Genomic DNA, 57,671 nt, shown 5'->3' on the forward strand with positions numbered 1-57,671 from the left:
TTTTCACCAACATATCTAGTAACTTTCCAATATAAACTAACTTTATCTGCATGATCCAAATTGAGATTTATTTTGAATACTTCATAAAAGTCTACAGGGCCGCCTATTTCCTGCATATATTCATTTTTTGTCCAACTAGGTATATCTCCAAAATAAAATAGAACATCATTGTTTTCATCTATTTCAACTTTTTGAAGGACATACAAAGTATTTAAAATATTTTGCTTTTCCATAAACTTATCATGAATAAAAATAAACTCTATTAATTCATCTTATTAAACAAAGCCACACATTCAACAGCTTCTTTCACATCATGAACACGAAGAATTTTCGCGCCTTTTGTCAACGCAATTGTATTTAGAAACGTTGTTCCGTTTAAAGCTTCCTGCGGCGTGATATTAAGTGTTTTATAAATCATTGATTTTCTTGAAACTCCAGCTAAAACAGGCAATTCTAAAAGATTAAGAAGTTCCATTTTCTGCATGACTTCATAATTCTGATCGGTTGTTTTGGCGAAACCAAATCCTGGATCCAGAATCAAATCATTGATTCCTAAAGCTCTTGCTTTCTTTATTTTTTCAGAAAAATAGAAAAGTATCTCTTTTACAATATCTTCATATTCTGTCAAACTCTGCATCGTCTGCGGATTACCGCGCATGTGCATCATAATGTACGGAACGTTGTATTTTGCAATAACATCAAACATTTTATCGTCTAACTCTCCGGCTGCAATATCATTTATAATCGCTGCGCCGCTTTCTATGCTCGCTTTTGCAACTTCGGACCTAAAGGTATCGATCGACAATAAAGCTTTCGGAAAATGCTTTAAAATCAATTCTATGGCAGGAACAATTCGGTCGATTTCTTCTTGTTCCGAAACGAATTCGGCGCTGGGTTTGCTTGAATAAGCACCAATATCGATAAATGAAGCACCTTCAGATAGCATTTTATCAACCTGAGAAATAATTTCATCTTCGTTTTTATATTTTCCTCCGTCAAAGAAAGAATTTGGCGTAACATTCAAAATTCCCATTACTTTAGGAATCGATAAATCTATAAGCTCGCCTTTGCAGTTAATTGTCATTTGTTTTGTTATTTTTTTGTTTCAGGTTTCAAGTTTCAAGTTGACGCAGATTGTGTAACTTTCAGAACTTGAAACTTCAAACCTGAAACTTGAAACAATATTTTTAAGTTTCAAGTTATCGGCATTAACAATTTGTTTAGAAAAAACTTGAAACAAAGAAAACCTTAAACTTGAAACTCTTAAAAAATTATCCTTATTTTTGGAGAAATTTTAGCAAATATACAGCAATAAATGAAGAATACTTCCCTTGAATTTGATAATGTAATTACGGTTTGCCGAACCTTATTTATCAATAAAATGAAAGATTACGGCAGTGCATGGAGAATTTTAAGGCTTCCATCATTGACGGATCAAATTTTCATAAAAGCACAACGAATCAGAAGTTTACAGGAAAACGATGTACGTAAAGTTGATGAAGATGAAAAAGGAGAATTTATCGGAATCATCAATTATTCTATCATGGCTTTAATTCAGTTAGAATTGGGCGTTGTTGATCAGCCGGATTTGGATGTTGAAAAAGCAACCGAATTATATGATGCTAAAGTAAAGTTAACTAAAGACTTAATGGAAGCTAAAAATCACGATTACGGCGAGGCGTGGCGTGATATGCGTGTGAGTTCCTTAACTGATTTAATTTTGCAAAAGCTACTTCGCGTAAAACAGATCGAAGATAATAAAGGCCTGACTTTAGTTTCTGAAGGAATCGATGCCAATTATCAGGATATGATTAATTATTCTGTTTTTGCCTTGATTTTAAACCCTATAAACAAATAAAATTCCAAAAAATAAATTCCAAATTCCAATTTTTAAACAAGATTTTGGAATTTGGGTTTTCAAATATTGGAATTTCAAATTTAATATCTACCCCATGAAAAACATCATTACTCAATTTTCCCGATTATTTGTCGGTGTATTATTTATCATTTCCGGATTAATAAAATTGAATGACCCGGTTGGTTTCTCTTATAAATTGGCAGAATATTTTAGTGAACCCGTTTTCAATATGCCATTTTTAGAGCCATTGGCTTTAGGTTTAGCTATCTTTCTGGTAATTTTAGAAGTAGTTTTGGGTGTAATGTTATTGGTTGGATATAAAGCTAAAACAACAATTTGGGCATTATTGCTTTTAATCGTTTCCTTTACGTTCCTTACCTTCTACTCTGCTTATTTTGATGTGGTAAAAGATTGCGGATGTTTTGGCGACGCTTTGCATTTAACTCCTTGGCAGTCATTCACAAAAGATGTTGTTTTATTATTCTTTATTTTGATTTTATTTATCAATCAAAAATTAGTAAAACCTTTATTTTCAAATACGGTTACCAATGCAATTACTATAATAAGCGTTACTTTGAGTGCAATTATGGCGTATTGGGTTTTAAATCATAATCCTATAAAAGATTTCCGTCCTTACAAAGTTGGAACTAACATCGAAAAAGGAATGGAAATTCCTGAAGGCGCTCCAAAATCTGTAGTTGAAATGGTGTTTATTTATAAAGTAAACGGCGTTGATAAAGAATTTACAGAGAAAGATTTAATGAAAATTCCGGAAGGAGCTACTTTTGTGGACAGAAAAGATAAAGTGATTACAGAAGGTTACGTACCGCCAATTCACGATTTCACAATGACAAAAGATGATTCTGATTACAAAGCAGAATTATTAAAACTACCTAAACTTTTAATTTTTGTAACGTATGATTTGGCTTTATCAAATCCTGATGGAATGAAAAAACTAGCAAAAGTTGCTGCAGATGCAAAGGCAAAAGGTTATAAAGTAATTGCAATGACAGCTTCTGGATCTGAGGAAATTGCAAAAGCTAAAAAACAATACAATTTAGATGTTGACTTTTATTTCTGTGATGCAACAGCTTTAAAAACTGTCGAAAGAGCAAATCCTAGTATCGTAGTTTTACACAACGGAACTGTATTTCAAAAAGTACATTACAATGATGTTGATGATTTAAAACTATCTGACGTTGCTTATGGCATTTAAAAATTTCTAACAATATAAACGACGCCAATATTCTATTTTTTAGATATATTGGCGTTTTTTTTTAGCAGCAAAACCAATAAACCAAATCTTAAAAAAACCTGTTTATAATTATGATAGCAAAATTACTAAGACTGTTTTTTTCAAATCCTTTTCTTTTTTTATTTATACTATTTTTAATTATCTATACAGCGTATGATTTTTATATTCACAAATCTTCTGGTACACATTTAGTTTCTCTTCAGATTTTGGCATTAATTGCAGGAGTAATTTTTGAAAGCAAACGAATTTCAAATAAATGGACAACATCCGTTTTTATAGGAATCCTTTCTTTTATTTTTATATTTCTCCTTGGTTCTTTTTTATGCACCATAGTTAATGAATCAGAATGTGGCTTTGAGTTTATTTTGAATAGAAGCCTTGTATTTTGGCCTTTTATATTCTTCGTCTTCTATGTTATTTATTCTCGAATATTTAACGAACGAAATATTACTCCAAAACTAACAGAAGGCATCACATTATTTCTCTCGATTGCCATGATATATTGGGTAGTTGATAACGGTTTTATCAACTTTGACAACATAATTTCCCAAACCTTAATGGTTATTGGGATTTCATTTTCGTTATTTTCTTTTTTTCATGCTTTTACAAAAACTCATTTATCAGACAGAAACAAATTTATCTTAAGCACCTGGAGTTCAATAATCATGATGTTTTTTGCTATAGATAATCTAAATTCAATTTATGAAAATCGAAATACTGCTAATTCAGATGATATCCTACAGGGAATATACGTTGCAATTCAATATTTCCTTTTAGGGGTTTCAAGTATTTATATGATTCAGAATTTCATGATGCTTATTGGTTTTCTGCCAAGATGGAAAAGATTTTTCAATTCAAGATATTTTGAAGAACTCAGAGAACTCAAAGACGAGCATATTGATAGATATTCAGATCAACAGGTGCCGCTAATTCATTCCCTGATTTGTATTGTCCTTATTGGCACAGTCTTCTTTTTAAACTATTATTATCAAATTGTTCCTAAACAATTTTTAATCTGGATATCATTTGTAATTTTCCCTTTTATCATAAGTATTTACAATTATCTTATCGGAAAGAAAAATTATGCCTATCTCCTATTGTTTTTTCTATTTATATCCTGCCAAAATAAGTACGAAAAAATTGAGAAAATCAATCCTGAAAATATTAAATTGAATGAAGTTGTTTCGGATTTGACTCCGGAACAAATTGAAAAAATAAAAAATATCCATGAGATTTTTGCTGAAGTTGACAAAAGCAGTTTAGAACAAACTATAACTGATTTTAAAAGAGACAGGCATCCAGAGAACGAAATTAAAATTTGGATGCAGATGGCTGAAGCTTACAAAGGCTACCTCAGCAAAAACAAAAAAAATCTCGAGGAAAAGAGAGAAGTTTTTAAACTGATTTTATCCCGATCTATGATGAGTGCTGAAGAAGCGATTAAAAATTCTAATTTAAAATACCTTTCTAAAAAAGAGGCTCAGGAAGTTTTAAGCTTTTATAATGATGCTCCGCAACCGTTGACTGTTGAATAATAAGTTACATAAAAGTAATAACTTAGAATATTTCTTGTTTACATTTATTAAAAACCATTTCTAAAAAACAACCTGATTCTATGAAACAATTTCAAAAATTATTCTTTGCATTTTTATTAGTTTTTCTATTAAACAACACCGCATTTAGCCAGGGAAAAACAATAAATAAAGATCAGCGGTGTATATTCTTTTTTCACAATAAATTCGTAGAGGAAAATGATTTGAATACTCCGCATCCTGAATATGGCAAAGCCGAATACAATGAAATTTTAGAATCATTTAGAAAAGATAATTTTATTGTTTTTAGCGAAAAAAGAAAGAAAAATACAAATGCTTCTGATTACGCAGAAAAAGTCGTGAAACAAATCAAAACGCTTTTAAAAAAAGGAGTTTCGCCAAACAAAATAACCGTAATTGGAACTTCAAAAGGCGGTTATATTGCACAATATGTTTCAACTTATTTAGCAAATCCTGATGTGAATTTTGTTTTTATTGGATGTTTTAGAGATGTAGATATTGAAGAAATTCCGGATATTAATTTCTGCGGAAACATTTTAACCATTTATGAAAAATCAGATGTTTTTGGTGTTTCGGCAATTAAAAGAAAAGAAACTTCAAAACTCAAAATAAATCATTTTAAAGAAGTTGAACTGAATACTAATTTAAAACATGGTTTTCTATATAAGGCTTTAGATGAATGGATTGTACCTTGTAAAAAATGGGCAAATGAAAATTATGATTTGAATTAAAGATTGTATTTGTAAAGAGATTGTGATTTTGAGACAAGAAAAATAATCTTACATTTGACTATACCAAACAAAACCATACCTTATGAAAAGATTACTTAAATCATCAATTGTTTTATTCTTATTAATTACAACTTTTGGATGTTCCGGTGAAGCTAGTAACTGTACAAGTCCGCCTGTATCTTTGGTTTTCGAATTTGTAGACAAAGATTCTGGAGAAAATCTTTTTACAAATGGGACTTTCGATGCAAAACAAGGCGTAACCGTAACTGATCTGGATACAAAAAAAATAATTCAAACTTCTTATTTGAATGCTGATAATTTAAACCGTTTAGCCATTAATTCTATTGGATTTCAATCAGGAAATTTTAATTATTCTATAGCTATTCAAGGCAAAGATATTTTTGAATTACATGTTTCTGCAGAGCGACTGAGTGAAAATGGATGCAGTTTCAGCAGGATTAATTCTTTTGAAATTAAGAATGCTGATTCTAAATTAGACACCACAACAGGTGCTTATAAAATTTTGATCAATACTAAAAATTAATATTCATTATAATATATTTCGAAAGAGCTTATTTTTAAGCTCTTTTTTTTTAAATTGAATCACTGAAAAAGCAAAAGTCAGACGTTTTTTTTCTTGAAAATCTTCTTCATAAAAGTTTTTCTTTTATTTTTTTTCACTTTTAAAAAATATATTTTAAAAAATCCTGAATTTCATCCTCAACTATTACGATTTCATTCCTGTTTTTCTAACCGAAAAATAACTTTTTGTTACAAAATAAACGACTCTTCAAATTTTGTTAATCTGTATTTGGCTTTCCAATTGTTTGTTTAACTTTGTTAAAAATCATTTATCACATGAAACAAACGGCACTACTTATTATCGCATTTATAACTTTCTCATGCACACAAGCTCAGAAAACAAGTTTTTCTAAAGAAGCTTTGTCTGAAAAATTATTAACTCTTGAAGGAGATCAGACTTCTTTCAAAAGCATTTTAAAAAAATATAAAGGAAAAACTTTAGTCATTGAAGTGTGGGCTTCATGGTGTGGCGACTGCGTAAAAGCAATGCCAAAAGTTAAGGAGCTGCAAGCTAATAATCCTGATGTTTCTTATTTATTCCTTTCTGCAGATAAAACGGCTGACAAATGGAAAATTGGAATTGAAAAACATGAATTAAAAGGCGATCATTTTATGATGAACGACGGAATGAAAGGTGTTTTTGGAAAAGCGATCGATTTAGACTGGATTCCAAGATACATTATCATTGACAAAACAGGAAAAATTGTTCTGTACCGTGCTATCGAAACTGATTTTGATAAAATCAATGAAACTTTAAAAAGTTTAAAACAAGCTTAAACAGCACACAAATTATAACAAAAAGCAAAAAATTAAAAAATAACAAAAACTACCAAAATGAGAAAAAAGATTGTTGCAGGAAACTGGAAAATGCATAAAAACGCAGCACAAACTGAAGAATTGTTAAGCGAATTAATCACTAAAATACCAGCGCAAACTACTGCACAAGTAATCGTTGCTCCAACATTTGTAAACTTACAAGCTGCTGTTGCAAAAGTAAAAAACACAACTATTGGTGTTGCTGCTCAAAACGTTCACCAGGCTGAAGGCGGTGCTTTTACAGGAGAAATTTCTGCAGATATGTTAACAAGTATTGGTGTTAATACAGTAATTTTAGGTCACTCTGAGCGTAGAGCTATTTTCCATGAAACTGATGCATTAATCGCAAGTAAAGTAGATACAGCTTTAAAACATGATTTAACTGTAATTTTCTGTTTTGGAGAAGAATTAAAAGATCGTCAATCAGGAAATCATTTCAATATTGTTGAAAACCAATTACGTGACGGGATTTTCCACATTGCAAAAGAATCTTGGTCAAAAGTTGTTTTAGCTTATGAGCCGGTTTGGGCAATTGGAACTGGAGAAACTGCTTCGCCAGAACAAGCACAGGAAATGCACGAATTTATCAGAGAAACGATCCGTAAAGCTTTTGGAGCTGAAATCGCTGATGAAGTTTCTATTTTATACGGTGGTTCTGTAAAACCAGACAACGCAAAAGAAATTTTCTCTAAACCAGACGTTGACGGTGGTTTAATTGGAGGAGCTGCTTTAAAAGCAGATGATTTCTTAGCAATTGTAACGGCTATCTAAAAATAATTTAGCCACAGATTAAAAAGATTTACACAGATTTTATTTTCTGTGTTTTTTCGCCACGAATTCACGGATTCAAATTAAAAAAATTCGTGAATTCGCGGCAGAAAAAAAATCCTTTTAATCCTTTTAATCTGTGGCAGAAAAAAAATCTGAGCGATACTTAAATAGTGTCGCTTTTTTCGTTTTAAATAATTCTTAAATTAATAATGTTCGCTTAGATTTTTAAACAACTTCTGCTTTGGATTCTTACCTTTGCAAAAAAATTATTTATGTCGAATATTTATTTAGGATATCATTTTACAATTGAGCCAAAAGAACTTGGATCAGAAATTTTAGTGGCTGAATTAGGCGAAAAAGCGTTTGAAAGTTTTACAGAAACAGAAAACGGAATTTCGGCTTTTGTGAAGAAAGATTTATGGGATGAGAATATTCTGGATGATATTTATATTTTACAATCAGAAGAATTTAAAATTGAATATACAATTGAAGAAATCGATCAGGTAAACTGGAACGAAGAATGGGAAAAGAATTTTGAACCAATTGATGTTGACGGAAAATGCCACGTTCGCGCTCCTTTTCACCCAAAAACCGATGCTGAATTTGATATTGTAATCGAACCTAAAATGAGTTTTGGAACCGGACATCATGAAACAACTCACATGATGATTCAGCATTTATTAGAAATGGATGTTAAAGGTCTTAAAACTTTAGACATGGGCTGCGGAACTGCCATTTTAGCTATTTTGGCAGAAATGAAAGGCGCAGAACCAATCGACGCCATTGATATTGATAATTGGTGTTATTTAAATTCTATCGAAAATGCCGAACGCAATAATTGCAAACATATTAGCGTTTACGAAGGCGATGCTGCTTTATTAGCCGGAAAAAAATACGACTTGATTATTGCTAATATCAACAGAAATATTTTGCTAAACGATATGCAGAGCTATGTAGATTGTTTAAACAAAGACGGCATTATATTATTTAGCGGTTTTTATGAAGAAGACATTCCTTTTATCGATGCTTCGTGCACTGAAAAAGGATTGACTTATGTTAAAAAACTTCAAAGAAACAACTGGGTTTCATTAAAATACGTAAATTAGTTAGTAGTAATTACAGCAGTACAAAAAACTAAAAAGAAATGAGTACTAAAGAAAAAGTAAGAGAAAGAGTTCGCGAAAAAGAAGCGACAGGATTCAATAACGAAATCATTGTGTATAATGACGATGTAAACACTTTTGACCACGTAATTGACACCTTAATGCGCGTGTGTGACCACACACCTGAACAAGCAGAACAATGTTCCTTAATTGTACATTACAACGGAAAATGCACTGTAAAAACAGGGCCAATGGATAAATTAAAACCTCAATGTACACAACTTTTGGAAGCCGGACTGAGCGCCGAAATTGTTTAATTTACCAATAAATTATAAACGCATTCTATTTTATTCTATATTAGAAAATAAATAGAATGCGTTTTTATTTCAATCCATTTGTATTATGAGAATTATTGGGCTTTGTATATTTCTTTTACTGTCTTTTATTTCAAATGGACAGTCTAAATTTGAACCTCTTCGAAAAAAATTAACAGAAAATAAAACATATGAGTATGTTTATAATTTCGAGAATAATTATGCCGAATTTAGAACTTTCAATAACAAAATGGGATTAATTGATACTCTGGGAAATGTGATCATAAAACCAAATTATGAGTATATCAAAAACCATAAAGACCTTAAAAACATCTTTGAAGCTGGTATTATATCAAATAAAAAGTATAAAAGAGGATTTATTGACTTACAAGGAAAAGTAATAATCCCTTTTGAGTACGATGATGTTTTTTATTTTGGAAATAACCTAATCAGGGTTTCAAAAAATGAAAAGACAGGCGTTGTAGATATGGAAAACAAGATAATTCTGCCTCTAAAATATGATTACATACAAAAGCAAAATGGTATTTTATTTGTTCAGACTAATAATAAAATAGATTTATTTGATTCTAAAGGAAAACAACTTACAAATTTTCAAGCTGCAGATATTGACTATTTTAAAGATAAAAGGTCTGTTGTAACTCTTCAAAATAAAAACACGTTGATAATTGACGACAGAGGAAGTATAATTTTAAACCCCATTACAAATCATCAATTCGAAAAAGTGTTTGAACCCAATTCTTATCTTATAAAAAATACAACTACAAAGAAAAAAGGGGTAATAAATTCTTTCGGAAAATATGAAGTTGAATGTAAATACGATGAAATTTTGCCATCTAATTCAATTTATATTGTTAGAAATAATGAAAAAGATGGTCTTATCAATAAAAAAGACTCCATTTTAAAACCCTTACTCTACGATCATATTTATATGGTTTCCTATACAGACAGCATTCAATTTCAAAATCAATATTTTGCTCAAAAAGGAAATTTACAAGGTGTTATAAATCCATTTTTAGAAAAAGAAATAATTCCCATTGCTTATAAGTCGGTAAAAGATTTTTCTGATTTTTACATTACAACCAATCTGAGTAATAAAAATGGAATATTTTCGACAAAAGGTGAAGTTATAATTCCTGAAAATTATGAATTTTGTAATGGCTATCAGAATAAAATTTTCGCTGTAAAAGAAAATAAGAATTACATCCTGTCGATTGATGGAACAAACTACAATGAAGTTGAAGTTCCTGTTACTGAATTTGTGAGAAACAAATACTTTTCATTAGGAATGTCTAAAAGTAAATATCAGATATTTAAAAATGAAAACAAATTTGGTGTAGTTAGTATTGAAAATAAAATTATGATTCCATCTGAATTTGATTCCATTACTCAAATCTATTCTACGGGAGAATTTATCGTTCAAAAAAACAAAAAATATGGAATTATAAATGCCGAAAATCAAGTTGTTTTTGATTTAAAGTATGATACTTTTAATATAATTAAAGAAGTGGTAAAATTTGAAATTAAAAACCCAAAAACAACAAAATTCTATTCTGTTAACTTTTCTAAAGAACTTAAATAATATTTTAATTACTAATTAGAAATTGCATATTTATAACTGTGAAAACAGTTAATTGCAAATAATTCAAAATGCATTCTATTTTATTTTATATTTGAAATAAAATAGAATGTTTTTTTATGGAAGAATATGGAAAAATATTAATTATCGCAATGCCGATTTTCCTGGTTTTAATTGTAATTGAAAAACTATACGGCATTTACAAAAAGAACGATACTGCTCCATTAATCGACAGCGTTTCCAGTATCAGCTCCGGAATTACTAATTCTGTAAAAGATGTTTTAGGGCTGAGTATAACTTTTCTTTCCTATGAATGGATGGTTTCTAAAATCGCCATTTTTCATCAGGAAGCCAATATTCTTTCCTATTTTATTGCCTTTTTCGTTATCGATTTTTATGGCTATTGGAGCCACCGACTGGCACATCAAATTAATTTCCTTTGGAACAAACATGCCATTCATCACAGCAGTGAAGAGTTTAATCTTGCCTGCGCGCTTCGTCAGCCCATTGCGAGTTTAGTTAATTTGTTTACTTTTCTGTTGATTCCTGCAGCATTACTGGGCGTTCCAGCTTCTGTAATTGCTATTACGCTTCCACTCCACTTGTTTTTGCAATTTTGGTATCATACCAAACACATCAAAAAAATGGGATTTGTGGAGCATATTTTAGTAACACCTTCGCATCATCGTGTTCATCACGCTATAAACCCTGAATATTTAGATAAGAATCATTCACAGATCTTTATTTTCTGGGACAAACTTTTTGGTACTTTTCAGGAAGAATTAGATGATGTTCCGCCAGTTTACGGAATTACAAGACCAGCTAATACTTGGAATCCAATTAAAATAAATTTTCAGCATTTGACGTTATTAATAAAAGATGCATGGCGTGCCGAAAGCTGGAAAGACAAACTTACAATCTGGTTTAAACCAACCGGATGGCGACCTGAAAATTTCGAACAAAAATATCCTGTAAACAAAATTGAAGATGTTTTTAATTTTGATAAATACGGAACACAAAATTCGCAAAAACTAATTTATTGGTCGGTTACGCAAATTCTAATTACGCTTTTGTTTGTGAGTTTTCTTTTTGACAATATTGCTAAAATCGGTCTGCCCAATATCTTTGTTTACGGATTTTTTATCCTCGTTACCATTTACAGCAATTCTGAGTTAATGGATAAAAGCAGGTTTGCCATTTTTTGGGAAGGTTTCAGGTTGTCGATCGCTATTATAATTATAGTATTTTACGGCGATTGGTTTGGTTTAAATTCAGTTTTCTCCTTTAGTAATTATATAATTCTGGGCTATTTAAGTGTATCGTTTTTAACCACGATTTACTTTGTAACCATCGATTTTAAAACTAACCAAAACCAAACCATAAACCCACAAACCACATAATGAAAAACGCTGTATTCTTTAAAATTTATATTGCTTTCAGCTTTATTTATTTACTGCTTTTATATCTGGGATATGAAAGTTTAGACTGTTACTTAAAACCGGCTTTAATTCCGTTATTAATTGTTGGAGTGTATTTTTCTAAAAAATTTCCAACACAGAATATTCTTTTAACGGCATTGGTATTTTCATGGATTGGCGATGTAATTCTACTTTTTGCAGACATTGCCGAAATCTATTTTATTTTGGGACTAGTATCTTTTCTAATCTCTCACATCATTTATTGCGTACTTTTTAACAGACAGATTAAAGAGAAAATCAGAAAAAATACTATAATTTTTATTTTCGGAAGCCTTATTATTGCCTGTTATTTAATCGGAATGTTATCGGTTTTACTACCCGCTTTAGGCGATTTAAAAATTCCGGTTATTGTTTATGCCAGCGTAATTTCTGTTATGCTTTTGTTTGCTTATAACGGACTTTTAATCTGGAAAAAACCTGCGAATCAATATGTTTTTTTTGGAGCGCTGTTTTTTGTTATTTCTGATAGTATTTTGGCAATCAACAAGTTTCATATGCCAATTCAAAAAAGTTCGTTTATTATTATGCTTACTTATCTTGTGGCACAATATCTGATTGTAAAAGGTATATTGAAACTGAATTCAAAGAAGGAAGTATAATAGCTCGCTGATAACACAGATTAAACAAATTATCACGGAGTTTTTTATTCTATTTTCTTTTTGAATTTATAATCTGTGACAAAAAACCTTTTACATTTGTGTGACCAAAATAAACCTCAACCATGAAAAAAATTAGTCTTTTTATTGTTCTATTAATTTCAGTAACTTCTTGTATCAGTACAAAATCTACTTTGAAAAATGTAGATGATAATGCCCCTGATTTAATTTTAAATAAGAATAATACGTTTGTTATTACACAGTATAGTAAAGACAAAAAATACGGTTATGATCCTGATTATCCTGTAAATATATTTTTTAGAAATACACAGGATGAAGCGACAAATGAGGTTCGTTTTTTGAATGCGTTAGCCGGACCAAATGGCGAAAAAATTACTTATAAACGATTAGAAACCTGTTGCCCTTTTCCAACTAAAAGAAGCAGTATGGGAGCCGGATTTTTAAATGTATACGAACTAACTTGGGAAGGACAAAAAAAGCCTATAACGCTGTATTTGAATATTTATGAAAAAGGAATTTTGATGGTTCCGATGGGATTGAGTTTGAAGAAGGAGTAAATAATAATTATATATTAAACCCTATATGTTAGGAATAACTCCTCTCGTTTTAATCGTTCTTCCTTTATTATTTCAAATAATATTTGGAACAATCTCTGTTTTCAGAAATTATTCATTTAAGTTTAAAACCGTATGTATAATTAATATAGTTCTTCAATTTGTTTTCGCAATTACTTCTTATTGTATTGCTTCTTATAATTTTTCAAAATACTTTGAACAACATCCAAATTCACCAAGATGCGGAATGCCATTTGTTGGTTTAATTGGACTTACTTTTATTTCTGCTTTAATTCTTTTTGTTGTAATTGTTGTGCAGTATTTTATTAAAAAAAATTACAAATAATTAGACTTATAAAATGATCAAATCGAAATCAGCCTTTATTATTTTTTTAATTCTATTACTTCTACTATTTCCTTATTACATCATCTATTTGCAATCAGATTTTTTATCATCAATGATTCCAGGCTGGCATACCAATGTTATTGCAGGGAGAACAATTTCGAATTTAATTAAGTTCATTATTCTTTTTGTAACCACGGTTTATTATTGGAAACTTTCTAAAATTACAGACAAATTAAATTTAAAAAAATTCCTTGTTCATTTTTTAATGACATTTCCTGCAGTTTTTATTGGACGGTTAAGCGTTTTTGAACTATTTGATCTTCATTCTTTAGATGCTGATAGTTTTGTAAATCTTATACAAATAATTGTCTTTATAAATATTTGCATTAACATTCTATTTTTTACTGGACAAATTTTGTTTGGATTACATTACCAAAAACTAAAAAAACAATTGTGATAAATAAAATGGATCAAAAAGAGTTTATTATACGAAGAGGAATTACAGATAACTATCCTCGAAAATTATTCATTAATCAAAACGAGTTAAAATTCGAGAGTAAAGATCTAAGAAATGATTCATTTGTTACCTTCAAAAAAGATCAAATTTTAGAATATAGTTACGGAGTAAAGTGGATGCAATATAAATTTACTTTTGGCCGTGAGTATATAATTTCAATTCGAAGTAATGACAATCAAATTATCAAGATTAATTTTAAAACTTACTTTGGCAGAAAGAAAGATGAATACCATAAACTTTGTAATGAAATATTACTTTCTCTTTGGGATTTTTATTTTGGAGATTTAACTTCAAATTATATCCAGAAATCAGAACAAGGCGAAGAATTCAAAATTGGTGAAGTTATTTTTAATAAAGATGGCTTAAGCATAATTAGCAATTCATCTTTAAAACAAAAAAGTGTACTAATTCCGTGGGAAAAAGTTCGAACTAAAAGATATTCAACCTATTTTGCTATTTATTCTAAAGATGATGCCGTTAATGTTAATCGTGGTTACAGTTATTTAAACGACTGGAATACTACCGTTTTATTAAATGTATTAAATGCTGTATTAGCAAAAAAGAATATTGTTAATGATTAAAATTTCACTTTAAAAAATCATTCACGTTTCTGAAAAGATAAAAATAAACTTTAATGATTATTATTGCTGTTACAAGCTGAAGAACAAGCTTAAAGAAAGAACAAAGTAAATCTATAAATTTAATACACGTAAAAATAAAATGAGCATTTTCAATCAAATCTTAGAAAGATCTAAATTAAATAAGGAACTAATTGGAATATGGAAATATAGAGATAATGAAAAGTTCTGGTGCGGTTTTGTTCTTGATTATAACGAAACATTAGTTAAAATTCAACATTTTACTAACTATGGAAAACTTGATGGGCAAATAGTTGCCCAAATCTCGGCTATTCAAAATGTGGATTTTAATGATGATTATGCCAGAGCTATGCAAGTTGTAATTGATTATTCACAAGAATTAGAAAAAGAGCAAAAGATTAATATTTCATTACCTGAAAATGAAAATTGGGATTATGAAATTATCAAGCAATTGGAAGGCAATCTAGATATTCTTACAAGTATTGAAATTAATAATTCTGAGTATTTTTCGGGATTTATTATGGAAGTTTCAGAAAGTGATTTTGTTTTACATTGTGTTGGCAAACTTGGTCAAGACGAAGGTTTAGTAGTTTATAAAATTGAAGATATTACAGGGTTTAGAATTAATGATATTGACAATCGTAAAAGAGCAATGCTGTATAAATGGAGAAAAGCTACCGTGTAAAAACTACTAAAAGTTATAACTTCCATACATAAGCCATTTGATATCAAATTGTTTATTATTTGAAAAACTTCGCTAGCGCTAACGTCCCGCATGCGCTAGCAACAGCTGCCAAAAGAAAAAACCAGAAAAATCAAATTCAAAACCCGCTGAATTTGTAACTTTACAAGTAAGCATTTTCTATATACTTCTAACACTCTTGTTTCTCTTAGAAACAAATAAAATTGAATCAAAATGCAACAATCAAAAAAATATAAAATTGAAGCTCCAAGTTTCGATTTACAGCAATATTTAAACAGAATCAATTTTTCAGAAGAAATTAAATTAGATTTAGCGGGTATAAAAAAACTGATGCAAAGTCAGATATTTAGTGTGCCTTTTGAAAATCTTGATGTACAGGCTGGTAAAACAATCTCACTTATCGGCGATGACATTGTAAACCAAATCGTAGCTAAAAATCGCGGCGGCTATTGCTATCAAGTTAACGGAATCTTTTCTTTATTACTTCAGGAAATTGGTCTTCCGCATTATTATATTGCGGTACGACCTTTGGTTAATCCTATTCCAAATGCTAAAACGCATCTGGCAATAATTGCGATAATTGAAAATGAAGAATATCTGATCGATTTAGGATTTGGAGGTAACAGTATTAGAGAACCTTTGAAACTGAGTGAAATTGGAACTGAAATTCAGCAGGATTTTGACACTTTTACTTTGGTAAAAACAGAAGATGATGACTATTTACTGCAAATAAAAATTGGAAAAGAATGGTCTAACTTATATTCGTTTGATTTGACTCCTCAAAGATGGATTGATTTTAAACCTGCCAATCACTATAATTACTCGCATCCGGATTCATTTTTTACACAAAATTTAATTGTGGTTTTACAGAATCCTTTGGGCAAAAAAATACTATTTAAAAATTCGATAAAATCAGTGACAAATGGAGTTACTGAACTTATTCCTTTTGAAGATGATCAATTGGATACTATTCTGAAAACCGAATTTAATTTGACGTTAGAATAGAAGACCAATTGGGGAAATATTCCCCATGAAATCCTATAATTCCACTACGGTTTTAGCCCTGATAGCAGCGGAAATCCTTTTTTGAGAAATACTATTTTTTCTGGTTTTTGCAGAGCGACCAACGGAAGCTCCTGCAAAGACCAAGAAAAAAAGGATTTGGAGAAAAAGATTACAGCGGATAGCAGGATTAGCTTCTTAAAATAATCTTAAATCTTCATCTGCTATTCACAAATCATAACTACCTTTGCAGTGCAAAAAAATAATTTTATGAACTTACAACATATTCCACAAATTAAGCATACTGACAGCGGGAATTTCTTTTTATTGGCGGGACCTTGCGCTATTGAAGGAGAGGAAATGGCTCTTAGAATTGCTGAGAAATTAGTTGGTATTACCGACAATCTTAAGATTCCTTATGTGTTTAAAGGATCTTTTAAAAAAGCAAACCGTTCTAGAATTGATAGTTTTTCTGGAATTGGAGACGAAAAAGCTTTAAAAATTTTAAGAAAAGTTTCAGAAACTTTTCACATTCCAACAGTTACAGATATTCATACTAACGAAGATGCTGACATGGCAGCACAATACGTTGATGTTTTACAAATTCCTGCATTTTTAGTTCGTCAGACTGATTTAGTTGTGGCAGCTGCAAATACCGGAAAAGTGGTAAACTTGAAAAAAGGACAATTTATGAGTCCTGAAAGTATGAAACACGCGGTACAAAAAGTATTAGACTGTAATAACGAAAATGTTGTCGTTACAGATCGTGGTACTATGTTTGGTTACCAAGACATGATTGTTGACTTTAGAGGAATTCCTACTATGCAGCAATATGCTACAACGGTATTGGATGTTACGCACTCTTTGCAACAGCCAAACCAAACTGCCGGAGTTACGGGCGGAAGACCTGATATGATTGAAACTGTTGCTAAAGCTGGTATTGCAGTTGGTGTTGACGGAATTTTTATCGAAACACATTTTGACCCTGCAAACGCAAAAAGTGATGGCGCTAATATGCTTCATTTAGACTATTTTGAAGGTTTAATGAATAAGCTTGTTGCTATCAGAAAAACAGTTAACTCATTTTAAATTTAATACATTACGTTCATTGAAAACAAATATTTTAGTTTTCTTCTTATTGTGTTTTTCATTAAACACTTTTGCTCAGGAAGAAATCGCAGTAGAAAGGTACACAGCACATAATAAAGGAAAATTCTTTATTTCATGGGGAGGAAACAGAGATAGTTACAGCCAGTCTGATGTGAATTTTAGAGGTAAAGATTATAACTTTACCGTTAATAATATGGTGGCTCACGATAAACCAAAAGGATATCATATTGATTATATCAATCCCGCAAATATGACAATTCCACAGACTAATTTTAGAATGGGATATTTCTTTAGTGATCATTACAGTGTTTCTATTGGCTGGGATCACATGAAATATGTAATGAGCCAAAATCAGATAGCTAATGTTACGGGTTCTATTAATTTACCTGCTGATCAGGCCGGACATATTTACAACGGAGAGTATAATAATACGCCTGTAGATATGTCTCAAGGAGGTGCTATAGAAGGTGGTTATGAAAAAGGTGTGACAAATCCAAATGGCCCTGCTTTTTTAATGTACGAACATACAGATGGTTTGAACTATATTAATACTGAGGTTTCCAGACATGATGACATTTCGAAATGGCTTGGTTTACCAAATACAGATAAATTTCAGATTAACTTAACTGAAGGTTTAGGTGCCGGAGTTTTATACCCAAAAACAAATGCAACCGTTTTAGGAAAAGAACGTCATGATGATTTTCACGTTTCTGGTTATGGTGTATCTGCAAAAGCGGGAATTAATTTTACTTTCTTCAAATATTTCTATTTACAAGGAGAGTTAAAAACCGGTTATATCAATATGCAGGATATTAGAACAACAGTAAGCAATGACGATAAAGCTTCGCAGCATTTTACATTCGTTCAGCGAATTATTGCTGTTGGAGGAATCTTTAGAATCTAATACTTCTTCAAAAATATATTTTAAAAATAGTTATCATTTATTTGGTAACTATTTTTTTTATTATTTACTTTGTATTTCAAAGTACTTTATTTTCTATTTGAACATATCATGAAAAAACAAAAATATATTTTCCTTATCATCACATTCGCATTAAGTTTTGGCTTGGCGTTGTTTGTAGCAATGAAAGTTTTTCCAAATAATCCGTTTTCGAAAACAAAGACGGAAACGAAAACTGAATCGAGTAAAATTCAGGATGGAGATATTATATTTCAAACTTCACAATCGCCTCAATGCGAAGCGGTACGAATTGCAACCAATTCTAAATTTTCTCATTGCGGAATTATTTATGATATAAACGGAAATTGGTTTGTTTTTGAAGCTGTTCAGCCTGTAAAACTTACTCCTTTTGATGAATGGATTCAGCACGGAAAAGACAATAAATATGTTGTAAAGCGATTAAAAAATGCTGATAAAGTTTTGACTCCGGCTGTTCTTCAAAAAATGAAAGAGTATAGCCAGCAGTTTGATGGAAAAGAATATGACGCTTATTTTGAATGGACGGATACTAGAATTTATTGTTCTGAATTGGTTTGGAAAATTTATAAAAATGCTGCAGGAATCGAGCTTTCAAAACTAAGAGAATTAAAGAGTTTTAATTTAGAAGATCCAAGAGTTCAAAAAATATTAAAAGAAAGATATGGGAATGAAATTCCGTTAGAGGAAAAAGTGGTTGCCCCTTCAGACCTGGACGATTCGAATTTGCTTAAAACTATAATTGATAATTATTAAAATTTGATAAAAGCTAATTTTAAAACCAATCAGCTTTTTTATTTGATTATTTACTTTGAAATTCAAAGAACTTTTAACCAACCAAAACATGAGAGATTATTTAATTGAAAAATTATACGAAACCACTAAAAAGCCGTATCAAAAGTATTTTAAGAAGAATGAACCGTGGGAAATCAATAAAACGGAATTAATCCATTTCCCAAAAGAAAGTTTGGGTTATGGTTTAGGAAATTTTCTCTTCAAGAATCATTTTGATATTCAGGAAAAACTGGAAGATCATGATATTATTCATGTTTTAACGAATACCGGAATTTCTGTTTATGAAGAAATTGGAATGCAGTATTATCTTCTTGGAAACGGAAAAAAAAGCTTGTATTTGTATATGGTTATTTTAACTGGGACATTATTTTATCCTAAGAAAATAAAATATTTCATGCAGCAATTTAAAAGAGGAAAACAAGCACATTCGTTCTATTATCTTGATTTTTCAAAATTGCTTTTAATGCCTATAGTATCTATTCAACAAACTTTTAAAATTTAAAACTTATGAAAACAATCAACCATAAATCATTTGAAGAAAAACAATCTACTGAATTAGCAATTGGATCTTTTATTATCATTACAATACTATTTATACTTTATATTGTCACAAATCAAAGTCCAAATATTCTTGTCATTGCGTGGCCGTTTGCTTTTTCGGCAATAATCGTAAATTTGATAATGTTCGTTCATTTAACAGACCGGTTTATTCATCTTTCTGAACAAAGAAGGGATATTGCGGTTAAAATTTTAATTCTGCTTTCTAATATTCCAATTACGTTTTTCTATTATTTATTAGTAATGAAAAATTAAATTTTAGAATTTCATCCAATAAAAAAGCTGCGAGTTTATACTCGCAGCTTTTAGATATATCGATTTTAAAAATCTTAGTTTGCAGATGGAAGAACGATTCCGTTTTGATCTATTAAGTAGATTAACGAAGTCATTGTTGCTGCACCAAGTTCTAATTCTCTTTTATTGATGGCATCAAATTTATCGTTTGCTGCATGGTGATAATCAAAATAACGTTGTGAATCTGGTTTTAAACCTGCTTTTACAATTGCTTTAGACGTTAAATGATTAATATCTGAACCTGCATGTCCAATTGTAAAACTATGAACTAAATAAGGTTCGAAAAAGTCTTTAAACCCTTGTATTTTTTTCAAATTAGCATCATCTGCTTCAATAGAAAATCCTCTTGGAGAAAATCCGCCTGAATCACTTTCTAAAGCAAAAATATGGTTTTCGTTTTTCTGTTTAGAAACTTCTTCATATTTCACACCGCCTTTTCCGCCATTTTCTTCGTTCATAAATAAAACTACACGAATTGTATTTTTAGGCTTGTAATTTAAATTTTTAAGAATTCTTATTACTTCCATGCTTTGTACTACTCCTGCTCCATCATCATGAGAACCATCGGCTAAATCCCAAGAATCTAAGTGTCCGCCCACAACCATAATGTTAGATGGGTTTACAGTTCCTGTTAATTCTCCAACTACGTTATGAGACAATACATCTGGTAAAGTTTCACACGATTGTTTGAAATAGAATTTTATAGCTGGATTTACTTTTAAAGTTTTACTTAATAATTCAGCTCCATTTGTACTAATTGCTGCAGTTGGAATATATTGCTCTTTTGGCAAATCACCATAACTCTGAGCTCCTGTATGAGGGAAATCGTCTAAACGTAAATTCATTGAACGAACAATTGTTCCTACAGCTCCTAATTTTGCTGCTTCTTTTGCACCAGTAAATCTTTGGTCTACACAAGCTCCGTAAGACGTAAATGTTTCGATATTTTCAGGATTCATTGGTCTGTTATAAAAAACAATTTTTCCTTTTACTTTATCAGCTCCAAGTTCGTTCAGTTCTTTAATTCCTTGTACTTCTATGATTTCTGCTGTAAGTCCTGTTTTTGCAGTCGCAACAGATCCGCCTAAAGCACAAATTGGCACAGCAGTTTTTACTTTTCCATCTAAGATAAAAGCAGTTTCTTTTTCACCGCGAACCCAGTGAGGAACCATAACTTCCTGCAGGTAAACTTTATCAAGTCCCAGACCTTCTAATTGTCTTTTTGTATACTCGACAGCTTCTGCAGCACCTTTAGATCCTGATAAACGGCTTCCAATATCATTTGAAAGATATTCTAACCAAGAATAACATTTAGCTTCGGTTAAAGCTTTTTTATAAAATAATTTAATGTTTTTTTCATCATTTGACTGAGCAAAAGATGCGGTCAATCCATTTAAAACTAAAGCAGTTAAAAGAATCGTTTTTTTCATAATTGTAATAACATTTTGGGGTTATATTGCTTTTTTGGCTTCTCTTACAAAGAAACAAAATTCTGTAGAACTGTCAGAGTTTTTTCGTAGCCTTTTCTCAAAAAAAAACTCTAATTATAAACCTTTTTTGTTCATAATTAGAGTTTTTCTTATTTTCTTTAAAATAATGTTACTTTATTTCGATAATCTTATTTTTTGTGCCAATTCCGTTTTCATTAAATGGCTCAATTGTAAAATAATATTTTGTTCCTTTGTCTAAACCTCTAAAATCGTACACGTTATCTCCATAAACCATAATACTGTTGTATAATTTATCCGGAGCAATTCCGTAATAAATATTATATCCTACAGCATCATTTTGCTTTTTCCAGGAAATCATAGCGTTTCTTGAATCCAGTTTATTTCTGTCTACTTTAAATGCCGTAACCGCTTTTGGTTTTTCTGATAATCCATTTCCAAAAACCCTGAAATCTGAAATCGCAAACAATCCAGAGGCATTGTGAATATTGACCATTTTAATGTAACGCGCTTTAAATGATTTTGTTAATTCAACATAATCATGCGGTGCATCTTTATCGTTTTTAGATTTATCTACAACCAAAGTCCAGTTTTGTGCATCATCAGACATAAATATTTTATACTGGTAATAAATGTCCATTGCTTTGTTATACTGTGTTGCTTTATGATCTGCATAATTGATCTGCAGCGCCTTAATTTCCATTTGACGGCCTAAATCCATTTGAAGCCATTCGTCTGGATTATTGGTTTTTGCAGACCAATACGTTTGGATATTTTCATCGGTTAAATTTTCAGGACCATAACAAAATTTCTCGTAGACTTTTTTTTCGCCGTTATCCATTCTGTGTGTTTCAACTTCCAAACATTCTTCAGAAGAAGAAACGGTTACAGGCTTTTTATACGAAAGCAGCATCCATCCAGATGAAGCGCCTTTTGTCTGATCACGATTACCTGTAGGAAGAACAATTGGAAAATCTCCGTAAGAAGTTATCGAATACATGACATCATCTTTATCAAATCCTGCCGGAAACATATCGATACGACGCTCAAAACGATCTTTTATAGAAATCTTACATGTTCCTGTGTTCCAGTAATTTCCGTAGTTATCTGCAAAAGTATTTCCGTGTCCTGCACCAATTACAAATCCGCCCGGTTTATAAGACATAGGATTGTGTTTTTGATACGTAAATGGCCCAAGCGGATTATCTCCAACATGAACTCCGTTTGCATATCCTTTAAATTCCGTCGCAGGCGCGCCATACTGCATATAATATTTTCCGTTGTGTTTGGTCATCCACGCTCCTTCAATGAAATTTCCCCAAGGTGCCGGCTCCATGTCATTATTTGGACCAAAACGCTCCCAGCCGTGCGCAGAAGGATCTAAAATAGCAACTTCTTTTATCTGTCCATACGGACGCTGAATATCTTCTACTTCTGTTGCTTTGTACAATTGTGCATAATCAGCTTGGTTTCCTTTTGGAAGCCATGTATTATAATCAACTTCTGTACCTACAAGCGGCAGTTTTCCGCTTGAACCGTAATACATATACACTTTTTTATCATCATCCTGAAAAATAGCAGGATCCCAAGTTGGCAGCATTGCTTTGTCTACGTGACGTGTCCATCTTCCCGATTTTGGGTCGGCCGTTTTCCAAATTGGATGATCTCTATTCCATGTTGAACCCACATAAAATAAAGTATCGTTTACAACCCACGCCGCAGGTGCGCATTGGTCGTCGTCGCCGGGTTTTCTTTGAAAACTTCCGTAAACGAAATTCCAGTCTGACATGTCTTTACTCCAAAAGAAACCTGCCTGATTGGTCGCAAATAAATAATATTCGCCTTTATAGGTAATAATTACCGGATCGGCACTGGAACGGCGCGATTCAGGAATTCCGTTATGATTGTGAGTGGTAAAATTGTACCCAATATTGATTGGATTACAATAAGTTGTTGCTGGTTTATTTGGGTCAAACCAATCTGTTTTTCCGGGAATATTCGCTTTTTGTGACCAAATACTTGTTGTACAGGTAGCTAAAAGCAATATCAATATCTTTTTCATTTGTATTCTTTTTAAGTTTATATAGAATTCAATCTTTTAGTAAAATGATGATGAAAATCTATTTTTTCTCTTTTAATCTTTCGCTTAAAAGTTCAGGTTCGTTTGTGGTAATGTAATTGAACTTATTGGTTATAATCCAATCCATATCAGCCGCTTCGTTAACTGTCCAGGCGTTTAGAATTATCTTATTTTCTTTTGCTTCTTTCACCCATTCAGGATGTTTTTTAAAAACTGAATAATGATAATCAACTCCATTAATATTATCTGCTTTTACTTCTTTTGGAGATTTATTTCCTTCTAAATATTGTAAAACCGTTTTCTGGTCAACTTGTCTAATTTGTTTTAGAATTTCATAGTCAAAACTTATGTAGCAGGTGTTTTTATCTGCTTTTAGTTTTTTGATGGTTTCAACAGACATTAACGCTGTTTTTTGTCCTCTTTCTTTACTTATTTCCGAAGGTTTTATTTCGCAGACTAAAAGAGTTTGTTTGTTATTCTTTTTTCCTTCTGAAATGTATTCGTGTAATGTTGGAAGTTTTTCTCCGTTAGAAAGCTTAAATTTTATTAAGTCAGCGTAATTGGTTTGTTCGATAAGCAATTTGTTGTAATGTGCATCGTGATTGATTACAAGCGAATCATCTGCGGTTCTCCACACGTCAAATTCAGATCCGGGCAATTTCAAGTCAATGGCATGTCTTAAAGATGCGATAGAATTTTCGGGAAGATTATTCTTTTTCCACGCGCCGCGATGTGCTACGATTGCATTTTCTTTAATACAACAAGATTGAAAAACAATCGCAATTACTAAAAAAAGTGGTATTTTAAAGGTTTTAATAGTATCCATTATTTTAAGTTTATAGTATTTTAAAAAATGTTCTTTTATAAAAAAAGCCCTCCGTCAACCAAACGGAGGGCCTTACTAATCAATAAACCAACTATTTAGTTAACTCAAAACTAACTTTCTTGTCGGCAGTTGAATTTCCTCCAACGAAAATATCAAACTGTCCAGGTTCTGCTGCGAATTGCAAATCAGAATTATAAAATTTTAAATCTTCAACAGTAATGTCAAAACTTACTGTTTGTTTTTCACCTTTTTTAAGTGCTATTTTTTGGAAACCTTTTAATTCTCTAACTGGTCTTGTTACTGAACCAACTAAATCTCTAATGTATAATTGAACTGTTTCTTTTCCGTCAAAATTTCCAGTATTGGCTACGTCAACCGTTACTTTTAATTTTCCGCTGAAATTCATTTTATCAGAAGAAATTTTCAGGTTTGAATAATCAAAAGTCGTATAACTTAAACCAAATCCGAATGGAAATAATGGTTCGTTTCTTTCGTCAATATAGTTTGATCTGAATTTTTCGAATTTACCTTCTGTGTTAGAAAGTGGTCTTCCTGTATTTTTGTGTGCGTAGTAAATTGGTAATTGACCAACGCTTCTTGGGAAAGTTGTTGTCAATTTTCCAGAAGGATTTACATCTCCAAATAAAACGTCAGCAATTGCGTAACCTGCTTCTGTACCAGCAAACCAAGCATTTAAAATTGCCGGAACTGTTTTTTCTTCGTCAGTAATTACTAACGGACGTCCGTCAAATAAAACTACAACAACTGGTTTTCCAGTTTTTAATAACGCGTTTAATAAGTCTTTTTGTGCTTGTGGAATTTCTAAATTCGTACGGCTGCTTGATTCTCCGCTCATTTCAGCAGATTCTCCAATTGCAGCAATAATTACATCAGATTGCTGTGCTACTTTTACAGCTTCAGCTAATAATTCTTCTTTTGAACGTGCATCACGGTGTAATGTTTTTCCAAACATTGTTGCTTTAGTTTCAAACTCTTCGTCGTAATCTAAATTACTTCCTTTAGCATATAAAACTTTTGTTGATGGTCCTGCAACTTCTTTAATTCCTGCCAATAATGAAACAGCATTTTCCATTCTTGTAGCCACACTCCATGTTCCCGGCATATTTTCTTTAGCATCTGCCAAAGGCCCGATTAAACCAATTGTTCCTGATTTTTTAAGAGGCAGTAATTGATTTTGATTTTTTAATAAAACCAAAGATTGTGCAGCGATTTGGCGCGCTTCTTTTCTGCTGTCTGTTGTGAAAATCTCCGTTTTAGCTCTTTTTTCATCGCAATATTTATATGGGTCTTGGAATAATCCTAAGTCATATTTTGCTTCTAAAATAAGTCTAACGGCATTGTCAATTGTTTCGATTGAAACTCTTTTTTCGTCTAATGATTTTTTCAAAGTTCCTAAGAAACCTTCTCCAACCATATCCATTTCTACACCAGCGTTTAATGCTAAAGCAGAAACATCCTGAAGATTACCCATTCCGTGTTCGATCATTTCAGGAATTCCTGTAAAATCGGTTACTACGAAACCTTTAAAACCCCATTGCTTTCTTAAAACATCTGTCATTAACCATTTGTTTCCTGTAGCAGGAATTCCATCAATTTCGTTGAAAGAAGCCATAACTGAACCTACTCCAGCATCAACTGCTGCTTTGTAAGGTGGGAAATAGTCATTAAACATTCTGATATGGCTCATGTCAACTGTGTTGTAATCACGACCTGCTTCAGGCGCGCCATATAATGCAAAGTGTTTTACACATGCTAAAATGGAATTATTTTTAGAAAGATCGTGCTGTTGGTATCCGTTTACCATTGCTTTTGCAATTTGGCTTCCTAAGTACGGATCTTCTCCTGAACCTTCAGAAACTCTTCCCCAGCGCGGGTCACGAGATATATCTACCATTGGTGAGAATGTCCAGTTGATTCCGTCAGCACTTGCTTCTTTTGCTGCAATCTGCGCGCTTCTTTCAATTAAAGCCATATCCCATGTACAAGATAATCCTAACGGAATTGGGAATGTTGTTTCGTAACCGTGAATAACGTCCATACCAAAAAGTAATGGAATTTTTAAACGGCTTTGTTCGACGGCGATTTTTTGTACTTCTTTAATTTTTTGTACAGATTTTATATTGAACAAACCGCCCACTTTTCCTTCTGCAATATTTTTTGCAACATTTGAGCTGTTTGCCTGTCCTGTTGTAATATCACCAGATGTTGGTAAATTTAACTGTCCTAATTTCTCTTCTAATGTCATTTTTGACATTAATTCTGCTACAAACTCTGACTTAGGTTTAATTTTCACTGTACTTTTTGTGCTCTTTTTTTGAGCGTAACCCAAAACAGCACATCCTAAAAAAAGTAAGACTAATTTGTTTTTCATTCTATTTTATTTATTTGTTCGTATTCGATTTTTTCTGTTTCAACATCCAGTCATAAATTTCGGGATTGTCGTAAACTCGTGTCCAGCTGTCGTGTCCAGCATCATCAAAAATAGTTAACTGAACGTCTTTTGCATTACATTTTTTTAATTCTTTGTAAACGCTTATGGCATAATCTACTTTTACCACATCATCTAATAATCCGTGGAAAATTCTGGTTGGAATATTGGCTATTTCACAAGTTTTTTCTAACTGAATTAAATCTACAAAGCCAGCGACAGGTACGTTTGCGGCAAATAGATCCGGATGTGCAAAAGCCAAATTCCACGATGCCCAACCTCCTGAGCTCAAACCAGTAACATATATTCGTTCTGAATCAATTTTGTTTTCCTTCTGAATTTTTAAAATCAGTTCGTAAATTGATTCTGTATCCCAATTCTCTTCTTCTTTGCATTGCGGCGCTAAAACATAAGCGTCTAACTGATGCGTTTTTAGATATTTAAAAGGTCCATGAATTTTTACTTTTTCAATGTCTGTCCCTTTTTCTCCATCACCTGAAATAAAAACTATTAATGGCTTTTTATCTTTTGTATTGGCTGGTTTGTGTAATAGGTAGCCTAATTCATTATTCGTTACAATAACTGTTTTTATTTTTCCGGTGGTTTCACTTTGTGCAAAACCCAATGCAGAAATAAACAGCAATAATAGACCTAGTTTGTATTTCATAATAGATTATTTCTTAAATACCGTATTTTCCTGATGTAAATCCAAGTTTTTTTAGACCTTGTTTTGTGTCAGATGCATTCATAAATAATTTCCACAATAAACCAGTTCTGTAATTTTCAATCATTGGTGCTATTGTTCCTTGGTCAATCGCTAAATATCGAGCGGTTACCCAATTGTATTGTGGTGAAAAAGCATCATAAGGCCCTGCAATTCCAACGTATTTTGCTTTGTTTTCATCATATAAATAATGCAGGAACTTCATAGATTCTATTGGTGTGTATGGAAATGATGATAACGCTGCTGTTGGTGAAATTACTCCATTATCATTATTTGGCTGGTGTGCTGTATAGCCTGTTGTTCCATCAGGATTTCTGGTATAACTTGCTGTCAATCCCCAGCATTTATCTGAATAATCTTTAAAACCTTTTGGATTGGCAATGCTGTACTGAACCATGATTTTAGCGTGGTTTTGAGTTAACTGCCAATAATCTGCATATTTGTCTTTCAAGTTATTTGGATCTAAACCTAAATAAGAATAATGCGACCAGAACATTGGCCCAACATTTCCAGAAGCTCCATTGTAGTTTAAAACTACCGGGATACCGTATTGAGATCTGCCATCTATTATAGCGCCATTTCTTGCCCAAGCTTTATGATAAGCTTCTGCAGAAATTGGATGCGTTGGTGAAGATGCTGCCATTACGTAGGTAATTAAGCATTCGTTATACCCTTCTAATTTAAAGTTCATTTCCCAGCCATAATTTGGTGACCAATGCCAGTATAATGCATCTTGCCCTTGTGTGTACCAATCCCATTCTACACCTTTCCAAAGTTCATCAGCTTTTGCCGCTAATTCTTTTTCAGCTGTACTTCCGTTTTTAAAATATTCTCTGATTGTAATTAATGCCTGGCAAACAAAAGAAGTTTCTACTAAATCTCCTCCGTTATCTTTTGTTCCAAACGGAATTACTTTTCCTGCTTTATTGTCCATCCAGTGCGGCCATGCTCCATGAAAACGATCTGCTTTTTCAAGAAAGGTTAAGGCTGTTGTAAGTCTAGAAACAGCTTCTGCCCTTGGTAAAAAACCTCTTTCTACGCCTACAATAATGCTCATTAAACCAAAAGCTGAACCACCTGTAGTTACAATATTTGACTCAAAATTAGGATCTTCAGTAAGATATCTTTCTCTTGCAAGTTTTGAATTAGAATCTGCGTATTCCCAAAAATATTTTATTGCATCTTTCTGCACCTGATCCATAGCTTCAGTATCTGTTAAAGGCTTTGTTGGTGTAGTTGGAGTTGTTGGTAAAGGAGTTCCTCCTCCTGTTCCGTCAGGTCCTGATGATGAACATGAGTTGAAAAAACTAAAAAGAGAAACTATGTATATTGAAATTTTCATGTCGATAAATAATGTATTAACTAATTAAAATACACCTGAAGGATAAACCTTCAGGTGTGTAAAAAATGCTTATCTTTTGTCTTTTTCTAATTTATAAAGAGCTACGACTTCATTGTCGTTAAGAGCTGCATCATAAATTCTGAATTCGTCCATTAAACCTGTATAGTGAAGCATCCATCCATCAGCCGCTCCCCAAGGAGCACCTAAATGCTGCTGATAACCTCCAATAATAAATTTAGAAACTTCAGAGTTTGCTAATTCTCCGTAAGGACCTCCTCCAGTTGCAGGATCGCTTGCATATCTTTTTGCAATAGATGCAGGAATATTTAACTTTTGTCCATCGATATAAATACTATATGTAGAGCTTGTTCCATTGTAAGTCCAAACTAAATGTTTCCATGCTCCAAACATATTGGCTAAAACATTTGTTCCTCCATGCTCAATAAATTGTCCTGCCCAAGGAATACTTGGCGTAACATCTTTTTGAATATGATTTTTCAACAACATTGTTGTTGCTGGTCCTGTTCCTTCAATAAGGGTAAAAATATTTCCCCAAAAATCTGTTTTTTTAGGAAGCATAAACAATGACTGTGCACCACCTGTGTGTGGATCTGTTTTAATCCACATTGAAACTGTTACACTTTTCAGGTTTACAACTGAATTTGCAACCGTATTATAAGAAATAAAAGAACTTGGAGATCCTTTATATGCTTCTCCTTTTATACCTGTTTCATAGGTTACATTTGTAGCTGATCCGTCTGTTATGCTATTTTTTGAATCGGCAATATTACCATCAAAACTAAATTTAGATACTAAGTGAGCAGCGGCAACATCGTCTGAATTCTCATATCCTCCAATTGACTCATATGGAATTGGACTGTTTACTTTATCAATACTATCCTCGCAACCAGCAAATAATGCTGAAACTAAAACAAAAGAAAGCATGAAAATAGATTTATTTTTTTTCATTTTTAATGTCTTTAAGAATTAATAACCAGGATTTTGAGCTGATAAACCATCTGCTTGTTTGATGAACGATGCAGGAATAGGAAATAATTCGTTTTTACCTTCAGTAAAAGTTTTTCCGTCTACTGCAAAAGCAGCTTTAGCCTGACCTGTACGTACTAAATCAAAAAATCTGTCGTGCTCAAAAGCCATTTCTACTCTTCTTTCTTTCCAAATTGCAATTCTAACATCTGCTTGAGAAACTGCAGGAGTATCTCCTAAACCAGCTCTTTTTCTAATTTGATTTAATAAAGCAATAGCATCTGAAGTTTGTCCTAATTCATTTAATGCTTCTGCTTTCATTAAAATTACTTCAGCAAATCTTAAGTATTTAATATCAACATCTGTTTCCCATGCATCTGTGTAAGCTGATGAATATGCTTTGTAGTTGTATCTTTCATTTTCAACTGTTGTTGGTATTACTCTTCCATCATATAAAGTTGATCCTCTAAAAATGATTGTTGCTGCTTTTCTTACGTCACCAGCTTCATAAGCGTTTACTAAACTTTGAGATGGTGTATTAAAACCCCAGCCCCAACCGCCGGTACCACGGGCACCTTGCGTGTTAGAATAACCTTCAATTCCTTTTGCAGGAACCGCGCCTTGTGCATAAATTTCGAAAATAGATTCTGAATCAAATTTCCCTGATGCTCTGTACATTGAAGCATAATCGCTTACAATAGAATAACCTGTAACTTTATTAGTATTATCAATTACTTGCTGCCATTTCTTTTGATACAAACTTACTTTTGCTAAAAGTGCATATGCCGCACCTTTTGAAGCTCTTGATTTATCGTTAGCTCCGTAAGCAGTTTTTTCAGGTAATGCTGCAATAGCGTCATTTAAATCAGCTTCAATAAAAGCATATACTTCAGCAGATGTTTTACGTGTTAACTGCATAATTCTGTCTGAGTCTGAACCCGGAACTGGTAAATGATCTACAATTGGCACTCCACCGTAACATTTTACCAAAGTAAAATACATAAAAGCTCTTAAAAATTTAGCTTCACCAGCTAATCTGTTTCTTAAATTAGCATCTACTTTATCTAATTTTGGAAGTATGTTTAAAGCCTGATTACATTTGTTTATTCCATCATAATTAGCAATAAAAGTGCTTTCAGCAGAAGGATTAGATGCATTATAAGTCAGAGCATCCAATACATCTTTGTCTGTTCCTGTGTCTCCGGCAGAAGATCCTTTATCAGCATCATCAGATGTAATACTTGATAGCCCAATCCAACCAAATGAAGTCATATCCCAATTTAAAAACTTGTTATAAATTGCTGTCACGAACTGAGCTGCCCCTGCATCGTTATTAAATAACTCTACATCGCTTGTCGAAATAGATTCTGTTTGATCTACATCTAAATAATCGTCTGCACATGCTGTAAAAAAGAACGCTGATAATACAAACGTTACTATATATATCTTTTTCATAATATTAAAATTTTAAATTAGCACCAAGTACAAATGATCTTAAAGTGGGGTAAGCATCAAGCTCAACACCTTGAGTTCCATAAGGATTCCCATCTCCGTTTAACTCTGGAGAGAATCCTGAGAATTTTTGTGTGATAAATGGATTAATCGCATTTACATAAATTCTACATGCACTTATGAAACTACCTTCTTGCAATGGTAATTTGTATCCTAGTGTAATGTTGTTAATTCTAAAGAAATCGCCTGATTCTAAATAATAAGTAGAAGCTACGGGTACCTGATTAAATGGTGCAGGATTTGAAGCAGTTACATTATTTGGTGTCCAAAAATCTGTAGCGATAGAATTTTCTATGTTTTCTCCATAAAAACGCTGTGCTTTTTTTCCGTTATATACTTTTGCTCCAGCAGTACCATAACCATCAACAGAAAAATCAAAGTTTTTGTAATTGAATCCTAAAGAAACTCCGTAATTAGATTTTGGTAAACTTGAACCAACATATTTTTTATCAGCTGTAGCACTCAAAGCATCTTGAGTTACTTTATCTCCCGCAGCGTTGTAGTATAACATATTTCCGTTTGCAGGATCAAAACCAGCGTATTCATAAATATAGAAACTACCTAATGGCTGACCGATAGTAGTGTTATCAAGTAACTTTGTATCCTGTCCATTTCCTAATCCTCCACCAATAACTGGAGACAAAACAACATTTTTTAAACCTGTAAGTTCATTTTTATTGTTAGAAAAGTTCCCTCCAACATAGTAGCTGAAATTTTCACCAATTTTATCATCCCAACGTAAAGAGATTTCATATCCTTTATTAGATACTTCTCCTACGTGTGCTGGTGATGCAGTAGTAATTCCAGATGTAATGTATGGTTTTGTATTTAAAATTACATTGTTTGTATTTTTGTCATATACATCAAAAGTTCCTTTTAATCTGCTGTTTAAAAATTCAAAATCTAAACCTGCAGAAGTTTCTTCTGTAACCTCCCAAGATAAACTTGGATCAATTTGAGAATTAATAGTTGTTCCTTCATTAAGAATAGAACCCCCTAAATAAGCATTAAGTCCTGAAGTATAACCTTGGCTGTTAAGTGGTACATTTTGATTTCCTAATTTTCCCCAGCTTCCTCTTAATTTCAACAAGTCGATTCCTTTAACATCGGCCAAAAAGCTTTCTTTGGTAATAATCCATCCTGCTCCAAAAGCTGGAAAAGTTCCCCAACGGTAGTCTTTAGCAAAATTTGAAGATCCATCACGTCTAACAGTTCCTGTTAACAAATATCTGTCTAATAATTTATACTGGAAACGACCTAAGTAAGATGCTAATTTAGTTTCGTTAAAAACTTCATCTTTATAACTTGTTACATTTGTTGCGTATTCAACATCTTTTAAAGACCAATAATTTGCATCTGCATTAACATTTTTTCTTTTTATAGTCAACTTCTCTCTTGATCCTTTAACATATGTCTCAATACCCGCAGTAACTTCAATATCGTGTATTTCATTAAATACTTTATTATATGTTAAGTAGTTAGACAAACTCCAGTTATAATATTGCTCTCTTCCTTTTGTTAATAAGTTGATATTGGCATTTGGAAACTCCTTTTCATAATCACTTGAAACTTTGTTAGGATTTGCTGCTAACCAGATATTCTTAGTGTCTTCGAAATTATATTGTTTCCAAGTATAATATTCACCATTAAATTGAGAAGTAAATTTTAAAGATTTTAAAATTTCATAATCTAATTTTAAGCCTCCTTGTAAAGTAATGCTGCGTTGTTGTTCGTCGAAGAAATCTAATTGAGCAACTGGGTTTCCAACATTATTAATTGAGTTTCCGGTTTCACTTGCAAAACCATCATCACCTACACGAGAAACTCCATATTTACCATCTGCAAAATATACGGGAACAACAGGAGATTGTTTGTAAGCATTTGTAAAAGCTGATAATGGTTGTGGAGCAGATTTAGTCGATGTTAAACTAAAGTTTTGAGTTAAAGTCAATTTCTTAGAAATTTTATATTCATTATTATTTCTAAAAGTAGTACGCCCATAATCTAAACCATTTAATATCCCTTTTTCTTCATAATTTCCTAAACTGAAAAAGTATTTAATGTTTTCTGTAGCACCAGAAACAGATATGTTATTTTGAGTATAACTTCCTGTTCTTGTAATCTCATCAAACCAATCTGTATTAACCGGTTGATCCTGAGAAAATGTAGTAGATTGTAATGCTGAATTAGTGTAGTGTGCGAATTTATTACTTCCTGCCATTTTTACTTTTTTAAGCGGCGTTCTTACACCACCAAAGCTTTCAATTTCAACAGAAACTTTATCCCCTTTACCTTTTTTAGTTGTAATAATAATTACTCCATTTGCTGCTCTAGTACCATAAATAGCTAAGGCAGAAGCGTCTTTCAAAATGTCATACGAAGTAATATCATTTGTATTAATATTGTTGATGTTTTCTGTTGCCATTCCATCTACAATATATAAGGGCGATCTTCCCCCTAAAGCAGTACCCAAACCTCTAATTACTACAGAAGGGGTACTCCCTGGTACATCAGAAGAAGTTACTTGTACACCTGCCGCTTTTCCTTGAATAGCTTGAGATGCATTTAGAACTTTTGTTTTTGCTACCTCTTCCCCTTTTAGTGAAGAAATTGCAGTTGTGTTATCAATTTTTTTTCTCGTACCGTACCCAATTACAACAACTTCTTTTAAGGCAGTATCACTTGATTCCTTTAAAGTAATTGTCATTGGTGCGGTCGTTGCCGGTACAGAAACTGGATCAAAACCTAACATAGAGACTTTTAAAATGTCTCCAGGCTTTGCATTGATGGTAAAGTTTCCGTCGAAATCTGCATCAGCAGTTGCTCTGGCATCAGATGAAGCAATAACTGCTCCGGGAATTCCCATTCCGCTGCTGTCAACTACTTTCCCTTTAATTGCTTGTGCTTGTCCAGACATATAGACTGGTAACAATAAGAGCACAAATAAGCTAAAAATAAAATTTTTCATACAGTTTGTAATCGTTTAAGTTAGTAGAGCCAAATTAAGCAATTACAACGTTGTAGTACATCAAATACCACTACAGCATAGCTACATCATTATGTTAAAATATAAGCGTACACTAATGATTATCAACACTATAAATGTTAAATTAATTTCATTAACATAACCTTATGATGTAGTAATGATGTATTGGAATTATGTAAATTTTGATGTAGAAAAATATAAATTCTGTAAAAAACAAACTCAATTCTTACAGAGTTAATAAAAACTTTGACAGGTTTTCGTCCTGAGTCAGATTTAATTTCTTTCTTAGACGATATCTGTGCAGTTCTACACCTCTAAAAGAGATGTTCATCATAGGCGCAATTTCCTTTGAAGAAAGGTTCATTTTAAGATAAACACACAGTTTTATATCTTTTGGAGTTAAGTGAGGATATTTTTTAGAAAGGTTTATAATAAACTCGTTATGAATTTGATTTAAATTGGTCTCAAATATTTCCCATTCGTGTTTATTTACTTCATTAATCTTGATGGCTTTTTTGATTTCGCTTTTAAGTTTATTGAAATCTTTTTCAGAATCTAAAATGCTTTGGATATTTTCAATCATTTCACTTTGCTTAGCAATAGACAATGATTTTCCGGCAACTTCAGAAGATTTTGTCTGCAGTTCCAGTTCTAAAATATGTTTTTCGTATTCCTGAATATTTAATTCGTTTTCCTTTTTTAATTCCATTTCCAGAATTTCACGCTGGTGTTTTAATTCTTCGGCCTGTAATTTTAATTTTTGGGTATAACGAAGTTTATTCCATTTATAATAGAAAAACAATACTGCCCCTATTAATAATAAATAAAGAAGAATCATCCAAAAAGAGAAATACCACGGCTGCGCAACTTTAAAATCAAAACTGGAAACTTTATCATAATTGGCTCCGTCGTGTTTAAAAATTACAATAGAATGCGAACCGCTGCTTAAATTATTTAAAACTATAGCTCCATTTGAAATTGGAATATAATTTTTGCCTTTATTAATCTGATAAAATAAATTGGGCTTACTTGCACCATAAATTCCGGAAATAACATTTATTCGGAGTTCTGTATTATGTTTTATTTTTCCATCGTTTTCCAGCAGTTCGTTATCATTGTAAGCTTCAACTTTAACGCCTTTGTTTTGTTCGTTTTGATATCCTAACTGAAGTGAAATAAAACCATCATCAAGATTGAGTAAATAATGATTCTGACTTCTAAAAATTCTCAGGTTTTCGTTAATGAGTTTTCCTTTATAATATTTCTCCTGAATAATATTCCAGATAAACTTATTACCGTGCGAATAGATATGATATAAAATTCCGTCCTGAAGAACCATAAAATGATCCTTATCGATGGCTACAACGTCAGAGATATTTTTGAAATTGGTATTGAACAATTCGTTTTCTTCTAATTTATTGGAGATAGAATTAAACGTATACCAAACGTTATTAATTAGAAAAAGTATTTCGTTTCTAAATTCAAAAATCTTGACACCAAAATCATTTTTGATTTTACTTTGCTGCGTGATATTTTCAACTTTTACAGTTTTAAAATTATCATCGAGAAAAACTCTATATAATCCGCGGTAATTATCAGCTGCCCAAATCTCATTTTTTTTATTTTGAGCTACATATTTAATGGGTTTTGAAAGATCATTTATCCTTATATTCTGGGAAAGTTTTGACGCATCATCATAAACCAAAACTCCGCTGTAGGTAGACTGAAAGTAAGTATCATTAATAGTACTTTTTGATAAATTCCATCCTCCGCTCACATTATTTATTTTTGCTAAAGCTCCATTTTCATAGCAAAAAGTTCCGTCGTTGTGTCCAATAACATATTTACTTCCAATTTTAGTAATATTCCAACCCTGCCCTTGTGTATTTGGCAGCATTTTAAAATTTCCCGAATCAAATTCAAAAATTCCGTGATTTGAAGCAATTAGATACCCTTTATCAATAGTCGCAACTGAATATACCGATCCTAGAATCCCAGAATTATCGTAGAAGAATGAAATAGGAGAATTTACCTCAACATGAGCAAGTCCGTTGTCAAGCCCGAGCCATAAATCTTCTTCTTTATCAAAACCAATACTTAAAACCGAATTGTTCATTAAAACATTATTTCGGTCGATATTTTTAAAAGTATTGTTACTGAAATCGTATATAAAAACGCCTTTATTTCCAGTACCTATAACCAGTTTATTGTTTTTAATAAACTTGGCTACATTGATTCCGTTTGATTTTAAAGTTTCATTTAATGGATTATTCCAGGGTTTTAAACCTCCGTTTTCAACAATGAAAATTCCTTTTTTTTGTGTAAAAACATAGGTTTTGTTTTTATCCTTTTCTATAGCGTGAACAACCGTATTTTTTAAAATATCCCAGCCTTTTGGATTTGCAATTTTGGAACCTTTCATTTTAAAAAGGCCTTTATCTACCGAAGCCACATACAGATCTTTATCAACAACAAAACAGTAAGAAATTAAAAAAGGGAATTTAATTTTTTTAATGTGTTTTCCATCATAAATAAAAACATCATTGAAAGACTGAAAATACAACGAACCATTAAATCTGAAAATTTTCCAGATTTCTTCATTGTCTTTTTCAGCAAATAAACGAAGGCTTTTGGTAATAGAAACGTAACGCATTTTAGCATTTTCTCTGTACCAATATCCAAATTCCTTGTATGAACCGGAATAAATTCGGTCTCCTTCTATTAAAATTGAGCGAATAATAGTTTTGTTTGGCAGAGCATATTTTTCCCAAATAACGCCGTCATAACGCAATAAATAATGGTTATTGGCAAAATACATGGCTTTATCTTTACCCTGAGCAACATTCCAGATTTGATTGTCGCCCTGATAGTCTGATTTATTATAATTTTCTACGAAAGGAAGAAGTTCTTGTGCTTGAATTTGAAAAGCAGCGAAAAACAAGAAAATTGATTTTAAAAGTATCGATTTCAAGATATTCGGTTTTAAATTCAAAGATACTGACAAATATTCATTTTTTGACGCAAAAAAGCCTCCCGATTGAGAGGCTTACGTTATAAACAGAATTTATCTTTTTAATTTTCTAATAATTGATAAACCTGATTGGCAATTTCATATTCTTCATCAGTTGGTACAACCAGAACTTTCGTTTTTGAATTTGCTGTGCTAATTTCTCTGATTTCTTTTGAACGAATTTGATTTTTTTCGGGATCAATTTCAATTCCAAAATAATCCATATCAGTACAAATCAATTTACGCATGTATGAAGAGTTTTCACCAATTCCTGCCGTAAAAATGATCGCGTCTAATCCGTTTAAAGCTGCTGTATATGAACCTATAGTTTTCCTAATTCTGTAGGCATTCATTAATAAAGCCAATTGACAATCTTTATTTCCTTCTTCTGCTTTAGATTCGATATCACGAAGATCGCTGTACCCTGTTAAACCAAGCATTCCGCTTTGTTTCAGCAAAATAGAATTTACTTCATCTGGTGTATAACCTAAATTTTTAACCATATAAAAAATAACAGATTGATCAATATCACCCGCACGAGTTCCCATAACCAAGCCATTTGCCGGAGAAAATCCCATCGTTGTATCGATACTTTTTCCGTCTTTTACTGCGGTCATACTGCAGCCGTTTCCTAAATGGATTGTAATTATTCTTGAACCTTTTTCTAAATAACCAATTGCTTTTTCTGAAACATATTTATGGCTTGTTCCGTGAAAACCATAAACACGAACTTTATGTTCTGTTAAAAGGAAATTTGGAATAGCATATTTATAAGCTTCAACAGGAATCGTCTGATGGAAAGCGGTATCAAAAACGGCTACTTGTTTTGCTCCGGAAAAAATTTCTTCGGCTACATTTATCCCCACTAAATGAGCAGGATTATGAAGTGGAGCCAGCTCTGAAAGTTCTTTTATTTTCTCCTTAACTTCTTCGGTAATTATGGTTGTATTGGAGAAATAACTTCCGCCATGCACAACTCTATGTCCCACTGCCGTAATTTCTGAAGTTGTTTTTATAACTCCTTTTTCAGCATCTAAAAGCATATCTGCAACCTTTTGCAAACCAATTTTGTGTGTTTGAATAGGCAATATTTCTTCATAAGAATTTGAAGCTGTTTTAAACGTAATATTTGATGTTTCTAAACCAATTCTATCGATCATTCCGGTACAAATTACTTCGTTTTCCGGCATAACCATTAATTGGTATTTTATGGATGAACTTCCTGAGTTAATTATGAGTATTTTCATTTTTTATGTTTTTTGCCACAAAGGCGCTAAGTCACTAAGTTTTATTTTAATCTCGAAGACTGATTTTTTTTTATTATTGAGATTAGCACGCGGATGACGCGTCTTTACGAAGTAAATCCGCGGATTAAACGGATTTTTTTATTCTATCAAAAATAAAATCCGTGTAAATCTGCATTTTCGCAGTAGCGAATCATTCACATCCGCGTTCTATTTTTTAATTTTTTATCTTGTTGTCGAGATTGGCACGCGGATAATGCTGATTTACTTCGTAAAGACACGGATTAAAAACGGATTTTTTATTCTATCAAAAATAAAATCCGTGTAAATCTGTGTTTTCGCGGTAGCGAATCAGTCTCATCCGCGTTCTATTTTTTAATTTTTAATTCCAAATTTTTAATTGATTATAATCCCTGCGCTTGTATTGCCGTAATCACAACCGTATTGATAATATCATCGACTGTACAGCCTCGGCTTAAATCATTTACAGGCTTATTTAAACCTTGTAACATTGGACCGATTGCTAAAGCTCCTGTTTCTCTTTGTACGGCTTTATAGGTGTTATTTCCGGTATTTAAATCAGGAAAAATAAGTACACTTGCCTGCCCTGCTACTTCAGAATCCGGCATTTTGCTTTTTCCAACTGCGCGATCTACTGCAGCATCGTATTGAATTGGTCCTTCAATTTTTAAATCCGGACGTTTTTGTTTTACAATTTCCGTTGCAGTTCTCACTTTATCTACTTCATCTCCTTTTCCAGAAGCTCCTGAAGAATACGAAAGCATGGCGATTTTCGGTTCTATTCCGAATGCTGAACTTGATTCTGCTGATGAAATTGCAATTTCTGCCAATTGCTCTGCCGTTGGATTTGGATTAATGGCACAATCTCCAAAAACAGAAACCCTGTCTTCTAAACACATAAAAAACACGGATGAAACTACCGATGAATTTGGTTTCGTTTTAATGAATTGAAGCGCTGGCAAAATAGTATGCTGCGTTGTATGTGCCGCACCCGAAACCATTCCGTCTGCATGACCTTTATATACCATCATTGTTCCGAAATACGAAACATCTTCCATTAAATCCCTTGCCATTGTAATACTTACGTTTTTAGCTTTTCTAAGTTCGTAATACGTATTGGCGTAATCTTCGTAAAGTTCAGATTCTGTTGGGTTTATAATTTTTACTTTCGAAAAATCTAATGAAATCCCCAGTTCAGTAACTTTATTTTCAATTTGTTTTTTGTCTCCAATAATCGAAATATCAACTACATCCATCGCCAAAAGCCTTGAAGCTGCGATAATAATCCTGTCATCATTTCCTTCCGGAAGAACGATATGTTTGCGATGCTGTCTGGCTCTTTTAACCATATTATATTGAAACATTTTTGGCGTCATGCCTTCTGCTTCAAAAGTGATTAATCTTTCCGATAAAGCGTCGTTATCAACGTATTTCTCAAATGTAGTTATTGAGGTTTCAATCTTGTGCGTATTGTTAGCGTAGATTTCAGATTTAATAGATCCTATCTTGTTTGTAATATGATACGTTCCGCCATCAACAGCAATAATAGGAACGATGGCCGAAAGTCCTTCAATCAGTTTTAAAATACTTTCCTCCGGAACTATATTTCCTGTTAGAATTATTCCTGAAATGGTTGGATAATTTGCAGATTCATTTGCCTGCAAAGCTCCCAGAATAATATCAGATCGATCTCCTGGTGTAATTACAAGCGCATTATTATGTAAGTGAACCAAATAGTTATGCAATTGCATGGCTCCCACACTAAAATGCCCAATTTCATTATTAAGGTAATTTTCTCCAAATAAAACTTTTGCATCAAGCTCATTTACAATTTCCTGCATGGTAGGATTGTTTAAACTTGAAACTAACGGAATTGTATTTACTAAAACATTTGGAGGTAGACTTTTTTGAAGACTTTTGGTAACTAATTCAATATTTTCGGGTTGTACTTTATTGGCAAAAACAGATAAAACTTCAACTTCTTTTACTTTGAAAGAATCGTAAACTAAATACAAACTGTCAACGAGTTCTTCTAAAGTTTTTCCAATTCCTGATCCAATAATTATGGTTGGAATTCCGAGGTTTTTTGCAATTAAAACATTCAAATCTAATTCGATAGAAGTTCCTTCTCCGGTAAAACTAGTTCCTTCAACTAAAACAAAATCAAATCGTTCTTCCAGTTTTTTATATTTCTCAATAATTAAGTCTAAAACCTCTCCAATTTTACCTTTGTTTTTCTTTTTAATGAGTTTGCTTTTTGTGATAGCGTATGCATCTTCAAACTGAATATCAAGGTTAAAATAAGACAAAACTGTTTCGATATGATTATCTACTTCACCATCAACAAAATCTTCTATTATAGGCCTGAAATAACCCACTTTAGCCGTTTTACCAATCAAAATACTCATTAAGCCGAGTGTAATTATCGACTTTCCGCTGTTTTGATCGCTGGTGGCTATATATATCGCTTTACTCATAATTATTTATATTATTCTAAATACTAAATCTACACAAAATCAAATTTTTCTTAGCCGAAATAAACGTTAAAACCAACGTCTTTTCTTGAAATAAATGATTAATCCCAACACTAATAAAAACATGATGCCCATCACTACAAAATAGCCGTTTTCTGTTTTGAGTTCCGGCATGTTTTCGAAGTTCATTCCATACACTCCAACTATAAAGGTCAGCGGAATAAATATGGCTGAAATTATGGTCAGAGTTTTCATGATTTCATTCATTTTTCGGCTTTGTTCCGAAAAATAAAAATTAGAGGCACTTTCGAGCGAACTCATATCTGATTCTATTTGTTCTAAAAGCTCTAAACTTTTTTGATGAAGTCTGATAAAGAAATTAAACGTTTCTTTCTGAATCAAACCGTTATTTTCATCGTCATCTTTAATCGTTTTTAGGTAATACAAAGAATCCCGAAGCGGAACAATGGAACGTTTTAAAAAATTAAAGTTATCCCTGTGATTCTCAATTTTTTCTAAAATAACAGGATCAGCTCCTTTTTTGGTTAAATTGATTAATTCTTCGATCTTATCTTCTTCATCTTCAATTGTAATGTAAAAGTTTTCCATTACAGCATCTAAAAGTAAATACAAAAGATAATCTACTTTTTTAGTTCTAACAATTCCTGCATGCGTGCGAAGACGCTCACGAATATGGGTAAAGAAATCGCTTCGTTTTTCCTGAAACGAAATCAGAATTCCTTCTTTTAAAATAAAACTAATTTGTTCTACGCTAATATTATCTGAATATTCAGAAGGTAAAAGTGATTTTATATTGAAGAATAAAACATTTTGCTGTTCTTCTAACTTGGTTCTTTTGGTTGTATTTAAAATATCGGCAAGTAAAAAATCATCTAATTTAAAATGCGTACCAATCGTTTTAAGCAAACTAATATCATTTAAACCATGAACATTGAGCCAATTATTTTTAGAATAATCAAAACAGGAATTTAAAGCCAAGACTGTAAATTTATCATATTCAACAACATCGGCATCATCATAGACAAAAAGCTGCATTTCGGCTTCCTGTTCTTTATGCGAGCCTGTATATTCTAAAGTTATATGTTGAAGCTTTCGTCCTTTTTTGTATTTAATCTTTCTCATTCAAAAAAATTTACAATAGTAATATTACGAAAAAGAATCCGAACAGGAAATGACAATTATCATTTTGTAAAAAACTAAAACAATTAAAAATATAGTATTTTTACTACTTTTTATAATTAAACCCGACAGGTTTTAAAAACCTGTCGGGTTTCTAACCGAAAAGATATATGCATAAGATTGAAAATCTGGAATCTGGAAAATATTATCATATTTACAACCGTGGAATTAATAGTGAAAATATATTTAAAGAAAATAGAAATCATGAGTATTTTTTAATGCTTTATGCTAAACATATTGATCCAATTGCAGAAACATTTGCTTGATGTTTATTAAAAAATCATTTCCACTTATTGGTAAAAGTTAAAACTTTTGAAGAAATTCTAAAGAATCAAAATGAATACAAAATCAAAAAAATAATTCCTCCACACCAATCTTTTGGAAATTTATTTAATGCTTACACAAAAGCAATCAATAAAGGCTACAATAGACACGGTGCTTTATTTGAAAGACCTTTTAAAAGGAAATTGATTGATAATGAAGCCTATTTACGTTCTGTTATAAAATATATTCATTACAATCCGGTAAATCACGGATTTTGTGAACATCCAATTGAATATCCCTGGAGTTCTTACCTAACTTGTATTTCTGAAAAACCAACTAAATTAAAACGTGAAAAAGTAATTTCTTTATTTGATAATAGAGCTTCATTAGAAGCTTCTCATAATCAAAGAGAAAATTTCACTCCATTAGAACAGTTTCTCAATTTATAACGATTAGCAAACCCGACAGGTTTTTAAAACCTGTTGGCTTTAACTGAACGTAAAACATGACCAAATCCAATTCATAACTTAAAAGACCAAGAATAAAAAAATCAATCATATCCTCTACAGCAAACCCGACAGGTTTTAAAAACCTGTCGGGTTTAACGCGCACGTAAAGAATACGCATAAAAAAACCGAGTCATTTCTGACTCGGTTTTTCATTATTGTTAAAGAAGAATTATTTTACTTCTTCAAAAATAACGGCAACTGACTATCAATACATTACATCAAAATGGTACAAATATGGAACAAAGTAATTATTTTATTTCACAAAACAACATGTTTTTTAGCTACTCACAACTTAAGAACTAATCTTTTCGATTTAACCATAGATACGGAAAACAGGTATTTTTACTTATAAATTATATAACGTAAGTTCATACATTCACTTTTTTAACAATTAGTTTATTTTTTTTCAGTACTACCATTAAATAATTAATCAAAAATATTTATGAAAGTTCTAACTAAGTCAAGATTTAAATTAGGACTGGAATGTCCTAATAAATTATACTATACAGGGAAAAAGGAGTATGCTAATAAAAAACAAGAAGATCCTTTTTTACTAGCTTTAGCTGAAGGAGGTTTTCAAATTGAAGAGTATGCTCGAATGCATTATCCAGGTGGAGTTTTATTGGAAGGTAAGGACGGTGATTATGAATATTTATGGGGAAAAACTCAAGAATTATTACAATTAGAAAATGTTGTAATATATGAAGCTGCTTTTTTACATAATGGATTGTTCGTAAGAACAGATATTCTTATAAAAATTGGAACTAATATTAAACTCATTGAAGTTAAATCTAAATCTTTTGATCCAAAGGATGATTATTTATTTGTTGGAAAGCGTGACGGTCTTGTTTCATCATGGAAGCCTTATTTATTTGATATTTCTTTTCAAAAATATGTAATTCAATCATGTTTTCCTGATTGGGAAATTAATTCTTCCATCATGATGGCAGACAAATCAAAAATTGCTACTGTTGATGGTCTTAACCAATTTTTCAGAGTTAGTAAAAAAGCAGGAAATAGAACAGGAGTCATTAAAATAATTGATTCTATAGATAGTACAGGTGATAGTGTACTTGGGAGCAAAGACGTTACTTCTTTAGTTGCTGATATAATAAATGATAAGTATCCCTATTCTTCGGAATTAAATTTTTCGAATGCTCTCACCATTTTCAAAGAGAACTATTTGACGGATACATATATTAATTGGCCAACTTCTTATAGCTGCAAATCATGTGAATTTGTAACTGATGGAACAGATGGTTTAAAGTCTGGCTTTAAAGAATGTTTTCAAAAGCAACATAAATGGGGTGATTCAGAATTTAGTAAACCTAAGACTTTTGATGTTTGGTCATTTCGAAAGGGAAATGAATTATTTAACAAAGGTGTCTATTTTATGAATGAATTGACTGAGGATAATATCGGTTTAAAAGAAGAGGTAGGCAAATTAAGTATGAGCGCTCGACAATGGATTCAAATCCAAAAGGAAATTGAGGAGGATAATTCAATTTATATTGATATAGAGGGATTAAAAGCTGAAATGAATTCTTGGAATTACCCATTACATTTTATTGATTTTGAAACTAGTGCTGTTCCTTTACCATTTAATGCTGGTAGGAAGCCTTATGAACAAATTGCTTTTCAGTTTTCGATACATACTTATTATGAAGACGGAAGGATTGAACATACCCAACAATATCTTAATAATATTAAAGGGGCTTTTCCTAATTTTGATTTTATAAGAGCTTTGAGGGATTCACTAAATAATGATAATGGAACGATATTTAGGTATTCTAATCATGAAAACACTATAGTAAATGCAATTTATCTGCAACTATTAAATTCAGATGAATCTGATGCTAGCGAATTAGTGCATTTTATTAAAAGTATTTCTCATTCTAAAAGTGATAGTGTCGAAAAATGGAATGGTGATAGAGATATGGTGGATTTATGGGAAATAGTCAAAAAGTATTATTACAATCCTTTGACTAAAGGTTCAAATTCTCTTAAGTACGTTTTACCAGCTATTCTTAACAGTTGTGAATATCTTCAAAATAAATACACTAAAACTTTAAAGGAGATAAAGTTAAGTAGTCTAAACTTTAAAGATAATCATATCTGGTTGTCTAATACTGGTGGAGTGTATGATAATCCATATAAAAAATTACCTAACCTTTTTGAAGATTGGACAGCTGAAGAAATTGATGAAGTTGTCTCCGGAATGGAAGAACTTGCAGATGGTGGAGCAGCATTAACTGCCTATGGCAAAATGCAATACACTGACATTAGCGATGCAGAGTTAAACGAGTTAAGTACAGCATTATTAAAGTATTGTGAACTTGATACACTTGCAATGGTTATGCTATATGAACATTTAAAAAAAGAAGTAGAAAATGGCTATAAGTAAACATCCTTTGGGGCGCTATGCAATCATAGACAGAGAAATGAGATCACAAGATTATGTTAAGACTAAAGACTTGAAAAGAATTATTGAAAGAGATTTATCAATCAATGTCTCTTTAAGAATGATTAATGATGACATTATAGCGATGAAGGATGATAATGTATTAAATTATAATGCCCCAATTGAATATTGTAATTCTCGAAAAGCTTATTATTATTCAGATCAAAACTATACCATTCGGGCTTTTGGATTGCGTGAAGAAGACATCAGTGTTTTAATGTTTTATGCAAAGACTATAAGCCAATATAAAGATTATCATATTTTTAAAGATTTTACAAATGCGATAGATAAAGTTCTGGATGCAGTAAATATTAGAAAGGGTATTTCAGAAACAAATGATAACAGAGTAATTGTTTTAACGGATAATAATCAAAAATTTACTGGTAACGAATGGATCCCTGTAATTGTAGAAGCTATTGACAGTTGTTTCGCTATAGAGATCAGCTATCAAAAGTTCGGAGCAGCTAAACCTAAAAGAACTAAACTTCATCCTTATTTATTGAAAGAGGACAGGCATCGTTGGTACCTTATAGGAATGAACGACAAGGGTATTGTAACGTATGGTCTTGATAGGATAATAGCTATCGAAAAACTCCCTGAAAAATTTGTATCCTGCACCTTGGATTTTGAAGAATATTTTCGTTATTCATTTGGAATTACAGTCCTTAACGACGATCCTATTGAAGTAAAGTTATCGTTTACTCCAAAACAAGGTAACTATCTCAAAACATTAAGCTTACACCCAACTCAGAAAATACTTTTTGACAATGCTGAAGAGTTTCAAATTTCAGTGAGAGTTAAACCTTCATGGGAATTTTATGAAAAAATATTAGGGTATGGTGATAGTGTTAAAATATTATCTCCACCCAGTATTGTAAATGAATTTACTCAAAAAATACTATCAATATCTAATAGATATAAATAAAGTCAAATAAAATAAAAAAAGTTTCATCGCGAAATTCCATTTCGTGATGAAACTTTTTCTTTGTTTAAAATTAATAAGTTATGAGCTCATATAAAACAAAAAGTACGTTGCATTTAAGAATAAAGAATTTTGTTTCTTGGATCGCGCCACCGTCTGAAACACGTGATAATATCAAAAAAAAATCTGATGAAGTAAGAAAATGTATAAAAGCTGAAGCTGAAAAGGATGGGCTTACAGTTGTTAAAATGCCTTATTCAGGTTCTTTTTCAACTAGAACAGGTTTAAGACGCAATATGCGAGGCAACACAACTACTGAAGGGCAGGATATTGATTTGCCTTTTGTTGTTAGAAAGGACAAAGAAACAGAATTTGGTCCGTTAATAAATCGTTTTAAAAAGTATGCTGAAACTTGTTATCCGGATGATATCATTGAGGTAACTAAAAGTTCTGTGAATATTGTTTTTGAGAAGGAAAAGCTATCCTTTGATATTGTTCCTATGTTTGAAGCAGATAACACTGATTATCAGGTATTAATAAGAGGTAATGGTGACGTAATAACTACATCTATAGAAAAACACCGCGAGTTTATTAGAAAACGCACTGCAATAACAAAAGAAACAGCAGGTATTGTGACCTTCAATGATTGTATCAGACTTTTTAAATGGTGGCGCAAGGTAAAAGAAATCGAAACAAATGAAAACGTATGTCTTCCAAGTTTTTTAATAAATCTTCTAGGTGCTAAGGCATTTGATAACTGCGGTGATGACACGACATATCCACAAACGTTAGCTAACTGGTTCTCCTACCTTGCTTATATTGTCAAAAACAAAGAGACAGTTTCGTTTACTGACTATTACAAAACTCCTAAACCAGATCTCTACATACCTTGGAACGTGCTTGATCCTGTTATGGATGACAATAATATTGTAAAGTCTTGGCCAAATTACCAAGTTGATGAATTGGCCGACTGGCTACAAGAAGCGTCTGAGATTATGAATAGAGCTATTGTTGCAGATTTGCAAGGAAGAGACGCCGATAGTCTGGGGCATATGCAATTGTTATTTGGTAAAATCTTTTCTTCTCACTGCGATTAATTAAAAATAAAGATATGAGTACATATACATTTAGCGGAACTGAAAGTTATTCAGAGTCCGATGTTAAAGCAGTAATGCAAAATACGTATGAGGATATTATAGGATTTGCAAACAGGCAGATTATTTCATATGCCCGTGCAGAAAGTTGGATTGAAGACCTTACTTATGTTCTGAATCAAAAGGTTGTAAAATTCTTTGAAATTCAAATAAATAATGCCTCAGGGATAAAATTTATGAGTTATAAATATACGGTTGACAATTACGGCTATTTATCCACAGGAGCAGCGTCAGGAGGTATAAATTATTTCGGTATACCCAGTGGATGTAATGCAACTTTGTATGTTGATCTTGATCTTTCAAATCCTAATGCGACAGTAGTAAATGAGAATTTGCGAAAGCGAGGATGGGGAACAGGTAGTGCTTTACAAGGTACCGAAACCCATGATAGAAACTATATAAGCAATAATTTAAGACTGCAAAGGTCTGTCATAACAAAATAACATGGAAGTTAAACTACAGGAGAACAAGCACCCAAATCAAACAGCCGAGGCCGCTTACAAAGATTTGATTGCTATTGATAAGCAAAAGAATACTCTTTTAAATACATTGGAACTATTTTTTAATAATGAAAAGGTTGAACAATGGCAGAAAAAACATCATCCAGAAGGTCTAGATTTTTTTCAAAATTTAGTCGGTGGTACACCATTAATTATTTTATCTGGCGATGTTGGTTGTGGTAAAACAGCCTTGGCTCACTCAATAGGTACGCCATTGGCAAAGCAAATTGATAAACGCGTTGTTGTTTTTGAAACTCCCTCTAATATTCGTGGTGCCGGTAGAGTAGGAGAAATCTCAAACCGCATTACGGATGCTTTTGAACAGGTCAAATCTAAAATTAAGTCTGGCCAGATGGGAATTCTAATAATAGACGAGGCTGATGACCTGGCTACTGACCGTGATCAAAATCAAGCGCATCACGAAGATCGTGCTGGACTTAATGTATTAATTAAACAAATTGATTTAATTGGGAGGGAAAATATTTCCTTAGCTGTTATCTTGATTACAAATAGACTGAAGGTATTAGATCCAGCAGTTATTAGGAGAGCTACCCAGATAATAGAATTTATTAGACCCGATAAAAATGCAAGAAGACTTGTATTTCAATGTATTTTCAGCGGTTCTAAATTGTCTGAAAAGGATTATTCAGATCTTGTTGAGGCAAGCACTCATCCAGATACACCATATAGTTTTTCTGACTTAATACAGAAAGTAGGCAAACAGTCTTTGTACCAAGCTATTCAGAGTAACCAACCTTTCGGCAAGGATGTTTATGTCGAAACAATTAAAAATACCAAACCCTCACCACTGATAAAATAAATATGACAGCAAATAAAGTAACCATAATCATTGCGCATTATGGATTAGATAGAAAGATTACAGAAGAAGAATGTGTATCAGCTTTATCATCTGATGAAAAAACTAAAGTCATTTTTATTGATTTTGAAGCGGGAAATGCAAAATTGAGTGAGCTGTATGAGCTTTCTTTTGACAATATCGCCTTATCTCAGCAACGCAAATTTGTAGATATTTTAAAACCAGTGCTTGATGCAAATCCAGATGCATCTATTGCATATTTTGGATTTACACCCATACCTATATCTTTTCATTTAGGATATCTTGTTGGTAATACTCATCCATATATTATATATCAGTTTCATCACAAACAACATAAATGGTATCAAGAAACAGACAAACCTTCAATAGATTATAAATTTTTGATTAAACCCCTAATGTTGCCAAATGAGACCCAAAAAGGTAAAGGTGATGTTACGATACGTGTTGCAACTTCTTTTAGCATAGACAGACAATCGACCTACGAAGTAGTTCCAAATCCCGAAAATGAATTTGATGTAAGTTTAGAAACGCCAGATGTAGATTCACTTTTTGATCAAGAGCAGATAGGCGATGTGGTAAATTCATTTCAGGAAATTTTAAATGTTTATGCTAATAAATTAAGTGATAGAGAAAAAATTCACCTATTTATTGCTTCTTCTTCAGGTTTGCCTTTTGCTTTAGGAACCAGAATTAATCCTAACATCTATCCTTATATTCAAACCTATCAATTCAGTAGGAATGAAACTCCAAAATATAAGGAAGCAGTGCTGGTGACGAAAGAAGTAGATAATCGTGTCGTGCTTTCTGAGGCTGACAGAACTTTAGCAAAAGAAATACGCGATAAATGGCAGGAACAATTAGAAAACACATTAAAGCCTTTTATTAAAACTATATCTGGCAGAACAACAGATAATTGGCTTCAAATGGTTTGCGCTACTGATGATGAATATAGTACTGTTATTAAACATTTCCGTCATCCTTGGACAACTGTTACCGATATTAACAAAACTAGTTTGAAGCATGATACAATAGATACTGAAACTACAGATGTGGAAGATGGTTTTGAATATATTGAAAAATCAAATACTTGGCTGTTGGATGATGGCTTCTTATTTGGTCTCAGTAAGAGATTAAAAACGAAAAGAGATACTGATATTATGCAGGCTGCAAGATTGTTTTTCTTTCATGAGGCATTACATTATAGTAAAGAAGGGCATAGATTGACAAGAGAAGTTGCTAACGGGATTGGCCAATTCCCTAAAGTTATTGAAGAAGCCGACTATCAAGCGGATGTTTGGGGTTTGTTGACTGAATATAAATACTGTTCTATGTACGAATCTAGCCGTTTAAAAAAGGGGTTTAAATCATTTTTTTGTGATGCTATAGAAACTGCCGTTGAAACTATGTGGAGTTTTGTAGACACTGGTGATGACCTGAATATAATACAAGTAAGATCTATGAATCGTTTTTTGAATTGGTATTGGCAATGGGTTCTTATAGAAAATATAGAGGGTCCCGGAACTCTAGAAGAGATCGTAATGATATTGCTTGATAAACCGGTAATAGAATTTGCAGGAGCTCAAATGGAGCTTCGAGGATACCGAACATATTATAAACTCAATTCAAAGCAATATAATAATTATCAATTAGCTGCTTTTGCAAGAAATAAAGTTTATCGATTTGCTCCGAATTTAATTCATGATATAATAGATGGATTTAAAAATCTTGACGGAGAGAAGATAAAAGCGGGATTAAAAAGTTTTCAAGTAACAATTGGATAGAAAAACGAAATAGACCACAGACAAGCTAAACAACTTTATTGTGGTCTATAATTTCTTAAAAAAAACTTTTGATTTATGAATACTGTTGTATAAAATCTACTTTCAAACATCATAATGATAGTACGAAATATTATAAATTTTCTACAATACTGGTAACATTTAGTAAAAATTCCTGAGTTTGTATTATATCATAATAATTTTGCTTCATCAATCTAATTTGAAATTTTATCGGCAAATAAACACCCCATTTAGTTAAACTTAATGATTCTGGATTTTTTTCTAATTCTTTTGTGACAATCTCGTCAATAATTTCAATTTTCGAACTTATGAGATTTAATTTTGACAGAAATTCTTCTTTTGAGATCATGATATAAAACATACTTGTTCTATCATCTAAAATATTTTTAATTTCAATTGCATCAAAAAGGAGCTTTAATGTCCTATTTATTTTAGTGCCTGTAAAAGTATAAAATAAGACTTTCTTTTCTGAAACCAGCAGTAGTCTTTCTGATTCAATACTATGTAAATCAAAGACAGAAAATTCTCTTCTCATCCTCTCTAGCTCTTCTGAGGAGTTTTGATCTAGCTCCCTAAAAATTTCATCTTGATAGATTATTTCAAGCATTTTTTTTCTGATTTCAGGATGTACAATACCTCCTTCTCCAGAAAATTTTGGTTTTTTACCATCATTGGTTGGAATTACCTCTATTTTTTTCGCTTTAAAATCTACAAACTTAATTTTCCATATTTTAGCTGCTAATAAAATATTCTCATCTTCTTTAACTTGTGGTGAAAATGGAATTTCCCCAATTTTATTACCTGCACTTACAACTTTAAAATTATCTTCAACGGTAAAAGCACTGTAGAAATCTCTATTATTAACGATTTTTTCACCTTCAACTCCTATAATAACCTCATCTCCTAACTTTTCCAAAAAGTCTATTAAAATCAAATGATTTAAAATTTCTTCAATATCAGAAACTTCAATATCATTGAATGCAAAATTATGATTCAACCGCTTAACCAAATCCACAAGTTTAATACCAGAATATCCTTTTGTTATCGATAGCGCCTGATGTAATAAAATATCATAAACAAGATTCATAGGCTCCGAAGGTTCTATAAATTTCTCTTTATACAATTGCCAACACGCTAACGATTGCAATAAGCTCCATTTATCTGTAGCATATAGAAAAAGATTACTTTTTGCACCATTTTGTCTACCACTTCTCCCAACGCGCTGTATCAAAGAAGCAATGCTATTGGTAGCATCTATTTGAACGACCTCATCAACTGAACCAATATCAATTCCCAGCTCTAATGTTGAAGTACAGGATATACAGAAATTTTGCCTATTATTACTTTTTGCAAAATATTCTACATATTCCCTTACTTCCTTATCAACAGACGAATGATGTGAAAAATAGTTCGTATGTCCTTTTACCTTTTCCGAAATCTTTTTAAGCTTAACAGCTACTTCTTCCGCACGCCCCCTACTATTGGGAAAAATCAGAACTTTATTATTTCTGGTTTCTAAGTACAAATCCTTTAAAAGATCTAAAGGCAGTTCAATACCTTCATTTTTAAAATATCTAAACTCAGTTTCTATTTCTTTAGATGTTTTATCTAATAGAACTTTTGTATGTAATTCATCTCCAGTAAATTTCTTTGCCTCTTCATAATCTCCTATAGTGGCTGATAATCCTACTATATTAAATTTTTTTGAATTCAAATCCTGCAATCTTGACAAAATAGATTTTAATTGAGCTCCCCTTCCCGATCCTATAAAGGAATGTATCTCATCAATTACAAGATACTTAAGATTAGAAAACAGATGACTTACATGGTGTGGTCTATTAACAAACATAGCTTCCAACGACTCTGGAGTGATCAGCATTATGCCACTAGGATCTTTTATTATTTTTTCTTTCAGTGTTCTATTGGCTTCTCCATGCCATTTTGTAACTGGAACTTCAAGGTATTTACAAAGTTCTTCTATTCTATAAAACTGATCATTAATAAGAGCTATTAAAGGTGATATATATAATACCTGAATACCCGATTCATTAAAATTAACTTTTGAGAGTATAGGAAGAAAAGCAGCTTCAGTTTTACCCGAAGCTGTTCTTGAGGCCAAAATATAGTTGTCATTAGTGGAAATGATTCTTTGAATTGCAGCATCCTGAATAGGTCTCAATTCTTCCCATCTCTTATCCCTGACATATTTTTTTATAGGATCTGAAAGTAAATTATAGGATGACATTATATTTCTTCAATACTATTGATTAAAGATAACTCATCTGGTCTTTCATCTGATATTTCAATTTCTCCAAATAATATATTTTTATCAACGCCAGGATTCTGTCTAATAATATTAAGTATATTCAAAAAATCTCGGATAACTTCACGAGGTGTTAGAAACTCGGAAGCACCAGGTTTATTGAAAATTTCTTCCATGAATTGTTGAATATCATTATCTGAAATATCAATTTCTGTTTTATAATTATAGTCGAAAATTAATTTAAGTTTTTTAAGTAAAACGAAAATTTCATTATGATTTAGCGGCATTAAACGAATGACAGGTTGTGCAAAATCCCTTACTTCCAGAGTTTCAAACTTATTTGTTTCCAAACGAGATTTTAACGCTTGATAGCTAAACAAACCTCTTCTTTCGTTTTCTAAAAATTCTCTCGTACCTGCAAAATTAAAAAACAGATTAGCTACTTTTCCCTGAAAACAATCATTATAAATAGATAGAATTTTTTCATAATTTTTCTCTCTCATTACAGAGGTTGAAATTTTATATAAATTTATTGCTTCATCTAAATTTATCATGAATCCACTATATCCCATATTTACAAACAGCTTACAGAAATTCTTAAGCATGTCATAGTAATTAAGATCATTAATTATATCCCTTACACCTAACTCTTGTTTGGCCTCAGTTTTGGTTTTATATTCTCCTTTCAGCCACTTCAAAGCATTTCTTCTAAGGTGTTCATCATCCTTTATGTAACCTTCATAATATTTCATTATTACAGTTCCGAAATCAAAACTTCCAACTTCAGTTATTTCACTTATAGTTTTCATCAGGTTTTTTTGAATTAAACCTAAATATTGTTCATCTCGAATCGATGTTAAAGAAATATTGCTTTCTTCGGCCGTTTTGGTGATTATCTGCTCAATCCATTTTTCAAGTAAAGTTGGCAAAGCTCCTCCTTCAGGTTTTGTTTGAATTGCAACATTATCCATTATTGCAGAATAGAGCATCACACCCTTACCATCGTTTGAATACAGTCGATTATCAGGTGTAAAATCAGCATTAGCAACAACAAATTTTTGTTTTAAAGCAACTGTGTTAAGTAGATGAAGCATAAAAGATTTTCCTGAACCAAAATCTCCAATCCAGAATTTTGCCATGCTATGTCCATTCTTAACATCTTCTAAAGCTGTTACAAAGGACGCTATTTCTTCAGAACGTCCTACAGTGATATGCTGAACTCCAATCTTAGGAACCACACCTCCTATTAGTGAATTTATAATTGAAGTAGCTTCTTTGGGTTTAATGTTATCTATCATTTTGCTAAAAGTTTTTGGTAATAATCCTGATTAATAGTGTAATATTCTTCGTCTTCTTCAATTAAAAGATCATCAAGATTCTCAAAACATATTTCATTAATATTTTCTATTAATTGGTTTTTAAAGGCTCCTTTAGATTTCGCGAAAATTTCAAATTCACTTTGAAGTATTGAATAATTGTTTTTTGAAAAAAACTCTAATGTTGAAGTATGAATTGGTTTAAAGACAAAATCTTTTGAATATATTGAGATCGTCTCTTCGGTTTTACTATGATCAATACTAATTTCAATTTGTTCATCTAATACTGATTTGCTGTCTAGTTCTTCTGAATTTTCATCTCTTAAATATTCATTCAATAGTTCTACTGTACCAGAGTGTTGCTGCTGAACTTCCTTAATTAGAGATTTATCAAGTTGAATTTTTTTACGTTTAACAGCATATACCTGCGGAACTGAACTAAGTGCCTTCCTCAAATCCTTATCATATATAAATTCACTAACTATTCTTTCAAAATTCTCTAGCTGAATATTATCTTTAAAAAGGCTTTTTTGAATAGTCTTAGTCAGTTGTTTATTATCAAAAGTTATTGACTGTAAATCATGATCAAGATAGTGTAAATATAATGACAAAGCCGTTTCCTGATCATACTTAGCAATAAATTTAGAAGCTTCAAAAAAGATATTTTCAACCGAAGGATTTTCTTTGTTTAATTTTCCTAATTCGATAATTTGATCCAGAAACTCTTTTGAGTCTTTATTGAAACCGGAACTAATTTCTTCAAATTTAGCTTTCCATCGTGTTGTGTTCTGAAGGTTGAGTTTTATTTCTGTTTCCTTATCGGGTAAATTTATTTTTGAAATTAATACAAAATGAATCTGGGCAATTTTACTAATTAGTTTTGTTTCAAATTCTTCTTTTGCATCTAAAGATGATGCATAGGGATCAATAGTTATTTTTCTTTTATGCCCAAATTTTTCTCTTACCGTATTTTCACAAAATTTAAAAATATTAGTATGAAACTCATTCTCGCAAGATTGGATGGCGTGCTTATAATTATTACTGCCTTTCCTGTATCTAAAATGTTTTCTAACTACAACATCTGCAATTTCTTCAAATTCTTTTTCTATTGAAGAACCATTATCCACATATAGCTGTTTTAAACTATTCATTGTTGCCAGATAAAGTCTAATTACTTCAACACAGCAATATTCAATATTTACAAAATTATTACTCGAATACCATATTTTATCTAAAACATTCGTTTCGTCTTTTGTGAGATTTAATTTTTTCTTGTATTTGTTTCTCCATTCAAATGTCGAATAATTAACTTGAGTATATTGATAATCATAATGATCTTCCCTCAATCTGGCAACGCCATCAGTATCTCCCACCTGCTCCATTTTTTTAATTAGAAAATTAATTCCATAGGTTTTAGTTTTAGGATAATGATTACCTAAAATTTCTAATTGTGATTCAAGTAAGATAATGTTTTTATGCTGGTCAAACTCATTTAACAGATCGAAAAGTAAAATAAAGGCATAATTAGTATTGCCCTCTAAATCTATAAATTGACCATTCAAAAATTGAGTTTTATAATATTGATAAAACTTTTTTTGGTTAGATGTAGCATAATTAATTTCTGAATAAGAGTAAACATAACTATGAGACCAATAAGGGACTTTTGATTCTAATCCATAATCTGAATCAATCCTGTAAGATTGTGATCCAACATCTATAATTGAATCATCAATTTTTGAACTCGATTTAGTGACAGAGACATTGATCATATTTGTTCTATTAATAGACGAAATCTGTTTTGTTCGTTGATTCTTCGCTATATCATAATAATTTACTTTGTTAGGCTCCGGTTTCTTTTTTCCTACCGAAACAAGAACAATTATTATAAAGATTATAATTATTATTGTCATCTGTAATTAAATTAGGTCATCTATAATATCTGAAAAATCAAATTCATGAATCATTGTAATTGTATGACCATCTTTTCGTAAACTTAAAGCTTTTTCTACTTTTCGCCCATAACAGGAAAATGCCCAAGCTGGATTTCCATTATCTCCTACAATTAGATAATCCGTTTTTTTATTAATGCTATTTGTGGGTATTCCTCCTAATTTTTTAATCTGATTTTGCAAGGTTTCTCTATTACCTCTTTTTAATACTCCTGTAATACAGAATGTTTTACCATCAAAATCAACGATTGGTTCACTTGTACAAAGACCAGAAATATTAATATCAGATGTTTCTATTTCAATTTGTTTTTGTAATTCTGAATCCTGCAGTTTTACAAATTGCTTGAAATAGGCTTTAAGAACTATTCTTTCTTCGTCATCAATTTGATTATCTGATAATATTGATAGTATTAAACTTCTAATCTCATCATAGGGATAATATGTATTTAGGTGTTCATTTTCAGAAAGCCAAGTATTCAATTCAAATATCTCCTTATCACTGATTTCTCCATCAGATAATATTCCATGACAAATACCTTGCAAAGTTTGAAGATCTGTAGTTACCGCGTTATAGTAATAATTATCACTTTCGTATTTTTGGCACAGCCAAAATAAATCTTCAATTGTTTCTTTAGGAGGTATTTTATTTGAAATAGTTTCTTCAATAATTGTCATGAACTCATTAAATGGATTACGATTTATTAATTCCTTATGTGTATTAACCCATTTTTTAAGTTCATTAATTTCTTTTTCATTCACTTCTTCATCAGATTTAATACCCACCAATAATCCTTTTAGAGAACTAATAGCTTTGTCTGCTTGAGATTTTGAAGTGTAAATTTTCAATAACTCTTGATCTATATTACTCATATCTTAACTTGCTTTTATAAAACATTCAATGACTTTCTTACTAACATATATTACTCTTATTAACAATTTGATTCTTCAATATCTAATAATTTTTTAACTTGCTAATTAGAATTTAGTGCTAAAAACAAATATTATTATAATTTATGAATCTTTTTTACGGAAAACCATATTGTCTTTTCAAATATAAAGATTAAGAGATATCAACCACTGAGTATTTATACCTGTTTCTTTAAACGAATATTCAAAATAAAAAATTAAAAGAAGAGCAAAAACGGTAGATTAGTTTAAAGAACCAATCTACCGTTTTTTTTTGACTATACAAACAAAAACTAAAAGACTAGTTTAATGTAAAACCTCTTAGTTAGATCCATCGTTTTTATTACCTCATTCACTTCTGATTAATTAAAGCAAGTTTCTCTTTCATTTTATTTAG

At 31.7% G+C, this 57,671-nt stretch carries 49 protein-coding genes (1 of these 49 running past the window's edge); 30 read left to right on the forward strand and 19 right to left on the reverse strand.

Going from position 1 to position 57,671, the window contains the following annotated elements; all coding sequences use genetic code 11:
• Positions 1–233, reverse strand: partial view of a hypothetical protein gene (locus tag B3C18_RS07505; protein WP_291144765.1) — the 5' portion only. The gene continues 235 nt to the left of window position 1, outside the view; the window shows 233 of its 468 coding nt (coding positions 1–233); the start codon lies at positions 231–233; its stop codon lies off the left edge, out of view.
• Between the two features lie 29 nt (positions 234–262).
• Positions 263–1,084: a dihydropteroate synthase gene (gene folP / locus B3C18_RS07510; protein WP_291144767.1), complete on the reverse strand. Its 822-nt coding sequence runs from the start codon at positions 1,082–1,084 to the stop codon at positions 263–265.
• Positions 1,085–1,315: 231 nt separating this feature from the next.
• Between folP and B3C18_RS07515 the strand changes: the two genes are divergently transcribed.
• From B3C18_RS07515 to B3C18_RS07620, 22 genes are all read left to right on the forward strand, one after another.
• Positions 1,316–1,858 carry a DUF1599 domain-containing protein gene (locus tag B3C18_RS07515; protein WP_053473476.1) on the forward strand — a complete coding sequence of 181 codons (543 nt, stop codon included), beginning with the start codon at positions 1,316–1,318 and terminating at the stop codon, positions 1,856–1,858.
• Positions 1,859–1,952: 94 nt separating this feature from the next.
• On the forward strand, positions 1,953–3,074 hold the full coding sequence (locus B3C18_RS07520; protein ID WP_291144771.1) for a BT_3928 family protein: 1,122 nt from the start codon (positions 1,953–1,955) through the stop codon (positions 3,072–3,074).
• A gap of 533 nt (positions 3,075–3,607) precedes the next feature.
• Positions 3,608–4,648, forward strand: a complete 1,041-nt coding sequence (locus B3C18_RS07525; RefSeq protein ID WP_291144774.1) for a hypothetical protein — start codon at positions 3,608–3,610, stop codon at positions 4,646–4,648.
• Positions 4,649–4,728: 80 nt separating this feature from the next.
• Positions 4,729–5,397: a dienelactone hydrolase family protein gene (locus B3C18_RS07530; protein ID WP_291144777.1), complete on the forward strand. Its 669-nt coding sequence runs from the start codon at positions 4,729–4,731 to the stop codon at positions 5,395–5,397.
• 82 nt (positions 5,398–5,479) lie between these two features.
• Complete coding sequence (locus B3C18_RS07535) at positions 5,480–5,941, forward strand: hypothetical protein (protein WP_291144779.1); 462 nt, start codon at positions 5,480–5,482, stop codon at positions 5,939–5,941.
• Between the two features lie 314 nt (positions 5,942–6,255).
• Positions 6,256–6,756 carry a TlpA family protein disulfide reductase gene (locus tag B3C18_RS07540; protein WP_291144782.1) on the forward strand — a complete coding sequence of 167 codons (501 nt, stop codon included), beginning with the start codon at positions 6,256–6,258 and terminating at the stop codon, positions 6,754–6,756.
• Between the two features lie 57 nt (positions 6,757–6,813).
• Positions 6,814–7,566: a triose-phosphate isomerase gene (gene tpiA, locus B3C18_RS07545; RefSeq protein WP_291144785.1), complete on the forward strand. Its 753-nt coding sequence runs from the start codon at positions 6,814–6,816 to the stop codon at positions 7,564–7,566.
• A 272-nt stretch (positions 7,567–7,838) separates the two neighbouring features.
• Positions 7,839–8,672, forward strand: a complete 834-nt coding sequence (gene prmA, locus B3C18_RS07550) for a 50S ribosomal protein L11 methyltransferase (RefSeq protein ID WP_291144787.1) — start codon at positions 7,839–7,841, stop codon at positions 8,670–8,672.
• 38 nt (positions 8,673–8,710) lie between these two features.
• Positions 8,711–8,986, forward strand: a complete 276-nt coding sequence (locus tag B3C18_RS07555; protein ID WP_053473484.1) for an ATP-dependent Clp protease adaptor ClpS — start codon at positions 8,711–8,713, stop codon at positions 8,984–8,986.
• Between the two features lie 85 nt (positions 8,987–9,071).
• Positions 9,072–10,583, forward strand: a complete 1,512-nt coding sequence (locus B3C18_RS07560) for a WG repeat-containing protein (RefSeq protein ID WP_291144792.1) — start codon at positions 9,072–9,074, stop codon at positions 10,581–10,583.
• A 116-nt stretch (positions 10,584–10,699) separates the two neighbouring features.
• Positions 10,700–11,980 carry a sterol desaturase family protein gene (locus B3C18_RS07565; protein WP_291144795.1) on the forward strand — a complete coding sequence of 427 codons (1,281 nt, stop codon included), beginning with the start codon at positions 10,700–10,702 and terminating at the stop codon, positions 11,978–11,980.
• Positions 11,980–12,657, forward strand: coding sequence for a lysoplasmalogenase (locus B3C18_RS07570; RefSeq protein ID WP_291144798.1), 678 nt, complete (start codon positions 11,980–11,982; stop codon positions 12,655–12,657). The genes B3C18_RS07565 and B3C18_RS07570 overlap by 1 nt, the downstream gene beginning before the upstream one ends.
• Before the next feature lie 122 nt (positions 12,658–12,779).
• On the forward strand, positions 12,780–13,232 hold the full coding sequence (locus tag B3C18_RS07575; RefSeq protein WP_291144801.1) for a 2-dehydro-3-deoxyphosphooctonate aldolase: 453 nt from the start codon (positions 12,780–12,782) through the stop codon (positions 13,230–13,232).
• Between the two features lie 25 nt (positions 13,233–13,257).
• On the forward strand, positions 13,258–13,575 hold the full coding sequence (locus B3C18_RS07580; protein ID WP_291144804.1) for a hypothetical protein: 318 nt from the start codon (positions 13,258–13,260) through the stop codon (positions 13,573–13,575).
• 453 nt (positions 13,576–14,028) lie between these two features.
• Positions 14,029–14,673 (forward strand): hypothetical protein, encoded by a 645-nt coding sequence (locus B3C18_RS07585; protein ID WP_291144807.1) that lies wholly within the window; start codon positions 14,029–14,031, stop codon positions 14,671–14,673.
• A 139-nt stretch (positions 14,674–14,812) separates the two neighbouring features.
• Positions 14,813–15,376: a hypothetical protein gene (locus tag B3C18_RS07590; RefSeq protein ID WP_291144810.1), complete on the forward strand. Its 564-nt coding sequence runs from the start codon at positions 14,813–14,815 to the stop codon at positions 15,374–15,376.
• A gap of 231 nt (positions 15,377–15,607) precedes the next feature.
• Positions 15,608–16,399, forward strand: coding sequence for an arylamine N-acetyltransferase family protein (locus tag B3C18_RS07595; RefSeq protein ID WP_291144814.1), 792 nt, complete (start codon positions 15,608–15,610; stop codon positions 16,397–16,399).
• Positions 16,400–16,666: 267 nt separating this feature from the next.
• The gene (gene kdsA, locus B3C18_RS07600) at positions 16,667–17,485 is read left to right on the forward strand and encodes a 3-deoxy-8-phosphooctulonate synthase (protein WP_053473490.1); all 819 of its coding nucleotides are present in this window, start codon (positions 16,667–16,669) and stop codon (positions 17,483–17,485) included.
• 19 nt (positions 17,486–17,504) lie between these two features.
• Complete coding sequence (locus tag B3C18_RS07605) at positions 17,505–18,410, forward strand: hypothetical protein (protein WP_291144819.1); 906 nt, start codon at positions 17,505–17,507, stop codon at positions 18,408–18,410.
• Positions 18,411–18,518: 108 nt separating this feature from the next.
• Positions 18,519–19,199, forward strand: coding sequence for a YiiX family permuted papain-like enzyme (locus B3C18_RS07610; RefSeq protein WP_291144822.1), 681 nt, complete (start codon positions 18,519–18,521; stop codon positions 19,197–19,199).
• 88 nt (positions 19,200–19,287) lie between these two features.
• Positions 19,288–19,740 carry a hypothetical protein gene (locus tag B3C18_RS07615; protein ID WP_291144825.1) on the forward strand — a complete coding sequence of 151 codons (453 nt, stop codon included), beginning with the start codon at positions 19,288–19,290 and terminating at the stop codon, positions 19,738–19,740.
• A gap of 5 nt (positions 19,741–19,745) precedes the next feature.
• Positions 19,746–20,051: a hypothetical protein gene (locus B3C18_RS07620; RefSeq protein ID WP_291144828.1), complete on the forward strand. Its 306-nt coding sequence runs from the start codon at positions 19,746–19,748 to the stop codon at positions 20,049–20,051.
• A gap of 74 nt (positions 20,052–20,125) precedes the next feature.
• Here B3C18_RS07620 and B3C18_RS07625 read toward each other — a convergent pair whose 3' ends face one another.
• The 13 genes from B3C18_RS07625 to corA all read right to left on the reverse strand — a co-directional run bounded on the left by B3C18_RS07625 (position 20,126) and on the right by corA (position 42,336).
• Positions 20,126–21,520: a M20/M25/M40 family metallo-hydrolase gene (locus B3C18_RS07625; protein ID WP_291144831.1), complete on the reverse strand. Its 1,395-nt coding sequence runs from the start codon at positions 21,518–21,520 to the stop codon at positions 20,126–20,128.
• A gap of 169 nt (positions 21,521–21,689) precedes the next feature.
• Positions 21,690–23,600 (reverse strand): discoidin domain-containing protein, encoded by a 1,911-nt coding sequence (locus tag B3C18_RS07630; protein ID WP_291144834.1) that lies wholly within the window; start codon positions 23,598–23,600, stop codon positions 21,690–21,692.
• Positions 23,601–23,658: 58 nt separating this feature from the next.
• Positions 23,659–24,444 (reverse strand): glycerophosphodiester phosphodiesterase family protein, encoded by a 786-nt coding sequence (locus tag B3C18_RS07635; protein ID WP_291144837.1) that lies wholly within the window; start codon positions 24,442–24,444, stop codon positions 23,659–23,661.
• 91 nt (positions 24,445–24,535) lie between these two features.
• The gene (bglX, locus tag B3C18_RS07640) at positions 24,536–26,836 is read right to left on the reverse strand and encodes a beta-glucosidase BglX (RefSeq protein WP_180857658.1); all 2,301 of its coding nucleotides are present in this window, start codon (positions 26,834–26,836) and stop codon (positions 24,536–24,538) included.
• A gap of 10 nt (positions 26,837–26,846) precedes the next feature.
• Positions 26,847–27,560 (reverse strand): prolyl oligopeptidase family serine peptidase, encoded by a 714-nt coding sequence (locus B3C18_RS07645; RefSeq protein ID WP_291144842.1) that lies wholly within the window; start codon positions 27,558–27,560, stop codon positions 26,847–26,849.
• Between the two features lie 13 nt (positions 27,561–27,573).
• Complete coding sequence (locus tag B3C18_RS07650) at positions 27,574–28,959, reverse strand: glucoamylase family protein (RefSeq protein ID WP_291144845.1); 1,386 nt, start codon at positions 28,957–28,959, stop codon at positions 27,574–27,576.
• Positions 28,960–29,028: 69 nt separating this feature from the next.
• Positions 29,029–29,928 carry a LamG domain-containing protein gene (locus B3C18_RS07655; RefSeq protein ID WP_291144848.1) on the reverse strand — a complete coding sequence of 300 codons (900 nt, stop codon included), beginning with the start codon at positions 29,926–29,928 and terminating at the stop codon, positions 29,029–29,031.
• Positions 29,929–29,946: 18 nt separating this feature from the next.
• Complete coding sequence (locus tag B3C18_RS07660; RefSeq protein WP_291144851.1) at positions 29,947–31,401, reverse strand: RagB/SusD family nutrient uptake outer membrane protein; 1,455 nt, start codon at positions 31,399–31,401, stop codon at positions 29,947–29,949.
• 4 nt (positions 31,402–31,405) lie between these two features.
• On the reverse strand, positions 31,406–34,426 hold the full coding sequence (locus tag B3C18_RS07665) for a SusC/RagA family TonB-linked outer membrane protein (protein ID WP_291144854.1): 3,021 nt from the start codon (positions 34,424–34,426) through the stop codon (positions 31,406–31,408).
• A 244-nt stretch (positions 34,427–34,670) separates the two neighbouring features.
• A complete protein-coding gene (locus B3C18_RS07670) occupies positions 34,671–37,415 on the reverse strand; it encodes a helix-turn-helix and ligand-binding sensor domain-containing protein (protein WP_291144857.1) in 2,745 nt (914 codons plus the stop codon).
• A 101-nt stretch (positions 37,416–37,516) separates the two neighbouring features.
• Positions 37,517–38,701 carry an acetate/propionate family kinase gene (locus B3C18_RS07675; RefSeq protein WP_291144860.1) on the reverse strand — a complete coding sequence of 395 codons (1,185 nt, stop codon included), beginning with the start codon at positions 38,699–38,701 and terminating at the stop codon, positions 37,517–37,519.
• A 401-nt stretch (positions 38,702–39,102) separates the two neighbouring features.
• The gene (pta, locus tag B3C18_RS07680; protein ID WP_291144864.1) at positions 39,103–41,196 is read right to left on the reverse strand and encodes a phosphate acetyltransferase; all 2,094 of its coding nucleotides are present in this window, start codon (positions 41,194–41,196) and stop codon (positions 39,103–39,105) included.
• Positions 41,197–41,262: 66 nt separating this feature from the next.
• On the reverse strand, positions 41,263–42,336 hold the full coding sequence (gene corA, locus B3C18_RS07685; RefSeq protein ID WP_291144867.1) for a magnesium/cobalt transporter CorA: 1,074 nt from the start codon (positions 42,334–42,336) through the stop codon (positions 41,263–41,265).
• A 167-nt stretch (positions 42,337–42,503) separates the two neighbouring features.
• On the opposite strand from corA, the gene B3C18_RS07690 reads away from it, so the two are divergent.
• From B3C18_RS07690 to B3C18_RS07725, 8 genes are all read left to right on the forward strand, one after another.
• Complete coding sequence (locus B3C18_RS07690; protein WP_291144870.1) at positions 42,504–42,659, forward strand: hypothetical protein; 156 nt, start codon at positions 42,504–42,506, stop codon at positions 42,657–42,659.
• A gap of 27 nt (positions 42,660–42,686) precedes the next feature.
• Positions 42,687–43,106: a hypothetical protein gene (locus B3C18_RS07695; RefSeq protein WP_291144873.1), complete on the forward strand. Its 420-nt coding sequence runs from the start codon at positions 42,687–42,689 to the stop codon at positions 43,104–43,106.
• 502 nt (positions 43,107–43,608) lie between these two features.
• A complete protein-coding gene (locus B3C18_RS07700) occupies positions 43,609–45,570 on the forward strand; it encodes a DUF2779 domain-containing protein (RefSeq protein WP_291144876.1) in 1,962 nt (653 codons plus the stop codon).
• Positions 45,557–46,552 carry a helix-turn-helix transcriptional regulator gene (locus B3C18_RS07705; protein WP_291144879.1) on the forward strand — a complete coding sequence of 332 codons (996 nt, stop codon included), beginning with the start codon at positions 45,557–45,559 and terminating at the stop codon, positions 46,550–46,552. The genes B3C18_RS07700 and B3C18_RS07705 overlap by 14 nt, the downstream gene beginning before the upstream one ends.
• A gap of 80 nt (positions 46,553–46,632) precedes the next feature.
• Positions 46,633–47,646, forward strand: coding sequence for a CBASS oligonucleotide cyclase (locus B3C18_RS07710; protein WP_291144882.1), 1,014 nt, complete (start codon positions 46,633–46,635; stop codon positions 47,644–47,646).
• Between the two features lie 14 nt (positions 47,647–47,660).
• Positions 47,661–48,146, forward strand: a complete 486-nt coding sequence (locus B3C18_RS07715) for a hypothetical protein (RefSeq protein WP_291144885.1) — start codon at positions 47,661–47,663, stop codon at positions 48,144–48,146.
• Position 48,147: 1 nt separating this feature from the next.
• Entirely contained in the window at positions 48,148–49,023 is an 876-nt protein-coding gene (locus B3C18_RS07720; RefSeq protein ID WP_291144888.1) for an AAA family ATPase, read from the forward strand.
• A gap of 2 nt (positions 49,024–49,025) precedes the next feature.
• A complete protein-coding gene (locus B3C18_RS07725) occupies positions 49,026–50,822 on the forward strand; it encodes an SAVED domain-containing protein (protein WP_291144891.1) in 1,797 nt (598 codons plus the stop codon).
• A 130-nt stretch (positions 50,823–50,952) separates the two neighbouring features.
• On the opposite strand, the gene B3C18_RS07730 is transcribed toward B3C18_RS07725, so the two are convergent.
• Genes B3C18_RS07730 through B3C18_RS07745 form a run of 4 tightly spaced genes read right to left on the reverse strand, consistent with a single transcriptional unit; the run spans position 50,953 to position 57,238 of the window.
• Positions 50,953–53,085 carry a DEAD/DEAH box helicase gene (locus B3C18_RS07730; protein ID WP_291144894.1) on the reverse strand — a complete coding sequence of 711 codons (2,133 nt, stop codon included), beginning with the start codon at positions 53,083–53,085 and terminating at the stop codon, positions 50,953–50,955.
• Positions 53,085–54,401: an ATP-binding protein gene (locus tag B3C18_RS07735; RefSeq protein ID WP_291144897.1), complete on the reverse strand. Its 1,317-nt coding sequence runs from the start codon at positions 54,399–54,401 to the stop codon at positions 53,085–53,087. The genes B3C18_RS07730 and B3C18_RS07735 overlap by 1 nt, the downstream gene beginning before the upstream one ends.
• Positions 54,398–56,329 carry a tellurite resistance TerB C-terminal domain-containing protein gene (locus B3C18_RS07740; RefSeq protein WP_291144899.1) on the reverse strand — a complete coding sequence of 644 codons (1,932 nt, stop codon included), beginning with the start codon at positions 56,327–56,329 and terminating at the stop codon, positions 54,398–54,400. The genes B3C18_RS07735 and B3C18_RS07740 overlap by 4 nt, the downstream gene beginning before the upstream one ends.
• Before the next feature lie 6 nt (positions 56,330–56,335).
• Positions 56,336–57,238, reverse strand: coding sequence for a BRCT domain-containing protein (locus B3C18_RS07745; RefSeq protein WP_291144902.1), 903 nt, complete (start codon positions 57,236–57,238; stop codon positions 56,336–56,338).
• Positions 57,239–57,671 lie beyond the last annotated feature (433 nt).

The organism is Flavobacterium sp. UBA7680 (assembly GCF_002482975.1).
In the GTDB taxonomy this organism is placed as follows: Bacteria; Bacteroidota; Bacteroidia; order Flavobacteriales; family Flavobacteriaceae; genus Flavobacterium.

What these genes read in the sequence shown, in the direction of transcription:
- pta (WP_291144864.1), bottom strand. Translation starts at nt 41,196, where the DNA reads ATGAGTAAAGCGATATATATAGCCACCAGCGATCAAAACAGCGGAAAG.
- B3C18_RS07515 (WP_053473476.1), top strand. Translation starts at nt 1,316, where the DNA reads ATGAAGAATACTTCCCTTGAATTTGATAATGTAATTACGGTTTGCCGA.
- B3C18_RS07655 (WP_291144848.1), bottom strand. Translation starts at nt 29,928, where the DNA reads ATGAAAAAAAATAAATCTATTTTCATGCTTTCTTTTGTTTTAGTTTCA.
- B3C18_RS07555 (WP_053473484.1), top strand. Translation starts at nt 8,711, where the DNA reads ATGAGTACTAAAGAAAAAGTAAGAGAAAGAGTTCGCGAAAAAGAAGCG.
- kdsA (WP_053473490.1), top strand. Translation starts at nt 16,667, where the DNA reads ATGAACTTACAACATATTCCACAAATTAAGCATACTGACAGCGGGAAT.
- B3C18_RS07560 (WP_291144792.1), top strand. Translation starts at nt 9,072, where the DNA reads ATGAGAATTATTGGGCTTTGTATATTTCTTTTACTGTCTTTTATTTCA.
- B3C18_RS07735 (WP_291144897.1), bottom strand. Translation starts at nt 54,401, where the DNA reads ATGATAGATAACATTAAACCCAAAGAAGCTACTTCAATTATAAATTCA.
- prmA (WP_291144787.1), top strand. Translation starts at nt 7,839, where the DNA reads ATGTCGAATATTTATTTAGGATATCATTTTACAATTGAGCCAAAAGAA.
- B3C18_RS07730 (WP_291144894.1), bottom strand. Translation starts at nt 53,085, where the DNA reads ATGTCATCCTATAATTTACTTTCAGATCCTATAAAAAAATATGTCAGG.
- B3C18_RS07740 (WP_291144899.1), bottom strand. Translation starts at nt 56,329, where the DNA reads ATGACAATAATAATTATAATCTTTATAATAATTGTTCTTGTTTCGGTA.
- B3C18_RS07610 (WP_291144822.1), top strand. Translation starts at nt 18,519, where the DNA reads ATGAAAAAACAAAAATATATTTTCCTTATCATCACATTCGCATTAAGT.
- B3C18_RS07700 (WP_291144876.1), top strand. Translation starts at nt 43,609, where the DNA reads ATGAAAGTTCTAACTAAGTCAAGATTTAAATTAGGACTGGAATGTCCT.
- B3C18_RS07595 (WP_291144814.1), top strand. Translation starts at nt 15,608, where the DNA reads ATGCAACAATCAAAAAAATATAAAATTGAAGCTCCAAGTTTCGATTTA.
- B3C18_RS07580 (WP_291144804.1), top strand. Translation starts at nt 13,258, where the DNA reads ATGTTAGGAATAACTCCTCTCGTTTTAATCGTTCTTCCTTTATTATTT.
- B3C18_RS07675 (WP_291144860.1), bottom strand. Translation starts at nt 38,701, where the DNA reads ATGAAAATACTCATAATTAACTCAGGAAGTTCATCCATAAAATACCAA.
- B3C18_RS07620 (WP_291144828.1), top strand. Translation starts at nt 19,746, where the DNA reads ATGAAAACAATCAACCATAAATCATTTGAAGAAAAACAATCTACTGAA.
- B3C18_RS07520 (WP_291144771.1), top strand. Translation starts at nt 1,953, where the DNA reads ATGAAAAACATCATTACTCAATTTTCCCGATTATTTGTCGGTGTATTA.
- B3C18_RS07525 (WP_291144774.1), top strand. Translation starts at nt 3,608, where the DNA reads ATGATATATTGGGTAGTTGATAACGGTTTTATCAACTTTGACAACATA.
- B3C18_RS07630 (WP_291144834.1), bottom strand. Translation starts at nt 23,600, where the DNA reads ATGAAAAAGATATTGATATTGCTTTTAGCTACCTGTACAACAAGTATT.
- B3C18_RS07650 (WP_291144845.1), bottom strand. Translation starts at nt 28,959, where the DNA reads ATGAAAATTTCAATATACATAGTTTCTCTTTTTAGTTTTTTCAACTCA.
- B3C18_RS07535 (WP_291144779.1), top strand. Translation starts at nt 5,480, where the DNA reads ATGAAAAGATTACTTAAATCATCAATTGTTTTATTCTTATTAATTACA.
- B3C18_RS07590 (WP_291144810.1), top strand. Translation starts at nt 14,813, where the DNA reads ATGAGCATTTTCAATCAAATCTTAGAAAGATCTAAATTAAATAAGGAA.
- B3C18_RS07745 (WP_291144902.1), bottom strand. Translation starts at nt 57,238, where the DNA reads ATGAGTAATATAGATCAAGAGTTATTGAAAATTTACACTTCAAAATCT.
- bglX (WP_180857658.1), bottom strand. Translation starts at nt 26,836, where the DNA reads ATGAAAAACAAATTAGTCTTACTTTTTTTAGGATGTGCTGTTTTGGGT.
- B3C18_RS07715 (WP_291144885.1), top strand. Translation starts at nt 47,661, where the DNA reads ATGAGTACATATACATTTAGCGGAACTGAAAGTTATTCAGAGTCCGAT.
- B3C18_RS07575 (WP_291144801.1), top strand. Translation starts at nt 12,780, where the DNA reads ATGAAAAAAATTAGTCTTTTTATTGTTCTATTAATTTCAGTAACTTCT.
- tpiA (WP_291144785.1), top strand. Translation starts at nt 6,814, where the DNA reads ATGAGAAAAAAGATTGTTGCAGGAAACTGGAAAATGCATAAAAACGCA.
- B3C18_RS07720 (WP_291144888.1), top strand. Translation starts at nt 48,148, where the DNA reads ATGGAAGTTAAACTACAGGAGAACAAGCACCCAAATCAAACAGCCGAG.
- B3C18_RS07705 (WP_291144879.1), top strand. Translation starts at nt 45,557, where the DNA reads ATGGCTATAAGTAAACATCCTTTGGGGCGCTATGCAATCATAGACAGA.
- B3C18_RS07625 (WP_291144831.1), bottom strand. Translation starts at nt 21,520, where the DNA reads ATGAAAAAAACGATTCTTTTAACTGCTTTAGTTTTAAATGGATTGACC.
- B3C18_RS07540 (WP_291144782.1), top strand. Translation starts at nt 6,256, where the DNA reads ATGAAACAAACGGCACTACTTATTATCGCATTTATAACTTTCTCATGC.
- B3C18_RS07710 (WP_291144882.1), top strand. Translation starts at nt 46,633, where the DNA reads ATGAGCTCATATAAAACAAAAAGTACGTTGCATTTAAGAATAAAGAAT.
- B3C18_RS07645 (WP_291144842.1), bottom strand. Translation starts at nt 27,560, where the DNA reads ATGAAATACAAACTAGGTCTATTATTGCTGTTTATTTCTGCATTGGGT.
- B3C18_RS07725 (WP_291144891.1), top strand. Translation starts at nt 49,026, where the DNA reads ATGACAGCAAATAAAGTAACCATAATCATTGCGCATTATGGATTAGAT.
- B3C18_RS07615 (WP_291144825.1), top strand. Translation starts at nt 19,288, where the DNA reads ATGAGAGATTATTTAATTGAAAAATTATACGAAACCACTAAAAAGCCG.
- B3C18_RS07530 (WP_291144777.1), top strand. Translation starts at nt 4,729, where the DNA reads ATGAAACAATTTCAAAAATTATTCTTTGCATTTTTATTAGTTTTTCTA.
- B3C18_RS07690 (WP_291144870.1), top strand. Translation starts at nt 42,504, where the DNA reads ATGCATAAGATTGAAAATCTGGAATCTGGAAAATATTATCATATTTAC.
- B3C18_RS07570 (WP_291144798.1), top strand. Translation starts at nt 11,980, where the DNA reads ATGAAAAACGCTGTATTCTTTAAAATTTATATTGCTTTCAGCTTTATT.
- B3C18_RS07635 (WP_291144837.1), bottom strand. Translation starts at nt 24,444, where the DNA reads ATGGATACTATTAAAACCTTTAAAATACCACTTTTTTTAGTAATTGCG.
- corA (WP_291144867.1), bottom strand. Translation starts at nt 42,336, where the DNA reads ATGAGAAAGATTAAATACAAAAAAGGACGAAAGCTTCAACATATAACT.
- B3C18_RS07660 (WP_291144851.1), bottom strand. Translation starts at nt 31,401, where the DNA reads ATGAAAAAGATATATATAGTAACGTTTGTATTATCAGCGTTCTTTTTT.
- B3C18_RS07665 (WP_291144854.1), bottom strand. Translation starts at nt 34,426, where the DNA reads ATGAAAAATTTTATTTTTAGCTTATTTGTGCTCTTATTGTTACCAGTC.
- folP (WP_291144767.1), bottom strand. Translation starts at nt 1,084, where the DNA reads ATGACAATTAACTGCAAAGGCGAGCTTATAGATTTATCGATTCCTAAA.
- B3C18_RS07565 (WP_291144795.1), top strand. Translation starts at nt 10,700, where the DNA reads ATGGAAGAATATGGAAAAATATTAATTATCGCAATGCCGATTTTCCTG.